The following is a 57,671-nucleotide window of genomic DNA, read 5'->3' as shown; positions in this document are numbered from 1 at the left end:
CGGCCAGTCGCTTTGTTGGTACGGCCAGTATTTCCGCCTACGCATTACAAGAACAAGCCATCTCCGTCATTCGCCAAGTACAAATCAACCGCATGCAATCCAACATTGACGGTGAGGATGATAACTTTATCCTCCAAGTATCCAGTTCGTGTATAGGCTCTAAGACCGCATGTGAATTGAGTAGCAGCCAACGTGAATCACGCAGTGATTATGTGGCAGACCCTAAAGCGGTGTTTAGTTTGAGTGGGGCGTTCTCTCCAATTAAATTTGACTTGTTAGGTAATCCTCAAGACGTCAGTGCTGGAGTTTCTATTCTGATAGAAGATAAAAATGGCGGTAGCCGCTGCCGCGTCGAAATAAACAGTCAAGGTTACGTGTCGGAAGGAGCCTGTTCATGAAGCGCCTAATTAGGAAGCGCTTAATCATCAGAAGGCTAAGCATGAAGAGCCAAGGCGGCATGACCTTGATTGAAATGGTGATCGCCATCGTGCTGATGGGCATCGCGATGATCGCTTACACCTCCTTCTTGGTACCGCAACTGCGCGATTCCGCGACACCACACTACCAGGCCCGCGCGGCGGCATTGGCACAAGGTGTTATGTCTCAGATCTTAGCGCGTGGCTTTGATAATCATAGCGATTTTGATGGTGGTTTAATTCGTTGTAGTGAAAACGGTGCGCCGAGCTGTACTGCGCCGGATGACTTAGGGCCGGATAGCGGGGAAACGCTGCCAAGCCACTTTAATGATGCGGATGACTATATCGGCTGTTGGAGCACGCCAATCACAGCCAGCCAATGTATTGGCGAGAGTCGCGGTAACATTAGCGATGTCTTAGGTGAAGACAGCAAAGACAGCTATCGTAATTTCCGTGTCGAAGTGGCGGTTGCTTACGATGACCTCACAGGCACTCCGCCTAATGGCGTAACGAACTACAAAAAAGTGACGGTGACGATATTCTCCAGTAACACGCAGCCGCTATCGCTGAGCGGGATTAGAGGAAACTACTGATGAACGCACGTGGTTTTACTTTAATTGAAATGATCGCCACGATTGTGATCGGCAGCTTTATTATGCTCGGCATTGCCGGCTATGTGCAGTTAGGCATGAAAGGCTATGCCGATTCAATAGATCGCCAACGTTTACAAACTCAAGCCCAATTTGTGTTGGAAAAGATGTCGCGTGAGATTCGTCATGCGGTGCCCAACAGTTTTTATGAACCTAACGGTACCACCAACTGTTTAGCGTTTGTCCCTATCGAGTATTCTGGTTTTTACACTCTGAATGGTCAGGACTTGGAATTCTTATTAGGTAATGATACGGCGCGAACGGTAATGCCTAAAGACAGTTGGTTGGTCATTAATCCAAGCCGTTATGACGATCTGTTGCCATCTTCACCGCAGAGCTATTCTGTAAGTCTACTTTCCAAAGACGATGGGGGGTTTAAGGTAAATGGCGCTGCTGACAGCATTGATAGCTCCTCTATCTCGAGCCGTCATTATGTTTATCAGGAGAACGCACAGATAACCTACTGCTTGGACAACAATCAGGTGACTCGCCAAGATGCGGCGTTTCCAGATCCGGTGATCGTCGCTGAAAATGTCGATACTGCGGCAAGTCGAATGTATTACAAAGAACCAACGCTCCAACGTGGTGGTTTAGTACACATCAATCTCGAGTTTGTCCAAGATGGCGAGCGCAGTGTTTACCAACAAGACGTGCAGGTGCTCAATGTTCCATAGCAGAAAACAACAAGGCAATGTCTTAATCGTTGTGTTGTTCGTCATTATTGTGATGGGCTTCTTGGCTTCGTCATTAATGCGTGTGAATTGGTCCAACCAAAGCACACTCACGCGAGAATTTTTAGGAACCAAAGCGTGGTTTATTGCCCAATCTGCCAATGAGTGGGCACTGACTCAGCTTTACCCATTAAATACCCCAAAGCCCGATGTTGCTAGGTTATGTTTAAGCCAAGTCAGTGGCGCAACGCCGAATGTGACACAGGGAACGGGGTGTCAGCTAAAAACGATGACATGTTCAACGATCGGTACCTTTAATCCAGGTACTTCTGAAGCAGAATCCCTCTTTAAGGTACAAGCGACAGCGATTTGTGGCTCCGGGGTGATACAGGTACAGCGCCAGCAAGAGATATGGGTTAGGGAGTAAAAATAATGAAAAAGTTGTTCAAAGTCGTCACGCTGATGTTGTTAGTTAGTGCATCTAGCTTAACGTATGGGCAGCCATCTCTAGGAATATGTGAAATTCAAACGAATAGTCAGTTTTCAGTTGGCTTTACTGTGACCGGAAGTGATGCGTTCCAAGCCGTGTACTTTGAGCACAGTGGGAACCATGCTGATGAGGTTGTTTGGTATACACAAAGCAAGAAAAGTGACACTGATAGTAAGATATACCACTTTAATGAACAGCACCTGACAAGTGGTCAAGTCTATGAAATAAAAATATTTCATGATGCGAAGAGCAATAACCTATCAAAGTACTATCGACGAATTCAGGGTCAATCTCGCTGGCAATTGATTGGTACGATGAATAAGGCGATGAAGCACGGTAAGTTAAGTGTTTATACAAATGGTACAGATATCTCTGGGGGACATTGTGACCCTAATGCCACCGAACCTCCTCTAACGGATCTGCCTGATTACGTCTGTGAAGTATTTCCAGAGCCAATCCAAGGATGGAGAGGTTCGACAAGCACTCTAAATATCTCCAACGATAGCGCTCGAGCCTTAGGGTGGTCTGAAGAATATAAGACTTACCCTGATAATATCTATCGTTATCAACAAAGTGGGTCTAGTAGCCGTGCTTGGGACAATATTCGAGTGGGTTTCGATATCGGTACTGAGCCTTGGCCGCTATACGAGAACCCTGCAGTGGAAATCTGTGATGGCTTAGGATGTTTTCCTAAAAATGGACGTTCAGCTTCTGACCAGACTGCTGGCGATGATGGGCTTACCGAAGCGAGAAAAGTGAAAGCGCCAGCAGAGTTTACCCCAAACTTTGGTCACTTTGACTTACACGTCAGCTCTGACCTTATAGGGAGCGGCGATCAAGCTCGACCTGAAATAGAGTCGATTTGTGATGATAATCCGGATATTTGTCGTTATGAGTACTATGGTGATAATCGGCTTAAAGTCAACGTTCTGAGCAGTTTAAGTCGTTTGGAGATCAATAATCCAGGTGATAATCCGTTATTTGACGAACTGACGATTGAGCTTGCTAATGGCATACAAATTGGGGAATTAGAAATATCAAATGGTCGTAATGTTGTATTTAAAACATTAGATAATTCAGCGATCACTCTAGGTACATGGAAAGAGAACACGGGAGATACCAAGTACTCATTTGGTCTGAACTCCATAATAAATATATCCTCATCATTTGTTATGAGCAATCCTATGGATCTTGCGAATAACAATAGTGTTTTGTTTTACGCGCCGACAGCAAGCGTTCGCTTTCAAACCAAAACTAATGAGTTCTATGGCTACATTTTGGCGAAGGAAGTGAAATTTGAGAACCCGATAACGATTTATGGTGCTGTTACGTCTCAAGATTTAACGATGAGAAACCGTGTCGTGATTCAAAAACCGAATTACTCCTGTCCTTTTACCCCAATTGAGGATGGAAATTTTTTTGTAGAGCCTCAATGGCAATATGGTTTGACCTGTGATCGAATTCCTATCGAATTTAAACTGCTAGATGAGCAAGGTGAATATATTGAATCCAATGCGAGTTTCTATCCTACCGTCAGTGGCGATCAAGGTACTTCATGGTGTGAGTCTGCGGTAGTCGCTGATTGTGGCGTGACGAGTGCAAACTTGAGCAGTGGACGCAAAACCTTGTATCTATCAACCACCGACATTGGCAAGTTGCAAATTGGAGCGACTTATGAGTCAAAGCCGTATTCTGGGGGGGAAGTGGAGTTTGTTCCCTATAAGCTTCATGCTCAACTGAGCCCTGTTGAAATGATTGCTGGGCGAGCTGTCAATGTTGAAGTGAAAGCCTTGGCTTGCCGTGGTGAACAGGCAACGGCAATAAAGGGTTATAACCAAAATATTGTACTGAGTGAGGATAGCTTCAACTTAAAGAGTCCTGCTAGCGGGAAGTTATACGACTTTGATTCTTCAGACTTGCTCTTTAAGAATGGTGTCGCATCGACCGTCGTGTCTTGGAGTGATGTAGGGCATGCGCGTGTCGCGTTTGAAGATAAGGCCTTCGACTGTCGTCAATACCAAGAGGCTGAAGATAGTGGTATTTATTGCCCTATTGATGGTGGCGTGTTGAAAGGTGAGTTCAGTATTAAGTCTCGCCCTTGGAAAATCGCGGCTTGTAATATCATGGCCACAAAAGATGGAAAACACAATCCTGCCAGTCAAGTAGGCGGTGAGGGCTTTATCCCATCATCAGAAAGCTTTAGTGTGACGTATAAGCCTGTTGTTCATAGTGACGGCAAAGGTAATGCAAACACTGTTTGTGATTATCCTGTCACACAAAACTATTTTTCGGATGCAGATGTCAGTGCGCCATTGAATACGGAGTTTTCAGTCGCGTATCCATCAACAGGAGATATCGCCAATTTAGCTGGTGGGCAGCACTTAGCTTTCAGTAAGGAAGAGGCAAAATCAGGAAAGGCGGTTGAATACGTTTGGAATGAAGTGGGGTCGTTGAACTTAAAAACAAAAACGACTTATCTTGAAATGTCGTTAGATGAAGATAATGCCACGATTGGGCGCTTTTACCCGAAATACTTCCAAGTGAAAGGCAGTGCTTGGATTTACCCTGACGGTCAAAACTTTGCTTATATGGGGCAGCCTTTTGATGGCGTTTCGTACTCTGTTGAGGCATTGAACGCTAATGAAGGTTCACTAAAAAACTATGCGCTCTTTGAGTCTGCGAATCAAGCGATGTTTAACATTGATGAGCTAAGTCCATTAAGTGAACGGTTCGATGCGCCGGACTCTACAGCACGCTGGGGGTTGGTAGATAAATCCCAAAGTATTGGTGATTTCACGATAAGTGGTAATTCGCTTTGCGGGGTGGATTCTGCAAATAGAAAGCAAGGTAGCGCATGTTGGATTAAAGACTTCTCTAAGATCCACGAGCCTAAAGGATATGCTGATGGGCCATACAACACGAATACTGGCGGAGACGCCTCCCACATTGGATTGGTGTACGGGAATAATGCCGATCCAGCTTCATATTTGAATGAGGGGGAGATCCGTGATTCGAGGTTAATTAAGCAACCCGATATCCGCTTTGGTCGAGTTAACTTATCTGATGCGGGCGAAAAACAAGGCACAGATACGGTGATTCACATTCCACTTCGAATCGAGTATTGGAATGGTAGTCGATTCACTCTCAATTTAGATGATAGCCAGACTCGTGTTCTCGGCGATAAAGCGAAACAAGTGCACATGTGGCCAACGGGAGACGATGTTAAGCAGGCTGATGTTGAATTAAGCGCGGGTGGTCAGGTTATTTCTGGGCGTTCGCGTTCTATCGAAGCGCAACAGGTGGAGTCAAACCGCCAACAGACTCGTGTGTGGCTTAATCTCGATCTAAGTGGTAACGACTTACCATGGCTCAAATACAACTGGGATAAAGAGCAAGCCGGAGAGGAGAACCCATCGTCAGTGGTTACCTTTGGTATTCACCGTGGCAATGACCGCGTGATTTATCGTGGTGAACCGGGTATAACCGGACAATGACCATCGTCGGTTTCTTGCGTTAAGTAAGGAAACTGCAAGAAATTGAGGCTTTCTGCTCATGTTTATGTACCAATGCCTTGCTGTGACAGCGAGGCATTGGTACATTTAGGGCAATTTTTGTCTTCTAAATTTTTGCAGGATGAGCGAAGCACATGTTTAAAAAACTTCGTGGCATGTTTTCTAACGACCTATCTATCGATTTAGGTACTGCCAACACTCTAATTTACGTAAAAGGACAGGGCATCGTTCTTGATGAACCTTCTGTCGTTGCTATTCGCCAAGATCGTGCAGGTTCTGCAAAAAGCGTTGCTGCAGTTGGTCATGCCGCAAAGCAGATGCTTGGTCGTACACCGGGCAATATCTCCGCTATCCGTCCAATGAAAGATGGCGTAATTGCTGACTTTTACGTGACTGAAAAAATGCTACAGCACTTCATTAAGCAAGTGCATGACAACAGCATTCTTAAACCAAGCCCACGTGTACTCGTTTGTGTTCCTTGTGGTTCGACTCAAGTTGAGCGTCGTGCCATCCGTGAATCGGCATTAGGTGCTGGTGCACGTGAAGTTTACCTTATCGATGAACCAATGGCGGCTGCAATCGGTGCGGGCTTGCGCGTTTCAGAACCAACTGGTTCAATGGTGGTCGATATCGGCGGTGGTACGACTGAAGTTGCGGTTATCTCACTAAACGGTGTGGTTTACTCATCTTCGGTACGTATCGGTGGTGACCGATTCGATGAATCGGTGATCAATTACGTTCGTCGTAACTACGGCAGCTTGATTGGTGAAGCAACCGCTGAAAAGATCAAACATGAGATCGGTTCTGCGTACCCAGGTGATGAAGTGCGTGAAATCGAAGTTCGCGGTCGTAACCTTGCTGAAGGTGTGCCTCGTAGCTTTAGCCTTAACTCAAACGAAATCCTAGAAGCGCTGCAAGAGCCGCTGTCTGGTATCGTTTCGGCGGTAATGGTTGCACTGGAACAGTGCCCGCCAGAGCTAGCGTCTGATATCTCAGAAAACGGTATGGTACTGACCGGTGGTGGTGCACTACTGAAAGACCTTGACCGTCTATTGATGGAAGAAACCGGCATTCCAGTGGTTATTGCTGAAGACCCACTAACGTGTGTGGCTCGTGGTGGCGGTAAAGCGCTAGAAATGATCGACATGCACGGTGGCGATCTATTCTCTGAAGAATAAAGTGTCCGGCGAAGCCTAATTTTGGCTTCGCCTTCATTTCCGCTCTCTGTAATTTCAATCTGCTCCATTCCTGGTTCGGGTTAAGCCGTATCACCAGGTTGCCAAGTAAGGCTCAATAATCATGGAAGCAATCAGGTCAAAAACAAGATGAAACCGATTTTTGGCAGAGGTCTGTCTCTGCAATTGCGTCTGTTTTTTGCTGTCATCGTGTCGGCAAGCTTAATGCTGGCGGATAGTCGTCTAGATACGTTTTCCAACGTCCGATACCTATTGAACAGTATGGTTGCGCCTATTCAGTACGCAGCAAACTTGCCTCGTAGCATGTTTGATGGTCTATTCGAGCGTCTTAATTCTCACCAAGCTTTGATTGAAGACAACCGTAACTTGAAGCGAGAAGTACTTCGCCTCAAAAGTGAGCTCGTCTTGCTTAGCCAATACAAAGAAGAAAACCAACGTCTGCGTAAATTACTTGGTTCTTCGTTTGTCCGCGATGAAAAGAAAGTCGTCACTGAGGTGATGGCGGTTGATACCTCGCCATATCGTCACCAAGTGGTGATTGATAAAGGTCGTATCGATGGCGTTTACGTTGGTCAGCCCGTGATTAACGAGAAAGGCATTGTTGGTCAGGTCACGTTTGTTGCCGCACATAACGCGCGGGTACTGTTGTTAACAGACGCGAAGAATGCGATCCCGGTACAGGTGATCCGCAATGATATCCGCGTTATCGCATCGGGTAACGGCGAAGTGGACGAGATCCAACTTGAGCATATTCCAACCAGTACCGATATCCAAGTCGGTGATTTGTTGGTGACCTCTGGTCTTGGGGGGATTTACCCAGAAGGGTATCCGGTCGCCAATGTCACATCTGTGGCTCATGATCCGCGCCAAGAATTTGCCTCGATCAAAGCTGAGCCGGTGGTGGAGTTTGATCGTTTGAGATATCTACTGTTGATCTGGCCGAATGAAGATCGCCAGCACAAAGTATTGCAGTCCAATGTGGAAGAAGGTTCAGAGCAAGAGGTAACCGATGGCCAATAGTGTATTTCGAAGCCGAATGGTCATCGGCGTCAGCTTCTTTGTTGCGTTAGTTCTACAGACGATTCCATGGCCGGGTGTATTAGACCTACTGCGCCCATCATGGTTATTCCTCGTCACCTGTTACTGGGTATTAGCATTGCCGCACCGCGTCAATGTTGGGACCGCCTTGGTGCTTGGTCTGCTATGGGATATTTTGATTGGCTCGACCTTGGGTATACGAGGGATGATGATGTCGATCGTTATCTACTTGGTTGCGCTCAACTTTTTGGTGATCCGTAACATGGCATTGTGGCAACAGTCGACACTGATTGCCTTTTTAACTGTGCTATTGGAACTTCTGATATTCTGTGGTGAATATTTGAATCAGGACGTAGTATTTAACCCATTATCTCTGTGGACGGCTGCAATAAACTGTATACTTTGGCCATGGATGTTTTTACTAATGCGACGCGTCCGTCGCGCATGGCACGTAAGGTAGCGTTGTGAAAAAGGGCTTTCCCCTCGTTCTCGCCTCGGGTTCTCCGAGAAGAAAAGAGCTGCTTGCTCAACTCGGTTACGAATTTGATATTGTGCTTCCTGATATAGAGGAAGCAAAACAAGACCACGAGCAAGCACAAGACTATGTGTTGCGTCTCTCTCTGGAAAAGGCTCAAACAGGCTTAGCAATGGCTAAGCCTGATTCTGTTGTATTGGGCTCAGATACCATTGTGGTATGCGATAATCAAGTATTAGAAAAACCCAAAAGTTTTGAAGATTCAAAGCGTATGCTCAACAACTTATCTGGTCGTCAGCATCAAGTGATGACCGCTGTGAGCATTGTTTCATCGGAACAACAACACTCAGTGGTCGTTATCACTGACGTGTGGTTCAAACCACTGTCTGAAGAAGAAATCGAACAATATTGGCACTCAGGTGAACCATGCGATAAAGCTGGAAGTTATGGTATTCAAGGGCTCGGAGGACGTTTTGTCACCCGAATAGAAGGCAGTTATCATGCCGTAGTAGGCTTACCTTTGTTCGAAACCGATCAGCTAATTCAAGAATTTTTATAATTGTTTTGAGGTGTGCACATGAGTGCAGAATTGCTGCTAAACGTGACCCCGAGTGAAACTCGCGTGGCCATGATTGAAGGTGGAGTACTACAAGAAGTTCATATTGAACGAGAAGCGCGTCGCGGCATCGTCGGTAATATTTATAAAGGTAAAGTGAGCCGGGTATTGCCAGGCATGCAAGCGGCGTTTATTGATATCGGTCTGGATAAAGCGGCGTTTTTGCACGCGTCAGATATAGTGCCACATACTGAATGTGTGGCAGAAAACGAAAAACAGCAATTTCAGGTACGCGATATTTCTGAATTGGTTCGCCAGGGCCAAGATATTGTGGTGCAAGTGGTGAAAGATCCGCTAGGCACAAAAGGCGCTCGCCTAACAACCGACATCACTCTTCCATCACGTTATCTTGTTTTTATGCCTGGCTCGAGCCATGTGGGCGTATCTCAACGCATTGAAAGTGAGAGTGAACGTGAACGCCTAAAGAAAGTGGTAAACCACTATTGTGATGAGAATGGTGGCTTTATCATTCGTACCGCTGCAGAGGGTGCTGATGAGAAAGAACTCTCTCAAGACGCGGCATTTTTGAAGCGTTTGTGGCTGAAAGTCATGGAGCGTCGTTCCAAATACAAAACGCGTTCAACGCTGTACGGTGAACTGGGCTTGGCGCAGCGTATTCTGCGCGATTTTGTTGGCACTGAACTGGACAAAATCATGGTCGACTCTCGTCTCGAGTACGAAAACCTCAAAGAGTTTACCTCTGAATATGTTCCAGAGCTGACCGATAAGCTTGAGCTGTACGAGGGTGACAAGCCGATCTTTGACATGTACGACACCGAGAATGAAATCCAACGTTCTCTGGAGCGTAAGGTTGAGCTCAAATCGGGTGGTTACCTGATCATCGATCAGACCGAAGCGATGACCACGGTAGACATTAATACGGGCGCGTTTGTTGGTCGCCGTAACCTTGAAGAGACCATCTTCAACACCAACGTTGAAGCGACTCTGGCGATCGCACGTCAACTGCGTTTGCGTAATCTTGGCGGTATCATCATTATCGACTTTATCGATATGGCATCAGAAGAACATCGTAAGCGTGTACTTACTTCTCTAGAAGGCGCACTGTCAAAAGACCGAGTGAAAACCAACATCAATGGTTTTACTCAGCTAGGGTTAGTCGAGATGACTCGCAAGCGCACACGAGAAAGTATTGAACATATTCTATGTTCTGGCTGCCCTACTTGTGAAGGACGTGGCAGCGTGAAAACGGTCGAAACCGTGTGTTACGAGATCCTACGTGAAATCACCCGAGTGAACCGTGCGTACGATGCGGACAACTTTGTTGTGTATGCATCGCCATTTGTCGCGGAAGCGTTGCTAGGTGATGAATCCCACGCGCTAGCGGAACTCGAAGTATTTATTGGAAAGCAAGTTCGTATTCAAGCTGAACCCCTGTACATTCAGGAGCAGTTTGACGTCGTGATGATGTAATTGGAAAATTTGTGAATTCTGGTTTTAAGCGTTTCGGGCGTTTCTGCACGTGGAGTTTGATCACCATATTGGTTCTACTGGCCATACTGGTAACGACACTGCGCGTCGCATTGCCACAACTTAACCATTTCCAAGATGAGATCAAAACCTGGGTCAAACAAGGCACAGGTTTTGACTTTTCTATCGCCAGCGTTGCTGGTTCTTGGCGTAATAACCATCCTTCAATCTCGTTGCAAGGTTTAGAGGCTAATCTGCCGAATAATCAAGATGCACGGTTTGCTGTCGACGAGATCCATATTGAATTTGATTTAATTCAGTCACTGTTCAGCCTGAAACCTGTGGTGGCCGATCTAACTATTGATGATTTGGCATTGGATATCCGAACACTTGATATTCTTGCCAAACCAAACAAGAGTAACAAGTCTACCAACGTAAATAAAAGCGAAACTAAGCTGATTGATCAACTTGACTCGTTACTCTTACGTCAGTTTGAAGACTTTACCATCACCGACTCACGCATTTGGTATCAGTCTGTTTCTGGTGAAACTCGCCGTTTAGATATCGAGCAACTACGCTGGAGTAATCGAGGTAAGCAGCACTTAGCGGAAGGTACGGTCAGCATCGCTGATGTCAGCCTCAACTCTTTGTTAGTGAGTGCAAACTTTAAAGATTACGGATCGTTGCTTGACGTGTCGGGTGAGTTTTATGTTAGCGCTCAAGACTTGTCTGTGACGCCGTGGTTAACCACCTATATGAAGGACGCTTCTGGCATAGAGTCCGGTCGCGTGAGTTTAAATACCTGGCTGACGTTAAAGCACAGTCAACCAAATTACGCATACGTTGAGCTGCGTCCTTCAGAGTTAGTCTGGAATGAAAATGGCCGTCACGAACTACTGTTAGAGTCTGGTATTTTTATACTTTCTCCGGACAAGCAAGGTTGGAAAGTTAATGGTCACTCACTGCAAATTCGTACGGATGACCGTCCTTGGCCTGAACTGGATGTGGCGTTTGATTGGCAACCTGACGGATGGTTGCTAAACCTCTCTCTGCTTGACATTGAAGCACTGACTCCATTAATCAAGTTAGCGCCACAGTCGGAATCCACTAGCGAACTACTCAATAAATTAGCACCAAAAGGGCGAGTGGAAGATATTCGTTTGTCGATGAACGGCAGTGTAGATACATTGCGCTATTCGGTCGAGCTTGACCAGCTAGGCATGGCTCAGTGGGAGCTGCTGCCGGGCTTTCATCATGTGCAGGGGACACTGTTTGGTGACTTAAAGCAGGCCAAGGCCCACATCACAGTGATTGATGATGTCTTCCCGTATGGCGATGTATTCCAAGCGCCATTGAATATCAAACAAGGTGAAGTGGACATCATTTGGCAGCAAGATGAAAACGGTTGGCGTCTATGGTCAGACAAAGTGACCGCCGCAACGCCTGATTTGCAGGTGCTTGGTGCGTTTCGTTTGGATTTTCCGCAAGATCAAAGTCCATTTCTATCGTTTTATGCCGAAGCGGATCTCTACAATGCGGGTGGAACGTGGCGGTATTTACCGACTCCAGCGCTGGGACAAGATCTGACAGACTACCTTTCAACGGCGATTCAAGGTGGCAAAGTTAATACTGCGAAGCTACTTTGGTATGGTGAATTGGGTGACTTTCCGTACAAAGAACATAATGGCATGTTCCAAGCTTGGGTGGGACTGAAAAACGCCAAATTCAGCTTTGATACCGCGTGGCCGACCATTACTGATCTGCAGCTGGACTTGCTGTTCGAAAACGATGCGATGTATTTGGACTCGAAATCTGCAACCCTAAATGGCGTAAAAGCGAAACGCATTACAGGTCGTATTCCTGATCTTGCAGAAGGTGGTCATATTGAAATCGAAGCCAAAGCAAGCGCGCTAGGTAATGAAGTTCGCGATTACATGATGGCGACGCCATTGGTTGACTCTGTTGGTGCTGCGTTGACTGCGCTGAAAGTGAGTGGGCCTGTGTACTCCGAATTCCAGCTTAATATCCCTTTTGATTCAGACAAAGACGCAAGAGTGTGGGGCTATGCGGATTTAAACAACAACCAAGTCTATATCGATGCCCCGCCGATGACGTTAGAAAACGCGACTGGACGAGTCACCTTCGATAACGATATCGTGATGGCCTCAGGCCTTTCTGCTGAGCTCCTGAAGCAGCCGATCTCGCTAGACTTTCGTGGTGAAAATGCCGAGCAAGGCTATGACGTGGCGATCAATACCCTTGGAGACTGGGAGGTTGGACCGCTTAAACCTTATTTAGGTGACCGTTGGTTGAGTTTAGTCTCTGGTCATGCACCGTGGCAGATGGATATTGACTTACAGCTTAACGACGTAGGCTTCACTTACCAAGTGGATGTGTTAGCACAGTTGAGCCAACTGATGAGTGATTACCCCTATCCGTTAGGCAGAAAACGTGGTGAGGAAGGCCAAGCCAAGTTACAGGCGTTAGGCAATCAACAAGGCATTTCTGCGCGGCTGCAAATTCCCAATGCGAAGTACCAGACTGAAATCGATATTTCTGGTGATGTGCCAGTATTGACGGCGACAAATCTTGTGATTGGCAATGGTGGATTCAAAGTCAATCCGGTCGTTGGGCATGATGCTTCAATTCGTTTGAATGAGCTCAGCCTTGAACAATGGATTGATCTGATGAATGTGCCGACGAGTAACACAGAATCTGTCCTATCGAGCATGAAGACGCCGACGATTCCGTTGCCAACCCGCGTTGAGATGGATGTAAAAAACCTTCAATTCGGTGGTATTGAGTTTCACGATGTGAATCTGAATGCCCGTAAGAAAAACTTGAGCTGGCAGTTTGACGTCGATAGTCAGGAGATTAAAGGTAAAGCGAACTATCTTAAGCCTTACGACTTGTCGGTTTCTCTTGAGCGGCTGCACTTGTACATCCCTGGCTTTGATCAGATTACCGAAGAGAGGAATTCTCTGTTTGCCAGTGAAGATCAAGCTGCGCCATTGATTTCAGATTTTGACCGCCAGCTCCATAGTGAGATGCCAAATGTCGTCTTGAATATTGATGATTTCTGGTTGCAAGGCTACAAGGTTGGTCAGGTGAATGTGGACTTACAGCGTCGAAATAATCGTTTGGAGTGGAAAAACGTCACTTTCAGTAGCGGTCAAAGCCGCGTTGATATGAATGGCTGGTGGGAGTTAACCAAAGCGCGCAGTCACTCAAATCTAACCATCAAACTGCAAGGTGAAAACAACAGCGATTTGATGGAGCGTTTCGGCATTACCTCTGGCATTCAGCGAGCGCCATTTGATATCAATGCGAACTTGGAATGGGATGGTGCACCATGGTCGATGAAAACACAAAGTTTGCAAGGAAACGTATCGACTGAATTTGGCAAAGGGGTGATCAGCGAAGTGAGCGGTGCTGCGCGACTGCTTGGTTTGTTCAGTCTGGACTCCATCATTCGCAAAATGCAGCTCGATTTCACCGATGTGTTCGATAAAGGCATGGCATTTAACTCCATCACTGGTAGTGGCAAGATCCAAGATGGCGTGTTTGTCACCAATGACATTGTCATGGATGCACTGGCTGGAGAGATGCAAATCCGAGGTATGGCCGATATTAATGCTCGTTTGGTGGATGCAGAAGTGAATTTTACGCCAGATATTACCTCTGGTTTACCAATGTTGACGGCATTTGCGGTTGCACCTCAAACCGCGCTGTATGTGTTGGCGATCTCGACCGTGATCTCTCCGGTCGTGGAAGTTTTCACCCAAGTTAACTACGAAGTAAAAGGCCGGCTTGATTCGCCAACGGTAAAAGAGATATCACGTAGTAAAGGTGAATACACATTGCCAGAAAAATTGCGTGATGAAGCGAAATAATCACGCAGTTAGTTTTCTTAGCGTATAAGGAATAGAGAACATGGAACGTGTAGGCATCATACAAATGACGTCAGGTCCAGATCGAGAGGAGAATCTGGACTTCATTGCCAAGCAGTGCGCATTGGCAGCGGCGCAAGGTGTGAAGTTGGTACTCACACCAGAAAACGCAACGCTGTTTGCTAATCGCGAAGCGTATCACCATAACGCAGAAGTGTTGTGTGATGGTCCGATTCAACAGCGTTTATCTGATATAGCAAAACAAAATCAATTGACTTTGGTTTTAGGCAGTATGCCGATTTGTACTGAGCAAGGCGTCACGACCACCACGTTGGTTTTTTCTCCAGTGGGAGAGTGCATTGCTCATTACGACAAGCTACATATGTTCGATGTCGAAGTAGCGGATGGTCATGGTCGCTATCGTGAATCCGATACCTTTCGGGCTGGTGCTCAAATTGTCACAGCAGAAACCAATATTGGCACACTTGGATTGAGTATTTGTTACGATGTGCGCTTTCCTGAGTTGTATAAAGCATTACGTTTAGCGGGAGCTGACATTATTGTCGTACCAGCGGCGTTTACTGCGGTTACGGGGAAAGCACACTGGGAAATACTGCTGAGAGCGCGTGCAATAGAAACCCAATGCTGGATTTTAGCAAGTGGGCAAACTGGCACTCACCCATGTGGACGCCAAACATGGGGACACTCGATGGTTATTGACCCCTGGGGACAGATACATGCGCAACTTCACGAGCAAGTAGGATTGCTGGTGACAGAGATAGATTTGTCACAAAGCCAGCAAGTAAGGCAGAATATGCCGCTGACTCAACACAGTCGCTTTCAAAATGAATTGAAACGGAAACTAAAGAGCTAACTATGAGCATAAATCAAATAGAACAGGCACTCCTTGCCCCAAACGGTCTGACAGAGCAAGACATCGCTGATACGCTCGCGAGAATTGCCACACGCCAGATCGATTATGCGGACATTTACTTTCAGTCCAGCTGGCATGAGTCTCTGGTTCTAGAAGACAGCATCATCAAAGATGGCTCTTTTAACATTGATTGTGGTGTTGGTGTGCGCGCTGTAACGGGTGAAAAAACCGGTTTCGCTTACTCAGACCAAATTAATCTAGAAGGTTTAAAGCAAAGTGCCATTGCCGCACGTGGTATCGCTCAGCAAGGCCAAAATGGCAACGTTCAAGCGTTCAAGCGTTCAGCTAACCAAGCGTATTATGATGCGGTAAACCCGCTAGCAAGCTGGGAAAAGCAGCAAAAAACCGAACTGTTGATGTCGCTTGATGCGTACATTCGTACCAAAGAGCCGCTGATCAAAGAAGTCTCGATCAGTATCAGTGGTGTCCATGAGCAAATGCTTGTGGCAGCAACCGATGGTACTTACGCGGGGGATATCCGTCCTCTTGTTCGTCTGTCGATCAGCGTGCTCGCTGAAAAAGGCGATCGTCGTGAGCGCGGCAGCGCAGGTGGCGGTGGTCGTTTCGGTTATGATTTCTTCCTGTCTGAAACGGGCGGCGTGAAACAAGCCTTCCAATTTGCAGATGAAGCCATCCGCATGGCGCTAGTGAATTTAGAAGCGGAAGCTGCGCCTGCGGGTATGATGCCTGTCGTATTAGGCTCTGGCTGGCCAGGTGTTCTTTTGCATGAAGCGGTTGGTCACGGCTTGGAAGGTGACTTCAACCGTAAAGAGTCTTCAGTCTTCTCTGGCAAGCTAGGCCAACAAGTAACATCGCCATTATGCACCATCGTTGATGACGGTACGTTGAAAGACCTACGTGGTTCATTGAATGTGGACGATGAAGGGGTAAATGGTCAGTACAATACGCTCATCGAAAACGGTGTGCTAAAAGGCTACATGCAGGACAAGCTAAACGCGCGATTAATGGGTGAGAACCCAACGGGTAATGGTCGTCGTGAATCTTACGCGCACCTACCAATGCCGCGTATGACCAATACTTACATGCTACCGGGTGAGCACTCGCCGGAAGAGATCATCTCAACCGTGAAGAAAGGTTTGTACGCGCCCAACTTTGGTGGCGGTCAGGTCGATATCACATCAGGTAAGTTCGTATTCTCTACGTCAGAAGCGTACTTGATTGAGAATGGCAAGATCACTCGCCCAGTAAAAGGTGCAACATTGATCGGATCTGGTATCGAAGCGATGCAGCAGGTCTCAATGGTGGGCAATGACCTAAGTATTGACAGAGGTGTTGGTGTTTGTGGCAAAGCCGGGCAAAGTGTGCCGGTTGGTGTAGGCCAGCCTACGTTGAAGCTTGACTCCATCACGGTTGGTGGTACAGAGTAAGTGACTCGATAAGTGGATGAAATAGAGCGCTCATAGAGCGCTCTTTTGTTATGGGAATACGGAGCGCTACAGGTTTTCTTCGGCAAACTCTGCCAAGCGACTACGTACTACGCCATTGAGGTGAATATTGGCGCTGCCTTCAAAGTTCTTGAAGCGTTCAACCATATAAGTCAATCCAGACGTGACTGGTGTGAGGTAATGGGAGTCAATCTGTGCCAAGTTACCCGAACACACAATCTTCGTCCCCTCACCACAGCGGGTGATGATGGTTTTGATTTGTGAAGCGGTTAAGTTCTGACACTCATCGAGCAGGACAAATGCATTCTGGATAGAGCGACCACGCATAAAGTTAATCGACTTAAACTGAATGTTGGCTTTATCGCAGATGTACTTCATCGAGCCTTCAGTACAATGGTCGTGCTTGTGCAGCGCTTCCAGTGTATCTGTTACGGCTGCCAACCACGGCATCATTTTCTCTTCTTCTGATCCGGGTAAGAAACCGATGGATTCGCCAATATCTGGCGTATTACGTGTCACAATGATCTTATCGAACATCCCTTTTTCAATGGTTTGCTCCAGTGCTGCAGCCATCGCCAACAAGGTTTTACCACTACCAGCGGCACCGGTCAGAATCACCAAGTCAATCTCTGGATCGAGTAGGGCATCCATCGCCATGCCTTGATAGATATTTTTGGGTGTGATGTCCCAAGCGCGACGGTGCATCATGCGCTCACGGCTGAGGTCAAGCAGTGTGATCTTCTCTTCATCGATGCTTTCTACGCGACCGACAAAGTCACTATTTTCATCCATCATGTATTGGTTAATGAAAGTCGGCTCAAATGGTTCGCGATTGAGTTTGTGGAACGTTTTTCCGCCCAGAGCATAGCTTTCTACTTCATCAACGCCACTCCAGAAATCTCCTTCACGCTGTTGGAAGCCTTTGGTCAGGTATTGAATATCATCAATCAGTTGATCGGTGCGATAGTCTTCAACAAAGCGAACGCCAGCGCCTTTGGCGCGTAAGCGCATATTGATGTCTTTGGTGACGAGCACGACTTCACGTGGTGCGCGTTTGTTTTGTAGATAAAGCACCGCATTGAGGATGCGATTGTCACCGGCTTTGTCGGCGAAGGCTTTGACGGTTTCCTGCAATTCGAAGTCCGCCAAAATAGAAATGGTTCCTTGAGTTGGTTTTTCTTTGGAGACCGGAATACCCTCTGATATTTCGTCTGGTGTCGTGTCTCTGAATAAGTTTTCTAAAGCACGAATCGCAACGCGCGCATCTCGTGCTACATCGCGTTTGCTGTCTTTAATGCGGTCGAGTTCTTCCAATACCGTCATAGGGATGACGACATCGTGCTCTTGGAAAGAATAGATGGCGAAGGGTTCATGAAGAAGGATATTGGTGTCGAGTACAAACAGTTTCCGATCGGTATCGCCCATAGCGTCTCCTTGCCGCAAGCGCGGCTATGCTGCAGAAAGTTAAGTAGGTAAAAATCTTAACTCTGATTGCTTGCAATAGAGGTCGTCGAGCTATGTCGGTTAGTGCGCAACTGAGTAGCAAGACAACTTATTGCAAACCCGTGTTGATCCTAATCGTGTAGTTGTACACTCAAATTATACGCAATGCTTTTGAGTGCTCCTCACAACAAGTATACGTAATATTTACTTGTTACAACTCAATAATTGCCATGAGTTTTTTACAATTTGATTGCATTCTGAGTTCAGAAAAAAAAGTTTGTGCTTCGGGGCGTTTCAGCGTGACCTATATCACAGCATCAAGTAAGATTACCGACCTTTTTCTGCACATGGGCTAAGTCCAAATTATCATGTTGAGCTGAATTGAATATCTTCAGTTAAAAGTGGCATGGCAAGCATAATTGGTATAGCAGAAGCCAGAATCAGTTCTAAACTATTACCCATGCCACCGGGCATGAGTAGACAAACAAGAATCAACAACGAGGTAGTCAATACATGACATTTGCTTTGGGGCAGCGCTGGATTAGCGATACGGAAAGTGATTTAGGTTTAGGTACCGTAGTAGCAATGGATGCTCGTACTGTGACATTGATGTTTGCCGCATCAGAGGAAAACCGAGTTTACGCACGTAACGAGGCGCCAGTTACCCGAGTAACGTTTAACGTCGGTGATGTCATCGATTGCCAAGAAGGTTGGTCACTGAAAGTTGAAGAAGTACTGGAAGATGAAGGTTTATATACTTATTTTGGTACTCGTGAAGATACACAAGAAACCGCGGTTATTTTACGTGAGATTTTTCTAAGCAATCATATCCGTTTTAACAAGCCTCAAGATAAGTTGTACGCAGGTCAGATTGACCGTATGGACAACTTTGTTTTGCGTTACCGTGCATTGAAAAACCAGTTCGAGCAGCATAAGAGTCCAATGCGTGGCTTGTGTGGCATGCGAGCGGGTTTGATTCCTCATCAGCTTTACATTGCTCACGAAGTCGGTCGCCGTTATGCACCACGTGTACTACTTGCGGATGAAGTAGGTCTTGGTAAAACCATTGAAGCAGGCATGATCATCCACCAGCAAGTGCTGTCTGGCCGTGCCGAGCGCATTCTGATTGTCGTACCTGAGACACTTCAGCACCAATGGCTAGTAGAGATGATGCGTCGTTTCAACCTGCACTTCTCAATCTTTGATGAAGAGCGTTGTATTGAAGCGTTCGCAGAAGCAGAGAACCCATTTGATACGCAGCAATATGTACTGTGTTCTTTAGACTTCCTACGTAAAAGCCGCAAGCGCTTTGAACAAGCACGAGAAGGCGAGTGGGACCTATTGGTGGTCGATGAAGCCCACCACCTTGAGTGGAGCCAAGACAAGCCAAGCCGTGAGTATCAAGTGGTTGAAGGTTTAGCAGAGCGCACAGCAGGCGTGTTACTACTAACAGCAACACCGGAGCAATTAGGTCGTGAGAGCCACTTTGCGCGTCTGCGTCTACTGGATCCAGACCGTTTCTACGATTACGACACCTTTGTCGAAGAAGAAGAGCAATACGCGCCAGTCGCCGACGCAATTACGTCGCTATTCTCTGGTGAGAAACTGCCTGACGAAGCGAAGAACCAAATTACGGAGCTGCTTTCTGAGCAAGATGTTGAGCCGCTATTCCGCATTATCGAAAGCGACAGTGATGAAGACTTAAAAGCCTCAGCACGCCAAGAGCTTATCGACAATCTAATGGATCGTCACGGTACAGGTCGCGTGCTATTCCGTAACACGCGCGCGGCAATTAAAGGCTTCCCGACCCGTAATGTGCATTTAATGCCAATGGACATCCCATCACAGTACACAACGTCAATGCGAGTGTCTGGCATGATTGGTGGCAAGATGTCACCAGAAGCGCGGGCGATGAAAAACCTGTATCCAGAAGAGATCTTCCAAGAGTTTGAAGGTGATGACTCAAGCTGGTGGCAATTTGACTCACGCGTGAACTGGTTGCTTGAGAAAGTAAAAGAAAAACGCAGCGAAAAAGTACTCGTGATTGCGTCTCGTGCAAGTACGGCTTTGCAACTTGAGCAAGCCCTGCGTGAGCGTGAAGGTATCCGCGCCACCGTATTCCACGAAGGCATGTCTATCCTAGAGCGTGATAAAGCGGCCGCTTACTTCGCACAAGAAGAGGGCGGCGCACAGGTTCTGATCTGTAGTGAAATCGGCTCAGAAGGTCGTAACTTCCAATTTGCTAACCAGCTAGTGATGTTCGATTTGCCGTTTAACCCAGACTTGCTTGAGCAGCGTATTGGCCGTCTTGACCGTATTGGTCAAAAGCGTGATATCGATATTCATGTACCGTACCTAAAAGGTACGTCACAAGCAATCCTGGCGCGTTGGTTTGATGAAGGTTTGAATGCGTTCTCTGAAACTTGCCCAACTGGTCGCGCAGTTTACGACAAGTACTCAGATGCATTGATTGAGATGCTAGCGTCTGGTGATACGTCAAATCTTGATGAAGTGATTGAAGAGTCAGCGAAGCTGAACAAAGAGTTGAAATCACAGCTTGAGCAAGGCCGTGACCGTTTGCTAGAGATGCATTCAAACGGTGGCGAGAAAGCACTGCAAATCGTTGAGAAAATATCATCCACAGATGGCGATACGAACCTAGTGACATTCGCACTGTCTCTGTTCGACACTATTGGCCTGAATCAAGACGATAAAGGCGAAAATGCGCTAGTGGTCACCCCATCTGAGCACATGATGGTCCCAAGTTACCCAGGCCTTCCGTACGAAGGGGCGACGATTACCTTTGATCGTGACACGGCACTCTCTCGTGAAGATATGCACTTTATCAGTTGGGAACACCCAATGATCCAAGGCGGTATCGATCTTCTGATGAGTGAAGGGGTGGGTACGTCGGCGGTTTCACTACTGAAGAATAAAGCGCTGCCAGTCGGAACAATTTTACTTGAGCTAATTTATGCAGTGGATGCGCAAGCACCGAAGCGTAGTGGTATTGCTCGTTTCTTACCAAAGACGCCAATTCGTCTGATGATGGATGCTCGTGGTAATGATCTCTCTTCTCAAGTGGAGTTTGAAGGCTTCAACCGTCAACTGAGCCCTGTAAATCGTCACCTAGGTAGCAAGCTAGTGACATCAGTACAGAAAGATATTCACAACCTAATCGAAGCGGGTGATGCGCAGGTTGAAAAGCAAGTGGAAGAAGTGCGTCAGCAAGCGCATCAAGAGATGCAGCACAGCTTGAATGCAGAGCTAGAACGTCTGCAAGCGCTGAAAGCCGTGAACCCGAATATCCGTGATGAAGAAATTGAAGCAATCGAAGCGCAAATTAAAGAGCTTACCGGTTACATTAACCAAGCTCAAGTGCAGCTCGATTCATTGCGTTTAATCGTGGTAAGCCACAACTGATTGGTTTTTATCTAAAAACTTGATAATAAAAAACGGCTCCTTTACGGGAGTCGTTTTCGTATTAAAATAGCCTTCTTTTCTATATTTTGAGAGCACACTGATGGCAATGCTTGAATACAATCCACCGACTGATCCTTGGACCGATATCGTGTTTGAGGACGATCATATCTTAGCTGTGAATAAGCCATCAGGTTTGCTATCTGTGCCGGGACGTCTTGCTGAACACCACGACAGCATGTGGAGTCGTCTTCAGGAGCAGTATCCAGAGATCCAGGTGGTGCATCGCTTGGATATGTCGACTTCTGGCTTGATGGTTCTTGCGAAAAACAAACGTGCTGAGAGCGCATTGAAAAAGCAGTTCCAATTTCGTCTAACCCACAAAATTTATTATGCGCGCGTTTGGGGACACATTGATCAGCAAGAAGGCGAGATCGATCTGCCGCTGATTTGTGATTGGCCGAACCGCCCATTACAAAAGGTGTGCTTTGACGACGGTAAGCCATCGAAAACCCTATTTCAGGTGGCGAAGTTAGAAGAACATGAAGACGGTTCGAAAACGACCATTGTGCGATTATTGCCAATCACGGGCCGTTCACACCAGCTGCGTGTCCATATGCAGGCGCTAGGGCATCCGATTGTCGGTGATGAGTTCTATGCAACGGAAGAGGCGAAAGCGTTCTCAGAGCGTCTTGAATTACACGCCTCAGAACTGAGTTTCTACCACCCAAAGAGCGATTGGCTGCGTAGCATTTTTGTTCCTTGTGATTTTTATCCTGAAGCGGAAGAGATGATCTTTGACTATTTCGACCCAGCGCGTAAATTACCTGATTATAAAACACTGCCTCGCTCATAAATTAATCCTCAGGCAGTGAACAAGGAGCTGTTATGTCACTGCCTAAAGTGGTCTTTCTTGACCGTGCGACCATCCCTGCTCATATTCAGATACCACGCCCTAGCTTTGCTCACCAATGGGTAGAATATGAGTACACCTCACCACAGCAAGTCACTGAACGCCTTGCGGATGCACACATCGTTATTAGCAACAAGGTGGTGCTCGATCAAACCATTCTTACCCAATTGCCGAATATCAAAATGATCGCCGTAGCCGCGACAGGATTTAATAACGTCGATGTGCACTATTGTGCGGAGCGTGATATCGCGGTGGCTAACGTACGTGGTTATGCGACTCGATCTGTACCAGAGCATGTTATCGCCATGTTGTTTGCGTTGCGCCGTAATTTATTTGGTTACCACCAAGATATTGCCGCAGGAGAGTGGCAACGCAATAAGCAGTTTTGTTTTTTTACTCATCCTATTGGTGATATCGCAGGCAGCACACTCGGTGTGATTGGCGGTGGTGCATTAGGTCAAGCAACCGCTCAGTTGGCACAGGCAGTCGGTATGAAGGTATTGTTTGCCGAGCACAAAGGCGTGAGTGAGTGTCGAGAGGGGTACACCGAGTTTGATGAGGTACTCAAGCAGTCCGATGCGATTACGCTGCATTGCCCATTGAATGACGATACTTATCACCTAATCAGCACGGTTGAATTGCAGAAAATGAAGTCGACGGCGATTTTGATCAATACGGGGCGCGGTGGTCTGGTGGATGAGTTAGCGTTGGTGGATGCGCTGAAAGAAGAGGAGATTGCCGCCGCAGGTGTGGACGTATTTACTCAGGAGCCCGCCGATGAAACGAATCCACTGCTCGCCAATATGCACTTGCCGAATTTGTTGCTCACACCACATGTTGCATGGGGGAGCGATTCTTCTCTCCAGCGTTTGGCTGAAATCTTAATCGAGAATATTAATGCGTTTGAGCGGGGCGAAAGGTTCAATCGCTTAACCTGATGTGTGTATCGCTTGGAAGTAATAAAAAGCAGACCTCAAGTGAGGTCTGCTTTTTTTGCTGTTAAACGGAGTAGAATTAAACTTCTTCTTCGTTCAGCGCTTTTAGAATTTGGAAGATTTCACGGTAAGACTTTGCTGGCTTGCCGGCTTTCTTCTCTTTCGCTGCTTGACGCGCAAGTTGACGAAGGCGTTGACGGTCTGCAGTTGGGTACAGATCTACCACATCATCAATTGCCTTATCACCTTCTTCTACTACACGATCTCGTAGCACTTCTAGCTTGTGCAGTACGGCTGTTGCTTGCGAGTGCTTGTTGCGAACTTTGTCCAGAGCCGCTTGGATTGGCTCTGGATCTTCATAGCGCATCAATTTACCGATACGTTGCAATTGACGACGGCGAGCTTCGTTTTTAAAGCGTTGTGCATCCGCAATTGCTTCTCGCAGATCTTCGCTCATTGGGAACTTTTCTAATGTCGATGGCTTAAGACCGACTAGCTCTTCACCAAGCTTTTGCAGCTCTTCCATGTCGCGCTTCATCTCGGATTTACTTACCCAGATGATCTCTTCTTCTGGTTCCCATGGCGCTTTTTGATTCTTACGTGCCATTTCAGTTGCCTGTGTTCTGATTAATATTATGACTATTTTAACAAGAATCGTGGGGAGAAAGCGAAATTCTTGTTATTCTATTGTACATCGAATACATGATGTGAAAGACAATGGATATTAAACAGCAGGTTGCCGAGCAACGAACCGAGCTAGAACAAGCCGTCGCAAGGGCGTTGGAGATCGCTGCAGCGAAGTCTGATGCCGCTGAAGTCGCAATTACAAAAAGCACAGGCTTGAGTGTTTCCACTCGCATGGGCGATGTAGAAAATGTTGAGTTCAACAGCGATGGTGCACTTGGCATCACCGTCTACCGTGGCCAACGCAAAGGCAGTGCTTCCACATCAGACTTGAGCGAAGCCGCAATTAAGCAAACCGTGTTAGCGGCATTAGACATTGCTCAATACACATCAGAAGACCCATTTGCAGGCCCTGCGGCAAAAGAGTTCATGGTCAAAGACATTCCGGACCTAGACCTGTTCCATCCAGACGCTCCCAATCCAGATTATGCAGCAGAAGTAGCGATTGCGGCTGAAAAAGAAGCACTGAACTACAGTGAAGCGATTAAGCAAAGTGATGGTGCCAGTTACGACAGCCACTACGGCGTAAAAGTCTATGGTAACAGCCATGGCTTGCTAGCAAGTTACGCGTCAAGTCGTCACAGCACTAGTTGCTGTGTGATTGGCGTGGGTAAAAATGGCGAGATGGAACGTGATTACAGCTACACCGTAGCACGTCACCGTGATGATCTTTGGACACCAGAGACGGTTGGCCGTAAAGCGGCGGAAAAAACCATCAGCCGCCTCGATGCGCAAAAGCTAAAAACGGGTAAGTACCCTGTGATGTTTGCCGCTGATGTAGCGACGGGCTTGATTGGTCATCTAGTGATGGCGATTAGCGGTGGTAACTTGTACCGTAAATCCTCTTTCCTGCTTGATCACCTTGGCAAGCAAGTGCTGCCGGAGTGGTTCAATATCTCAGAGCGTCCGCACGTGCTGCGCGGCTTGGCTTCAAGCCCATTTGACAGTGAAGGCGTATACACACAAGACAGTGAAATCATCACTGATGGTGTTTTGGCGACTTACTTACTAACTAGCTACGCTGCTCGCAAGATGAAGATGGACCCAACGGGTCACGCTGGTGGTATTCATAACTGGAATGTGAAGTCTACGGGTCAAAACTTCGAGCAAATGCTGAAAGAGCTGGGCACTGGTCTACTGGTAACAGAAACCATGGGTCAAGGCGTGAACGTGGTGACCGGTGATTATTCACGTGGTGCTGCGGGTTTTTGGGTAGAGAATGGTGTCATCCAATATCCAGTATCCGAGATCACGATTGCTGGCAACCTGAAAGAGATGTTCAACAAGATTGTTGCAGTGGGTAGTGATGTGGAGACCCGCTCACAAATCCAGACGGGGTCTATCTTGCTTGATACCATGAAGGTGGCGGGGGAGTAAGCTTTTCTAGCCAATAGATGTGAAAAAGCCTGATGTGTTCATCAGGCTTTTTTTTGTTTTTAAGCGTCCTAGCCCTGAGTCAGATCGCTAGGGTTGCCAGGCCAAGGAAGACGGACAAACCGATCACATCGGTGACCGTGGTTAATGCCATCCCTCCCGCTAGTGCTGGATCGATGTTCATCTTCTTAAGCAAAATAGGAATACTTACCCCAGCAATACCTGCGACCAGCAAGTTGGTTAACATGGCGGCTGAGATAATACCACCGAGCATCCAGTTACCTTTCCACACGATAACGATACCACCGATGATCAGTGCCCACATGATGCCATTGAGTAAGCCGATGGCGGCTTCTTTCATCAATAGTTCGCGTTTGTTGGCGTCACCGATATGGCCAAGTGCAAGGCCACGAATGACCAGTGCAACCGTTTGGTTCCCCGCAACACCGCCCATCGATGGCACAATGGTCATTAAGACAGCGATTGCGGCCATTTGATCGAGCGTGGCTTCGAACATGTTCGACACGGATGCCGCTGCCAGTGCGGCAAGCACGTTGGCGCCTAACCAGACACTACGTTTACGTGCCGATTTAAACACTGGGGCGAAGGTATCTTCGTCGTCATCCATACCCGCCATACTCATCATTGAGTGTTCTGCGTCTTCTCGAATAACGTCGACCACGTCATCGATGGTGATACGGCCAACGAGGTGCTGATTTTCATCCACGACTGGCGCTGAAACCCAGTTACGACGTTCAAATAGGCTTGCCACATCAGAGTCACTGGTGTCTACCGTGATGGCGTCGTCTACATCTTCCATCACATCTCTGACTTTTACATCAGGTTGAGTGGTGATCAGTGTGGTGATTGGCAGTTCACCGATCAGCTTGTTCTCATCGTCAATGACGTAAAGCGCGTCGGTTGCTTCAGGCAGTTCGCCTTTCATGCGCAAGTAACGCAGGACGACGTCGACGTCGACGTCACCACGAATGGTGATGACATCGGTATTCATCAATCCGCCAGCGGAATCCTCAGGGTAGGATAGGGCGGTCTCGACGCGTAGGCGGTCGTCAGAGTCCATTTGTGATAGGACTTCACGCGATAGCGTATCTGGCAAGCTCCGTAGTACGTAAGCCACGTCATCGGTGTCCATGCCTTCTGTCGCTTCTGCCAGCGCTTCAGGGGCCATTTTTGACACCAGACTGTCTTTTACGTCTTCGTTCAGTTCATCGAGGATCTCACCGTAGTCTTCCGGATCGGTCAGCTGCCATAGTACTTCACGACTTTTACGCGGAGATGCTTCTAAAAGGTGCGCGATATCCTCAGGTTCCATGTCCTGTAGTTGACGACGAACATGGACGAAGCGGCCATTCTCTAGTGCTTCTGTGACTTCTTGGAGGGCTTGGTGAGCTTGGTCGAATTCTATTTGCTCTGCCATTCATTCCTCCCAATTCCTGATATTTACAATGCGTTGAATAGTATCTTAATTCTAGGCACCTTTTAATAACAACTTATGAAAGTAGACAAAATTATTTGTTGATGGGAGGCTAGGGATGAGAAGGGATGTGTGCAGATGTGAGCAAAGCGAGTGAATCACTCGCTTTCTTCAAATTTGTCTTCGATCAGGTGACAAACTGCATTGAGGGCTTGCTCTGACTGTTCGCCAGTGGCGTGGATAGTAACATATTGTCCTTGAGCGGATTCGAGCATTAGCAGGCCCATCACGCTGTCTGCGGTCGCCGTTGTATCCTCTTCGTTGTTGATAGTAACGACGGCATCAAAACTTTGTGCCAGTTCAACTAACTTAATGGCTGCGCGAGCATGTAAGCCTAAGCGATTTTGGATCAATACTTTACGACTTAATTCCACCGTTATTCCTTAACGTTTTTTTCCAATGAAGTGTGGCGAATTTGCACTTGATGCCCTTTTTCTGCGAAGTATTCACCAATTTTTTGTGTTAGATATACCGAGCGATGTTTACCCCCTGTACAGCCAATCGCAACCGTTAGGTAGCTGCGGTTGTTTTTCTCTAACATCGGTAACCATGTCTCAATAAAACTTTCAATTTGCTTTTTGAGCTCAAGAACCGGTTGATGTTGTTCTAAAAAGGCAGCAATAGGGGCATCTAATCCTGTAAATGGACGCAGTGCAGGTTCCCAGTGCGGGTTTGGTAAAAAGCGAACGTCAAATACGTAATCCGCATCTGATGGTAGACCAAATTTGAAGCCAAATGACTCAAACACCATGACGAGGTCTTTGCGTTCACGCCCTTCAACACGCATACGCACGGTCTCGCTCAAGTCATGCAGCGATTGACCGCTGCTATTGAGCACGAGATCGGCATGGGCTTTTAGTGGCATCAAAATGTTCTGCTCAAGCTCGATCGCCTGATCCAAAGAGAGGGATTGACCGTCAAGTGAAAGTGGGTGAATCCGGCGTGTTTCGCTGTAGCGTTTGAGTAACGTTTCTTTGTTTGCATCTAAGAACAGCACCGTCACGTCGAGTTCCGCTTTGAGCTTTTCTAACGTTGCGTTTAGTTCTTTGAGTTTCTTAGGGATATTACGGATATCAATACTTACAGCGACGTTTTGTTTACTGCCGGCAGTGGACTGAACAAATGCATCAAGCAAATTAACCGGTAGATTGTCTACGCAGTAATAACCCATATCCTCAAGTACACGCAGGGCAACACTTTTACCAGCACCAGAGTGCCCACTGACTACGATTAATCGCATGATGATCGCCTTGATTACTGATGAATCATAATGTCGTAGAGTTCTTCATCACTCTGAGCATTGCGCAGCATTTTTAACACTTGCTTGTTGCTCAGACGCTCTGCCATGGAGGATAAAGTCTTGAGGTGCTCTTTGCATTGCTCTTCTGGTACGAGAAGAGCGAAAAGAAGATCGACGGGACGGTTGTCGATAGCATCAAATTCAATCGCTTCGTCACATTGTAGTAGCACGGCGATGGCTTTGTCGCTGGATGGCATTCTGGCATGAGGAATAGCGATACCGTTACCGATACCTGTACTGCCCATTTTTTCTCTGTTTAGCATACACTCAAACAGCTCTGTTGAATCTTGACCCGTACTTTCAGCCACGATTTGGCTGATCATTTCCAGGGCACGTTTTTTACTCGTACAATGGACTGCACTTTTCGTGCAGTCCAATGACAGTATCTCGCTAAGTTGCATGATTAATGACTGTTTAATTTTTCTTTGTGCTTGTTAAGTTGGCGAACTAACTTATCCACCAGCGAGTCAATCGCTGCATACATATTTTCGTCATCGGCTGACGCATGGATTTCGCCCTGATTTACGTGGAGCGTAGCTTCCGCGATTTGCTGAAGTTTTTCAACTTTTAGTACAACGTGAACTTGATTGATATGGTCGAAGAACCTTTCGAGCTTCTGAAACTTTGTTTGAACATAGTCTTGCATTGAATCGGTAAGATCAACGTGATGGCCTTGAATATTGATTAGCATAGACTTTCCTTTTCAGTTGGTGCCTTAAAGTAGGCGTTTACGCTGACTTGAAGGGGCAATACCCAAGGATTCGCGATATTTCGCTATGGTTCGTCTTGCGACTTGAATCCCTTGATCAGCCAGAAGAGTAGCAATCTTGCTGTCACTAAGTGGTTTGGCAGTATTCTCCGCTGCGACCAGTTTCTTGATGAGAGCACGAATTGCTGTGGACGAACATTCTCCCCCATTGTCAGTACTGACATGACTGGAGAAGAAGTACTTCAATTCAAATATGCCACGTGGTGTGTGCATGAACTTCTGTGTGGTAACACGAGAAATTGTGGATTCATGCATTTCTACCGCCAAAGCAACATCGTTTAATACCATTGGCTTCATGGCTTCTTCACCATACTCGAAGAAATCTTGCTGATGTTCAACAATACATCGTGCAACTTTGAGAAGTGTCTCGTTTCTGCTTTCTAGACTCTTTATTAACCACTTTGCCTCTTGCAAATTGCTGCGAATATACTGGCTATCTGCGCTACTGCCTTTGCTTAGCTGTGCATATTGTTGATTTACCTTCAATTTTGGCATGCTGTCAGGGTTAATCGAAACTGTCCATTTGCCATGCTCTTTAAAGACAGAGACATCAGGAATGACGTACTCGGTCTCATCAGAGGTAATGCGACTGCCAGGGCGAGGATCAAGTTGCTGAATTAACTTCAACACTTCACGTAACTCGGTTTCTTTCAGCTTACTTTCTTTGATAACGAGTTTGTAATCACGATTGCCTAGCTGGTCGATGTGATCGGCAAGTACCATCTTCGCTTCGGCTAACCATGGGGTATCTTCAGGAAAAGTGGCCAATTGCAGCAATAAGCACTCTTGTAGGTTGCTTGATGCAACACCAAGAGGATCAAATTGTTGAATTCGCTTGCGAACGGCTTCGATTTCATCGAGCTCAATTTCTTCGTTATCAAAGCTCTCGTGAATTTCTTCCGGAGAAAGCGTAAGGTAGCCGTAATCGTCAATAGCATCGATAATGGTAAGAGCAATCGTTCGGTCAGTTTCACTAAAGGGGGTAAGATCCAGTTGCCACATTAAGTAATCGTGTAGAGACTCAGTGGTTTCACCTTGGTAAATCGGCATGTCGTCATCAAGAGCTAGGCCAGTACTGCCAGTGTTCGCACTGTAGACATCATCCCAAGTCGTATCGATTTCCAGCTCTGAGCTGATTTCTGACTTTTCGATGATGTCAGAGCTGTCTGGAAGATCTGTTTCAGAGGTATCGCTCGCACTGTCGTCAGACGTATTCAGTCCGGATTTGTCTTCACCATTGGCTAGAGGTTCTTCTTGACCTTCTTCAACTTCCAGCAGAGGGTTGGAATCCAGTGCATCTTGAATTTCTTGTTGAAGATCGAGTGTAGACAGTTGCAACAAACGAATGGCTTGTTGCAGCTGTGGCGTCATGGCTAACTGTTGACCTAGCTTGAGTTGTAATGAAGGTTTCATTCAGTGTTACTTACCTTGTAATGCTCAGAATCTTACCGTTCCTAATGTAATCATAGACGGAATTGTTCGCCGAGATAAACTTGTTTCACTTGCTCATTATTGAGAACTTCATCCGGAGTTCCTGAAGCAATGAGGTGTCCTTGACTGACAATGTAAGCTTTTTCACAGACGTCTAGGGTTTCACGAACATTGTGGTCGGTGATTAGCACACCAAGGCCACGATCACGCAGGTGTTCGATGATCTTTTTGATATCGTTTACAGAAATCGGGTCTACACCCGCAAACGGTTCATCCAACAGAATGAATTGTGGATTTGCGGCTAGAGCGCGCGCGATTTCGACACGTCGACGCTCACCACCAGATAGTGCCATACCCGCACTGGTTCGTATGTGCTGTATGTGGAACTCTTCCAATAAATCTTCTAGCTTATCTTGGCGTTCTTCATGTGTGAGTTCTTGGCGCGTCTCTAGTACAGCCATGATGTTGTCTTCTACTGAGAGTTTACGGAAGATAGACGCCTCTTGTGGCAGATAGCCGATACCCATACGAGAACGACTGTGCATTGGCAAAATACTAATATCTTGATCATCAATAGTAATAGTGCCTTCGTCACGGGGTACAAGACCTACGATCATATAGAAGGATGTGGTTTTACCTGCCCCGTTAGGGCCTAAAAGTCCTACGATCTGACCGGACTCAACCTCTAAGCTTACATCAGTAACCACTTTGCGCTTTTTGTAGCTTTTTGCCAAGTTTTTTGCGCTTAGTACCGCCATATTACTTCTCGATCTGATTAGGTTGCAAAATGGTGGTCACGCGCTCGTTTTTTGAGCTATCAGCAACCAATTTCTGTTTGCCAATTTGGTAACGGATTGAGGCGCCATTGATGGTGTTACCATCTTGAGCGAGTTGCGCTTGGCCCTTCATTGTCAGTTCGTCAGTAGAGATGCGGTAATCTAACTCTTCGGCTTGACCGCTTAAAGTTTTGCCATCATCCATTAGCTGAGAGAAGGTGGCTGGTTTGCCAAAAGCCTGAATCTGTTTAATTGACTGCGTTTTTGCATCGCGAGTTACGACGATTTTATTCGCATCAATATTAATACTACCTTGCTTAAGAGAGACATTGCCTTCAAAAGTCACCTGATTACTCTTCATGTCCACCAGTTGGGTGTTAGAGTTAATGTAAACCGGTTGTTGAGTGTCCGATTTTAATGCTAACGCTTGCGGCGCAGCTAAAATCAGCGCCAATAGGCTAAGGTGTAACGGTTTCATATCGACCTTGAACTTCATCTGTTAGAGTCGCGATATGCTTTTTCAAGTTACCTTGCATTGCGCCTCCAGTAGTTTCAAATTGAGGTCCAACCAACATCACTTGTTGATCGGCTTTAAAATCACGATTGGTTAGATTGATGACCAGTTTGTCCGTTACCATGGTATCAAAACTGGCACCTGGTAATAGATTTTTCATTAAGACCTCGTCATATAGCGTCAAGATCTGGTCTTCATCTAGTACTGCTTTTGTCGCAGTCACCTTCCACTCGATGACATTCCCTTCTCGGTAAACCAACAAGGTTGGTTGGTTGAAAATCGTGTCACCACTTTTGGCATAGTGATCCAAATTCGTGGAGCGAATGATGTAACTGCGGACACCATCTTCACCATAAGTAATATTTTCCAGTCCAGTACCACTGAACATGGGCAGTTCTAAATCGGGTGCTACTTGCATACCTTCATGGCCTTTTGGAGTGAGCAAATAATAGCCACACCAAGCGACAACGAAGAGCAAGAGCAAGTATATAAGGCGAGTAAAACTCATAAAATAAAGGCCTTTATCTTAGCTCAGTACTTCCCTGACCATTGCCTTAATCTGATAAATAGATCATTTAAGTTTGCTGTATGACGGATATTACATCACGCCAGCTTTCAATAAGTCATGCATATTTAAAGCACCAACAATCTTGTTGTTGTCACACAAAAGCAGTGCGTTGATGTTTTTATCTTGCATTAAATTTAATCCCTCAACGGCCAGCATATCTGGGTGTGCGACGGTTGGGTTTTGTGTCATCACCTCTCCGATCGCCGTTGTGTGGATATCAATTCGTTTGTCCAATGTTCGGCGTAAATCACCATCGGTGAATATACCAAGCATAGCATCGTGTTCATCGACGATTGCGGTCATGCCCAATCCTTTCTCTGAAATCTCAAGAAGCGCATCGCGAATCAGCGCATCGGGAGCCACTTTGGGCAGTTTGTTGCCAAAGTGCATAATATCAGACAGCTTAAGCAGCAGTTTTCTCCCTAAAGTGCCGCCAGGGTGTGACAGTGCGAAGTCTTCAGCTGAGAAACCACGAGCTTGAAGTAGAGCTACAGCTAGCGCATCCCCCATCACTAAGGTAGCGGTGGTACTTGTCGTTGGTGCGAGTCCAAGTGGGCAAGCTTCCTTTGGCACCGTGATTTGCAGGTGCAGATCAGACAGTTTAGCCATGTTGGAATCAGGCTTACCAGTCATGCTAATGATTTTGATATTGAGGCGTTTTAATACGGGAAATAGAGACAAAATCTCATGTGACTCACCAGAATTAGATATCGCGATAACAATATCACCAGCGCTGATCATTCCAAGGTCACCATGAGCGGCTTCGCCTGGATGAACGAAAAACGCCGATGTACCAGTGCTTGCGAGCGTTGCAGCAATTTTGTTGCCAACATGGCCTGACTTGCCCATCCCCATCACAACAACTTTACCGCTGTTGGATAGAATCAATTCGCAGGCTTGTTCAAATTGCGCATTAAAGTACTGGCTCAGCTGTTGTAAACCAGCTATTTCGATATCAAGAACTTGTTTTGCAGCAGCGCGAAAATCAAATTGATTAGACATCTCAGGGCTCCAATTGGTCTTTAATTATTATGTTATTAAGCGGCCATGTTCATTAGTAGATAGCCTTGGTAACCCAAGAAACATACGACTAAAATGCTGCCTTCAATTCGGTTAATGCTACGAGATTTACCCAAGCACATCGCAACCAAAAGCAGAGAAACACCCAACATAACCCAGAAGTCGCGCCCCATAGCGTACTCACTTAGCACCGATGGGTTGATAATGCCTGGAAGTCCCATTACGGCCAAGATATTAAATACGTTTGAGCCGATGATATTGCCGACAGCCATGTCATCTTCGCCTTTTAAAACGCCAGCCAATGACGCTGCAAGTTCAGGTAAGCTCGTACCCACCGCGATGATCGTAAGACCAATCACAAGGTCACTCATGCCGAAAAATTTCGCGATGATAACGGCATTATCAACCAACATGCTGGCAGCGATAGGCAGCAGAATCAGGCCGATAACCACCCACATAATCGCTTTTGGATTGCTCACGCCTTCTGGAATTTCGGCTTCTTGCTCTTCAATTAATACGTCACCCGCTTTTTGTTCTTTACGGCTGATCTGCAACATGGCGTAAAGGAATCCACCAAATAGAACAAACAGCAGCACACCCTCGTAGAAACCTAAGTGGTTATCCCAAAGCAAAATGCCAGCTAAAACGGTAACCGCTATCATGAGAGGAAGCTCACGGCGAATCACTGCCGAGCTGATTGATAGTGGTTTAATTAGTGCGGTGATACCTAGGATTAATGCGATGTTAGCAATGTTCGAGCCTAGTACATTACCGACAGCCGTGTCAGTTTTTCCTTCCCATGCGGCCGTGGCGGACACCATCATTTCAGGTGCAGACGAGCCCATGGCAAGAATAGTCATACCGATGACCAAAGGCGATATACCAACGTTACGAGCAAGAGCAGCAGAGCCAAAAACAAGTTTATCGGCACTCCAAACAAGTAATACAAGACCGACGATGAGCAACGCTACGGTTTCGAGCATGATGATTCCTAAGTAGTGAATAATTGAAATGAGTAACCGCTAATTTTGACCTTTTGCAGGCAAAAATGGAAGATAAACAACAAATAAATTAAAGGTTGGTAACGAAATTGCATTTAGCCTGTATGTTGTTTATTACTGCAATGAGGTCGTTGCCGAAATTTAGTCGCCTATCGTTGCTTCACTTTGTTTATAAGGGAATAGTGAAGTCTAGCCGATGTGATTTAATTGAACAGTGCTTTTAATTCAAGTTCAATGTGCTTATGATTGCAGCTAAATATACCCAAGTGACGTCAATATACTGTATTCATCGTCTGTCACGGTTTTCAATTCATTCTAAATAACGATGAGCGTGGTGAGCCCCTCAGAGTTATTTAGCTAAGTACTGGGAATCCACAACGGGCTACTGACTGAAAGACGAATTTACCTGGCGATTTTGTAAGTGATTACTTACAAATAGTAGAAGAAGATGATATGTCGCACAACGATTTAGTTACCTTAAATAATCTCACTTTCTCACGTGGAGATCGCACGATCTTTGACGGCATTGATTTGCGCGTACCAGAGGGGAAAGTGACGGCCATTATGGGGCCATCGGGAATCGGTAAAACGACGCTGCTACGCCTGATTGGTGGTCAGTTGTATCCAGAGCAAGGAGAGATCTGGTTTGATGGTGACAATATTCCTGCTCTTTCACGGAAGAAGTTGTACCAAGCTCGTAAGAAGATGAGCATGCTATTTCAATCCGGAGCACTATTCACGGATCTCAACGTATTTGATAACGTTGCCTTCCCTTTACGTGAACATACTGAACTGCCAGAAGAGTTGATTCGAACCATGGTGCTACTCAAGCTTGAAGCCGTAGGACTTCGTGGTGCGGCAGAGTTGATGCCGAGCGAATTGTCTGGGGGGATGGCGCGGCGTGCGGCATTGGCACGAGCCATTGCGCTTGACCCGGACTTGATCATGTACGATGAACCGTTTGTTGGTCAGGACCCAATTACTATGGGCGTCTTGGTTGAACTGATCAGTAATTTGAACCGAGCTCTGGGGCTTACGTCAATCGTGGTATCACACGATGTACCAGAGGTGATGAGCATTGCTGATTGGGTCTACTTGCTTGCAGATGGAAAAATCGTGGCATGCGGTACACCACAAGAGCTCAATGACAATCCAGACCCACGTGTACAGCAATTTTTACAAGGCGAAGCTGATGGCCCTGTACCATTCCGCTACCCAGCTCAAAGTATCGAAAAGGATTTATTTGATGGTCGATAGCTTTATTCAATTTGTCGCTTCGCTAGGCAGACGCACATTGGCCATTTGTGAAGCGTTCGGTCGCGCAACGTTGATGCTCGTTGGTGCGTTAGTGGCTCGACCACAGCCAATCAAAAACCTTCCTTTAGTGATCAAGCAACTTTACTCGGTAGGGGTACAGTCATTGGCGATCATTGTCGTTTCTGGTCTGTTTATCGGTATGGTGTTGAGCCTGCAAGGGTACGTTGTTCTTGTGGATTATGGTGCAGAGGGCAGTTTGGGGCAAATGGTTGCGCTGTCGTTGCTTCGCGAGCTTGGTCCAGTGGTTACTGCTCTTCTGTTTGCGGGGCGCGCCGGCTCTGCTCTGACTGCTGAAATTGGCCTAATGAAGGCAACTGAGCAGTTATCAAGCTTAGAAATGATGGCCGTGGATCCGCTTAAGCGAGTGATTGCGCCACGTTTCTGGGCTGGTGTTATCTCAATGCCACTGCTTGCTATGATTTTTATGGCGATAGGTATTTGGGGCGCAGAATTAGTTGGGGTTGATTGGAAAGGCGTTGATCACGGCAGCTTTTGGGCAGCGATGCAATCGTCGGTGGAGCTTGGTAAAGATATCGGCAACAGTATGATTAAATGTGTTGTATTTGCCCTTACTGTTACTTGGATTGCTCTTTTTAACGGCTATGACGCGATTCCAACTTCGGAAGGCATCAGTCGAGCTACTACGCGCACAGTTGTGCATTCTTCTTTAGCAGTACTAGGACTAGACTTTGTACTGACTGCATTGATGTTTGGGAATTAGTCATGCAACAAACACGTAAAACTGAATTATGGGTTGGCAGCTTTGTATTAGCAGGAATTTGCGCGATTCTTGTGATGATTTTTCAAGTTGCTGACGTAAAAAGCATGGGCTCTGGCAATACTTATACCCTGAAAGCCGAGTTCGATAATATTGGTAGCTTAAAAGTGCGCTCGCCAGTGAAAGTCGGTGGCGTGGTTATTGGTCGAGTAAGCAGTATTACGCTCAACCCAGATAACCTGCTGCCAGTAGTAAGTTTGTCGATCAACAGCAAATACAATCAGTTCCCAGAAACGTCCAGTGTGCAAATTCTGACTTCTGGCTTGATTGGCGAGCAATACATTGGATTAGTGCCAGGCTTTGTCTTTGATGATGAGGAAATGCTCGTAGATGGCGATACAATTGAAGACACCAAATCAGCATTGGTGCTAGAAGATTTAATTGGCCAGGTGCTATACAGCATTGGCGATTCAGGCGATTCAAATAAGGAATAACCCATGCTATCGAGATTATTGCTTTCTTTCGCAGCGGCTTTCACGGCATTTGGTGCAGCAGCCCAAGAAGTGGATAAAACGCAGCCATACCAGATGATGAAACAAGTCGCGGAAGTGACGTTTGAGCGATTGAAGAATGAGCAACCAAAGATTCAGCAAAACCCTAATTTGTTAAAGGATATTGTTGATCAAGAGCTGATGCCTTATGTAAATGAACGTTATGCTGCGTTGAAACTGCTCGGCCCGAATCTTAAAGGAGCCAAGCGTGAAGATGTTGGGGTGTTCATTAAAGCTTTTCGTGGTTACTTGGTGACATCATATGCACAAGTGCTGACGCAATATACGGATCAACAAGTCGCGTTTGGTCCAGAACCAAAGCTGGACCCGTCGAAACGTATCACTAGTATTAAAGTTGATATTATTGATGCGCCTCGCCCAAACATTACGCTTGAATTCAAACTGCGCAAAGATAACAAAACAGGAGAATGGCTGGCATTCGACATGGTTGCTGAAGGCATCAGTTTACTGTCGAGCAAGCAGTCGGAATGGAGCGGAAAAATTCGTCAAGATGGCATTTTAGCGGTAGCGAAAGATCTTGAGAGTTTGGCAGCGCAACCCATTCGTTTTGAGGCAAAAAACTAATGTCAGCATCTCATTCTCAGTGGCACTTACAGCAAGGCTCACTTAAGCTCAGTGGGGCGTTGGATAGAGATACTGTGCCATCACTATGGACGGTAGCGAAACAATGGCAGCCCTCACAAGTCGCTGTCGAGTGCTCGTTGGAAGAGATCGAGCGTATCGACTCAGCTGGAATGGTGATGTTAATTCACTTAATAGAGCATGCAAAAAAACAAAACTGTCATATAATGCTCAGTTTCGTGCCTGCGCAATTGCGCACTTTGTTTCAGCTGAGTAATGTTGAATCTTTAGTGGCCAAACATATACAGAATTATCAGGGGTAAATTGTGGATAGCGCAAAAGTACAACAGTTACTAGAAGAAGCACTAAACCTTCAAGAAGTGCATGTAAAAGGTGAAGGTAGCCACTATGAAGTGGTTGCTGTTGATGCTTGTTTCGATGGAATGAGCCGCGTTAAGAAGCAGCAGTTAATTTACGGTCCTCTGATGGATTACATTCAGCGTAACGACATTCACGCGCTATCGATTAAAGCGTTCACTCCCGAAGAGTGGGCACGTGATAAAAAGTTAATGTCGCTTTAAGGTTTATTGATGGAAAAGTTTCGAGTAATTGGGTCAGACAAACCACTAGTTGGTGAAGTGACTATTTCTGGTGCAAAAAACGCAGCACTGCCGATTTTATTTGCGTCTATTTTGGCTGAAGAGCCGGTAGAAGTGGCAAATGTGCCACACCTTCGTGATATCGACACGACCATGGAATTGCTAAAGCGTCTAGGCGCAACAGTAAGTCGTAATGGTTCTGTTCATGTCGATCCAAGCAGCATCAATGAATACTGCGCGCCTTACGATTTAGTAAAAACCATGCGTGCCTCAATTTGGGCGCTTGGTCCACTTGTTGCGCGTTTTGGTCAAGGCCAAGTATCACTGCCTGGCGGCTGTGCGATTGGCGCACGTCCAGTTGACCTACACATCACTGGCCTAGAACAGCTTGGTGCAACCATCACACTAGAAGATGGTTACGTAAAAGCAGAGGTTGATGGTCGTCTGAAAGGCGCACACATTGTGATGGACAAAGTCAGCGTTGGTGCAACCATTACTATTATGTGTGCTGCCGCATTAGCGGAAGGCACAACAACACTAGATAACGCAGCTCGTGAGCCTGAAATCATTGATACCGCCGATTTTCTAAACACCTTGGGGGCGAAAATTTCAGGTGCAGGTACAGATACCATCACGATTGAAGGTGTTGAGCGCCTGGGCGGTGGTAAGCACAGCGTCGTCGCAGACCGTATCGAAACCGGTACTTTCCTAGTTGCAGCAGCGGTGTCTGGTGGTAAAGTGGTTTGTCGCAACACCAATGCACACCTATTGGAGTCTGTGCTGGCGAAGTTGGAAGAGGCTGGAGCTCTAGTAGAGACAGGCGAGGATTGGATTTCTGTTGATATGACGGATCGCGAGCTAAAAGCTGTGAGCATCCGCACCGCTCCGCATCCAGGTTTCCCAACCGATATGCAGGCGCAGTTCACGCTATTGAATATGATGGCGAAAGGTGGTGGCGTGATCACGGAAACGATCTTTGAAAACCGTTTTATGCACGTACCAGAACTGATGCGAATGGGCGCGAAAGCGGAGATTGAAGGCAACACTGTGATCTGTGGTGACGTAGAATCATTAAGTGGCGCGCAAGTTATGGCAACGGATCTACGAGCATCGGCAAGTTTGGTGATTGCTGGTTGTATCGCAAGTGGTGAAACGATCGTTGATCGTATTTACCACATTGATCGCGGTTACGACAAAATTGAAAATAAACTGGCGGCACTTGGCGCAAATATTGAGCGAGTGAGCGAGGCAAGTTAAACTGCTTGGCTAGTGACGTGGACATCAAGAGAGCCGAAACTCAGGTTTCGGCTTTTTTATATGTTTTCATTACCATCATGTGATGGAAAGAGAACAAAGACGAGTTGTACTTGGCGTAAAGCCGGTTCCTGGAGAACAATGATGATTGCACTATTACGTGTATTTGCTGTCGCAATTTTCGCAATTGTGATGTTTATTGGCGGTTGTGGTTACTGCCTGCTGAGCCCTAGAAACCCTAAGCATGTTTATACCTTTGGCCGACTGTTCGGCAAGATGTCTCGGGTATTTGGCATTAAATTAGAGCTACGCATTCCCGAAGATGCTTATTCTCGTGGTCAGCATATGTATATTGCTAACCATCAAAATAATTGGGATCTGTTTACGGTTTCTTCAGCAGTGACACCAAAGGTGGTCACCGTTGGTAAAAAGAGCCTAGTATGGATGCCACTATTTGGTCAACTTTACTGGCTTACCGGCAATATTTTGATTGACCGTGCGAACCGATCGAAAGCGAAAGGTACTATCGATCAGGTGGTCGATAATATTAAAAAGAGTGATGTGTCGGTATGGATGTTCCCAGAAGGCACACGTTCACGTGGTCGAGGCTTACTGCCATTCAAAACCGGTGCGTTCCATGCTGCAATTGCTGCAGCAGTGCCAATCATTCCAATCGTATGTAGTTCAACGGATCGAATTAAATTCAACCGTTGGAACAACGGCCATGTTATTGTTGAGATGCTTCCACCTATTAGTACAGACGGTTATGGTAAAGAAAGTGTACGTGACCTGGCGAACCTTTGTCGTGAACAGATGAAAGAGAAGTTAGAAGCTCTGGATGAAGAAGTAAAACAGCGCAATGCGGCATGAGTTTGACGGACGATAAATAAAAAAATGGGTAGCTAGGCTACCCATTTTTTTATTTATCCTGAACGCAGGTCACTTAGTAAGTGCGAGCAATTATTTACGAACAGCGATTGCTTCAATCTCGATACCTACATCTTTAGGTAGACGAGCCACTTCCACGCAAGAACGTGCCGGGTAGTTTGCCACTTCGTGTTCGTCAAAGAACTTACCGTACACTTCGTTTACTGTGCCGAAGTCGTTTAGGTCTTTAACGAAAACGGTCATTTTAACGATGTCTGTTACTTTAAGGCCTGATGCTTCCACTACAGCCTTCACATTTTCTAGAGACTGACGTGCTTGCTCTGCGATGTCAGCTGACACTTCACCTGTCGCTGGGTTTACTGGAATTTGGCCAGAAGTTAGAACCATGTTACCTAGATCTACGCCTTGAACGTAAGGACCGATTGCTGCTGGTGCAGATTCAGTGTGAAGTACTTTCGTCATGTGAATTGTTCCATCTGTTTTATAGGGGAATAAAGAATATACCCAAGTATCTTGACGTTACTTGGGTATATTGAGTGTGCCTCTAAACATGAAGCACGTAAAGATCAAAATACCCCGCTAGGGCGGGGCATTAGTCAACTTTCTGTTAGTAATAAAGCGATAGGCGATTAACGCTCTGTCACGATCTCACGTGCAAATACTTTCTCACAGTATTTACATTTCAGACGGATATCGCCTTTCTTTTCGACGACATTGAAGCTACTTGCGACAGGTTCGTTGTGAGTAATACAGTTACTGTTTGGGCACTCGAAGACATTGTTGATTCGCTCTGGAAGCTCTAGTGCCAGTTTCTTCACTACTTCGTAGTTTTCGATTTGGTTGACGGTCGCGTGTGGTGCATAAAGTGCTAGCTTGCTCGCTTGCTCTTCATTGATGAAGATATTTTCAATCTTTAATAGATCTTTGTGGCCCAGTGCCGATGATGGCAAGTTAAGGCCAATGGTTACACGCTGAGACGAATTATGCATGTCGAACAGCTTCAGAACCTTGATACCAATTTGTGCCGGAATGTGGTCGATTACCGTTCCGTTTTTGATTGCTTCTACCTGCAATTGAGTTTCTTTAGTCATGTCTTTTCTCCCTCGATTACAGTGTTTCGTTAAGAACCAATGCCAACAACGCTTGGCGCGCGTACACGCCGTTCTCTGCTTGTTGGAAGTAGTATGCGTGTGGTGTTCTGTCTACGTCAGTCGTGATTTCATCTACGCGTGGCAGTGGGTGTAGTACTTTTAGGTTCTCACGTGCACTTTTAAGCAGTGATGCCGTTAGGATGTAAGCTGACTTGATATGGGCGTATTCTGATTCGTCAAAACGTTCTTTCTGTACGCGAGTCATGTACAGAATATCGAGCTCAGGAATTACGCTCTCCATATCAGTATGCAGGCTGTATTGGATCCCAGCTTCGTCGAGCTCTTCACATAGGTAATCAGGCATTGCTAGCGCTTCTGGCGCGACAAAGAAGAAGCGAATGTTATTGAACTTCGCAAGGGCTTGCGTCAATGAGTGCACGGTACGACCGTATTTCAGGTCACCAACAAATGCGACGTTAAGGTTATCCAGACGACCTTGGGTTTCTGCGATGGTGTACAGGTCGAGCAGCGTTTGTGTTGGGTGCTGGTTTGCACCGTCACCGGCGTTGATGACAGGTACGCCGTTTGAGAACTCAGACGCTAGACGAGCAGCGCCCTCTTGTGGATGGCGCATCACGAATGCATCCACGTAAGAAGAGATAACCTGCACAGAGTCAGACAGAGTTTCGCCTTTTTTTGCCAGAGAGGTGTTGCCACCATTATCAAAGCCAATAACATCGCCGCCGATACGCTGAATGGCCGTCTCGAAAGAGAGACGAGTGCGTGTGGATGGCTCAAAGAAACAGCTTGCGACAACCTTGTTGTTAATCAGTTCTGGACGAGGTTCTTTTTTTAACTGACCTGCAGTTTCGACAATCAGTTCCAGCTCTTCACGTGAAAGCTCTGGAATAGAGATGATGTGCTTCTGGTAAAGCGAGTTCGCCATGATCTTCTTCCCTATAACAGTGGTGACTATCCCCAAAATTAACCGTGACGGAATTTTGGACATAAAAAAACCTCCCCAAATGGGGAGGTTTTAAAAATCAATAGAATTAACGAAAATAACAGCACGTAAGCGTAGTCGCTTAGCTAGAGCAAATCGCATTTTTACGTCAGCAATCAGCGTGGTCATTTCGTAATCCTCAGACAAATTGCCGAGCATTATACGCTTAACTTCCTTGAGCGCAAGCGATTACGCTATGCTTTTGGTGACTAAAAGTCGCTAACTTCCGAGTGTCGCCACCATTACCGCTTTGATGGTATGAATGCGGTTCTCGGCTTCGTCAAACACGATAGAGTATTCTGACTCAAATACCTCTTCCGTTACCTCAAGGCCTTTCATACCGTATTTTTCTGCCACTTCTTTACCCAAGGTGGTTTCGTCATTGTGGAAAGCAGGTAGACAGTGCATGAACTTCACGTGCGGATTACCCGTTTTTTTAATCACATTCATGTTGACTTGGTAAGGTGTCATCAGTGCAACACGCTCATCCCAAGCTTGTGCTGATTCGCCCATGGAAACCCACACATCGGTGTAAAGGAAATCACAACCTTTTACGCCCTCTTCGACGTTTTCAGTCAAGGTGATTTTCGCGCCTGTTTGCTGTGCAATCTCTTGGCAACTCGCCACTAACTCTTCTTCTGGCCAGAAAGATTGTGGTGCGACAAGACGAATGTCCATGCCCATTTTCGCCGCGCCAACCATGAGAGAGTTGCCCATGTTGTTGCGTGCATCACCAAGGTAGGCGAACGTAATCTCATGCAGCTGTTTACCGCGTCCATGCTCTTGCATGGTAAGGAAGTCGGCAAGGATTTGTGTTGGGTGGAATTCGTCGGTCAAGCCATTCCATACTGGCACGCCAGCGTAAGTCCCCAGTTCTTCCACGATGGATTGACCAAAGCCGCGATATTCGATGCCGTCATACATTCGACCAAGTACGCGAGCAGTGTCTTTGATTGACTCTTTATGGCCGATTTGTGAGCCAGAAGGACCGATGTAAGAAACTTGTGCGCCTTGGTCAAAGGCCGCGACTTCAAACGCACATCGGGTACGAGTAGAAGATTTCTCAAAGATTAACGCGATGTTTTTGCCTTGAAGTTTCTTCTGCTCTGTTCCTGCATATTTCGCTTTTTTCAGCTCAGCAGACAGTTCGAGCAAAAACTGGATTTCTTTTGTAGAGAAGTCCAATAGCTTCAAAAAGTTGCGATTACGTAGATTGAAAGCCATAGCTCGTCCTTTAGGTCGTTTGGTTGATGAAGGATAAAAGCATTAAAACATATAAATGCTTTTATTGTGAATAATTATTTTTCGCGTGAGTAAAAAAAGGTTGATGTATTCACATCAACCTTAGTCATTATTTATCTCGTTTGCTGAGAGAGGTTTCTCAAATATCGTCGCGTTCTATTGGGCAGCTCATACAACGTGCGCCACCACGACCTCGACCAAGCTCATTACCTGGAATCGTTAGGACTTCGATTCCTGCTTTGTCATATTTCTCATTGGTATAGACGTTACGCTCGTAACCAATCACCACCCCCGGTTTCACCGTGAGGACGTTATTGGCATCATTCCACTGTTCACGCTCGGCTTCGTAGCTGTCGCCACCGGTCGTGATGATTTTTAGTTGGCCCAAACCAAGTGCAGATTCAATCGCATGTAGGTAGTTGTGCGATGCTTCCACATGCATTTCACCATTGCTCTTTGGCGTTAAGCGCCAAGTGTCGAGCTCTTTACGCATGATCTCAGGGTAAACCGAGAAGGTATCAACGTCCATATGCGTCATGACGGTATCTAGGTGCATGCATGAGCGGTGTTTTGGTAAGTCGATAGCAATGACTTCTTTCGCCTGACCGGATTTAAACAGGCTTGCTGCTAGGTTTTCTACCCCCTGTGGCGTGGTGCGCTCAGATATACCAATGAGTACCGCTCCTTTACCTATCACCAGAACATCACCACCTTCGATGTTTGCATTGTCGTAGTGAAGGTCTTCGTTACCAAAGTACTTAATGAAATCTTGCCCTGCAAACGCCGGATGCCAGTGGTAGATGGCTCGCAGATGATTCGTTTCACGTTGACGTGCAGGCATCATCATTGGGTTAAGGGAGACACCGCCATAAACCCAGCAGGAGGTATCTCGAGTAAACAGATGGTTTGGCAGGGGCTCAATAACGAAGTCGAGTGGCTGTTGCATTTTTGGTAGCATCGATGATGACTGAATTGGCAACTCTGAGTAGGCCAAACCGCCAAGTAGGATAGTGGCAAGATGCTCGTTGTCCATCTCGATAAAGTATTGACGCAAATCTCGAGCGAAAGTTGGACCATAGCGGAAGTCCGAAATCTGAGTATTTAATAGCCACTGTTTTGCCTCCGGAACGGCAAGAGTTTCGACCAGCAAATCGTGCAGCAGTAACACTTCGACACCTTGATCTCGAAGCGTGCGAGCAAAGGCGTCGTGTTCTTCTCCTGCCGCTTCCACTGCTAATACATCATCAAACAGTAGATCGTGACAGTTTGATGGTGTGAGGTGGGTTAGGGCACGCTCTGGGCGATGTAGTAGTACTCGTCTAAGTTGACCAACTTCTGATCCAACGTACAGCTTACTCATTTTGCATCCTTACAAATTTTCCAGCCGTTAGTTATGACAAGCTTGCTGCAAAGATGCAAGCTTACACTAATGGTCTATATATCGAATTTTATTGATTTTAAGATTTATATTTTTCTCAGGAGGTCGGTTGTTCTTTTTTTCTATATATAATTCTTTTTTCCAATAAGCTTGAGGAGTGCGTTTTTATTCTCTTCGCTTTTAGAGGAAGTGAATACATCGTTAGAGCATAAAGCGCGCATAATAATTCTAAAATATGCAGGTTAGACGCTGTCTTTATTCGTTCGGTGACAATCAGTGTGTCGTTACTGTATTCACTCCAAGGTCATAAACACGCAATGCTCTTGGAAACCAGCCGTAAACAACCGGAATAGGATCTTCTGAATATTACAGATTGTCTATTTTTGTTGATTTTATGTTTCTGCCTGCAGAGTTTCGATTTTCACGTAGTAATAATCACTAAGAATCGAGGCTGTTTGGTGTTTGTTTGTGGCTTTTCATCGCAATCCGTGCCATATTTCACCGCATCAACATACTCAGTTTTGAGTAAAGTGTTTCCATCAAGTAACTAATCTGGAGCCAAAACATGTCTCACGAAGATGAATATCTATCAGTAGAAGAATTAATTGAGATTCAAAAGGAAGAGACTCGCGATATCATTGCAGCATTGCTAGAAGATGGCAGCGATCCAGATTCATTATACGAAATCGAGCACCACCTATTTGCCGAAGACTTTGACACGCTAGAGAAAGCCGTAGTTGAAGCGTTCAAGATGGGCTTTGAAGTACTTGAAGCTGAAGAAACAGAAGATGAAGATGGCAACAAACTGCTTTGCTGTGATGCAACAATGGAATCTGCGCTGAACGCAGAAGCGATTGATGCACAGGTTGAGAAACTGGTTCATCTTGCAGAGAAATACGACATCATTTACGACGGTTGGGGTACTTACTATGAAGGCGAAGATGCGCTTTACCCTGACGAAGATGATGAAGACGAAGAGTAATTAACTCATTCATACTAGGAAGCCAGCATTTATCGCTGGCTTTTTTGTGCCTTGAAAATGAACCACGCCGATGATGATAAATAACTCTCATTGAGTTAGCTAATAGTCTATAACCCTGTGTCACTTGAGTATATAATGAGTGAAAATTGATCTAGCTCAAGGTGACTATGCAACTCTCACTCGCCGGTTTATGGCAAGTCTCTCCACTGACGGACCTTTCTATCCCACAGGATGACATCACTTTTCCTGCACCTTTGAGTCGGGTATTACCCGCTGAACTGACAGAAGAAGCGATTCGTCAGCAAGAGTGGCATCTGATGCATGACATTGAAGTGGATGAATCCATGATGGCATTCCCAGCGGTAGAAATGGTGTTGGGTGGTGTGGATTACCATGCTGAAGTGCGTTTGAACGGAGTTGCATTATTTGATTGTGACGGCTCACAAAGCTTGTACAAAAAAGACATTCGTCCGTTCATGCAGATGGGACGTAACCGCTTTGAGATCCTGTTCCTTGAGGAAGATGACGATCTTCTACTGGGTGAGGATAAGCCAGAGTTGTGTTCACTTGCGGATCACGAATACAAAAAGAGTGATGAGCGCTTGGGGGTATGGCAAGAACCGTATCTGCAGTTTATTCGTAATGTGCGTTTAGATCGCGTGGCAACAGAGCAGATTTGGCACTATGGTGGGGGCTGTGAGTTCAAAGTCGATTTGTACTATCAGACGTTTGCGCCAGGACTGGTATCTGCGTCGGTGAAGTTTAATGGCATGACTTACTGCATTCCAATTGATGTTCGCGCCGATCACACCACTGCACTTTTCCAGATCGACGCGCCAAAATATGCCGATCTTAACGCTCCCGATCCAAATGATCTCTACCAATTGTCGGTGGAGCTAGATGGGCAGCGCCAAGCCTTTTCGGTTGCACTCAGCCAAGAGCTCTGCGTTACTCACCTTGTTTTGTAACGGTTTAGCTCTGTAGGTGTCTGAATTTGTAAATGCTTGATGCGTAAGTTACAGCGACTTAAGCATCACCACTTCACATGCATCATGCCCTGTTTGTCCAAGCGGGGCATCTAAATGTTCAAAGCCAAGCTTTTCATACAAGCCCACTGCCTCTCTTAGACATTCTGTTGTTTCTAAATAGCACTGTTGATAACCGAGTTGTTTCGCAAGTTGTAAGCTCAATGCGACGATGCGTTTGGCTAAACCGTGCCCTCGCGTTTGAGGTAAGAAGTACATCTTTTGCAGCTCACACACATTTGGTTCACCAGCTAAAGGTGCAAAGCCACCACCACCCACAATCTCGCCTTGGTGCTCTACCAACCAGTAAGCAGCGCCTTGTTGGCTGTAAACCGAGTACATGTCATCAAGGGTCGGATCTGCTACGCCATAACCTTTGTCTGTGGTTAAGCCATATTCTGCCGAGACTTTGCGAATGACTTGAGCAATGCCGGGATTATCTTGCGCTGTGATTGGGCGAAGGACGAAGTCAGCAATTTGTTCCATGTTTTGCCTATAAAAAGGGTCTCGAGTTAGTGACCCAATATATTTCGATTAAGCATGTTGGTGCAAGCAAAACTGCGGAGCTTTGGCGTGGCTTTCCGATTTACGTATCCATACTTTCTCGTGGAAGTAGTAGGCGACGGTGTTCAAACTAGGTTCTAGCATTGCCATTACACCACCGACAAACGCGTCACCTGTTAGTAAGTAAACCACTGTAAAGGCAACGCTAAAGTGGATAGTGGCAAAGCTTGCGGTTTTTAATTTGGTCATCCATTGACGAGCTTTAAGCGCAGGGACTTTTGCCCATGCCTTTTCATGAAAGTAGAAAGCGACGGTGTTCACGGACGGCTCAATCATGGCAATTAAACTACCAATCAGAATGTCGCCAGTAAGCACGTAAGCGACACTAAACGCGATAGTAAAATGGAGTGCGGCAAAGGTTAGTGTCTTTTTCATGATAATTACTCAATCGTTGTGTTGTTTCGATAGATCTATTATTGAGAATCATTATCACTAAAGCCAGTGGGCAGTTAAGATTATTTTGATAGGTAAAAGCTATTAAATGTGTGGAGAAGTAGAAGAGAAGAGCGGATATTTCTGAAAACTGTCCAAGTCATAAAATGGCAAAAAGGGTTGATGTTTTCACACCAACCCTTTGATTCTTTTATTCTAACTTTTAGCGATTAAAGTGCAGCGATCGTTGTCTTCTGTTCTTCTAACTTAGCTAAAGTCTCTTTGTAGCCTTCAAGCTTCTCACGCTCTTTAGCAACAACTGCCTCAGGTGCTTTCGCTACGAAGCCTTCGTTACCTAGTTTGCCTTCGATACGCTTGATTTCACCGTGAGTCTTTTTGATTTCGCCATCTAGGCGAGCAAGTTCTGCGTCTTTGTCGATCAGACCCGCCATTGGGATCATCAGCTCAGACTTAGCAACCAATGCTGTTGCGCACGCAGGCGTTTCTTCGTCAGCAGCAAGCACGCGTACAGATTCTAGTTTCGCAAGAGACATCAGTACTTGTTTGTTTGCTTCTAGGCGTGCTGCATCTTCCGCATTTGCAGCTTTCAACATAACCTCAAGCGGCTTACCTGGGTTGATGTCGTATTCAGCACGTAGGTTACGGATGCTAGTGATGAACGCTTTCACCCATTCGATATCGTCTAGTGCTTCTTGGTTGAAGTTTGCTTCGTCGAATTGAGGCAGTGCTTGAAGCATGATTGTCTCGCCTTCTACACCTTCAACTAGTGGCTTGATGCTTTGCCAGATAGTTTCAGTGATGTAAGGAATCACTGGGTGAGCTAGACGTAGAGTCTTCTCAAGAACTGTGATTAGTGTACGGCGAGTACCACGCTGTTGCGCTTCAGTACCTTTCCATAGAACGGGTTTGGTTAGCTCTAGGTACCAGTCACAGAATTGGTTCCAGATGAATTCGTAAAGCGTGTTCGACGCCATATCTAGACGGAAGTTGTCGATATGGTTGTTGAACGCTTTCGCTGCGAGTTCAAACTGAGACTCGATCCACTTGTCTGCTAGTGAGTATTCGATCTCACCACCGTTGAAGCCACAATCTTGCTCTTCTGTGTTCATCATTACGTAACGGCTCGCGTTCCATAGTTTGTTACAGAAGTTACGGTAACCTTCTAGACGCTTCATATCCCAGTTGATATCGCGACCGGTTGATGCCATTGCTGCAAGCGTGAAACGTAGCGCGTCAGTACCGTATGCTTCGATACCGTTTTCAAACGTCTTACGTGTGTTCTTCTCGATCTTCGCGGCAAGTTGAGGCTGCATCATGTTGCCACAACGCTTCTCTACTAGAGACTCTAGGTCGATACCATCGATCATGTCGATTGGGTCAAGTACGTTACCTTTCGACTTAGACATCTTGTCGCCGTTTTCGTCACGGATTAGACCAGTAACGTAAACCGTCTTAAATGGTACTTGTGGTTTGCCGTTTTCGTCTTTCACGAAGTGCATGGTCATCATGATCATGCGAGCAACCCAGAAGAAGATGATGTCGAAACCCGTAACGAGTACGTCTGAAGGGTGGAATACTTTCAGATCGTCCGTTTGCTCTGGCCAACCTTGAGTGCCGAACGTCCATAGTGCAGAAGAGAACCATGTATCCAAAACGTCTTCGTCTTGGTGCAGTTCTATTACTGACTCTAGGTTGTTGTTCTTGCGAACTTCTTCTTCGTCACGACCTACGTAAACATTACCTTGGTTGTCGTACCAAGCTGGGATGCGGTGACCCCACCATAGCTGACGAGAGATACACCAGTCTTGAACGTCACGCATCCAAGAGAAGTACATGTTTTCGTATTGCTTAGGCACAAATTGGATGTCGCCATTTTCTACTGCTTCAACCGCTGTTTTCGCTAGAGGCGCAGTACGTACGTACCATTGGTCAGTTAGCATTGGTTCGATAACCACGCCACCACGGTCGCCGTAAGGAACTTGTAGATCGTGATCTTTCACTTCTTCAAGTAGACCTAGCTCGTCGAATTCAGCAACGATAGCTTTACGAGCGGCAAAGCGCTCCATACCGTGGTACTTAGCAGGTAGTTCTGTGCTGTATGCGTCGCTTGCTTCGCCGTTAGTGTTGAATACTTCAGATGCAGCACGGATGTTCGCGTCGAAAGTCAGAATGTTGATCATTGGTAGCTGGTGGCGCTTACCAACTTCATAGTCATTGAAGTCGTGCGCAGGTGTGATTTTCACACAGCCAGTACCTTTTTCCATATCTGCGTGCTCATCGCCCACGATTGGGATGCGACGACCAACGATAGGAAGAATGATGTCTTTACCGATAAGATCTTTGTAGCGTGGATCTTCTGGGTTAACTGCAACACCAGTATCGCCTAGCATGGTTTCTGGACGAGTAGTCGCAACAACGATGTAGTCTTTGCCATCTGCTGTTTTAATGCCGTCTGCTAGCGGGTAGCGGAAGTGCCACATGTGGCCTTTCGTGTCTTTGTTCTCTACTTCTAGATCCGAGATAGCTGTGTGTAGCTTTGGATCCCAGTTAACTAGGCGCTTACCGCGGTAGATTAGGTCGTCTTCGTATAGGCGTACGAACACTTCTTGAACCGCGTTAGACAGACCATCGTCCATCGTGAAACGCTCACGATCCCAGTCTACAGATGCGCCAAGACGACGAAGCTGCTTAGTGATAGTGCCGCCAGATTCGCCTTTCCATTCCCAGATTTTGTCGATGAAAGCTTCACGACCGTAATCGTGTTTTGTTTTGCCTTCTTCAGCTGCGATCTTACGCTCAACAACCATCTGAGTTGCGATACCTGCGTGGTCAGTACCTACTTGCCAAAGGGTATTTTTGCCCTTCATACGTTCACAACGGATAAGTGTATCCATGATCGTATCTTGGAACGCGTGGCCCATGTGTAGGCTACCAGTGACGTTCGGTGGCGGGATCATGATGCTGTAAGCTTCTTTAGTCGTGTCACCGTGTGGCTTGAAGTAGCCTTTCTCTTCCCAAGTCTGATACAGAGCTTGTTCGATTGAAGTTGGGTTGTATGTCTTTTCCATAGCGCTCTTTTAATGGATACGTTGATGGTTGAATCTAAGTCAATCTTTATAAGTGAGGGATCTTAGTAAGATCACCTTAACTATAAGGATTGACCGTTAAGGATAATCAATTTCGATTGTTTGCAGTTGGTATCCTGCTTGACGGTAAATTTTATACCTTCCTCTTGCGAGCTGTTTAGCTTTTTCTTCGCAAGGGACGAAGTCTACCACCTCTGCAAACTTGTTCGCAAAGGTTGTCTCATTTTCCGCCAAATTAATTACCAACTGACGATTCCAAGACGGCTTAACGCCCTCGTAGCCGATTTCAATATTCGTCGTGTATTTAGGCCCTTCACCTACGAGATTATGTGCCATGTACTTATCAGCATCAACTTGCCAGAAAGCTTCAGCAAGCTGCTCCGCTTGCAGTTTATCTTGGCAGTTCAAATATACTTTAGCGCCTTGACGAGCAAAGTGCTGAGTCAAAAACACGATGTATTGTTCAAACCCCGTAACGGTTGCTTGTGGGCTCTCTTCTTTAATGATGTAGAAAGTGGCGTTGTGCATCATTCTCTCGTTTGCTTAAAGTCTCATCCTAAGACCATCTTAACCCTCATTCTTTCTCAAGAATATTGGGATAATAAAAAAGGGCCTTTCGGCCCTTTTAGATTGTGTTCAGAAATTACTCTTCTGTCTCTTGGCCGCTGCGGTTCAAAAGGAATTGGACAAGCATTGAGACAGGACGGCCTGTTGAGCCTTTCGCTGCGCCTGATTTCCAAGCCGTACCTGCGATATCGATGTGTGCCCAGTTGTATTTCTTGGTGAATTTAGACAAGAAACAGCCCGCAGTAATTGTGCCAGCAGGACGGCCACCGATGTTTGCCATATCAGCAAATGGACTCTTCAACTGCTCGTGGTACTCGTCAGCCATTGGTAGACGCCATGCACGGTCACTCGCTTGCTCAGAAGCGTTGATCAGCTCATGAGACAGTGGGTTGTGATTGGAAATAACGCCGCTGATGTGGTGACCTAGTGCAATAACACAAGCCCCCGTTAGCGTTGCCACGTCAACGACGCAATCCGGTTCAAAACGCTCTACGTACGTCAGCGCATCACACAGAACTAAACGGCCTTCCGCGTCGGTATTGAGTACTTCTACCGTTTGGCCTGACATGGTTGTTAGGATGTCACCGGGACGGTATGCGTTGCTGCCAGGCATGTTTTCACAGCCTGCAAGTACACCAACCACGTTGATTGGTAGATTCAGTTTCGCTAGTGCTTTCATAGTGCCGAATACCGATGCAGCACCACACATGTCGTACTTCATCTCATCCATGCCTTCGCCAGGTTTTAGCGAGATACCACCTGAATCGAACGTCAGGCCTTTACCAATCAGTACGATCGGTTTTGCATCTGAATCTGGGTTGCCTTTGTATTCGATGATAGACATCATCGATTCGTTTTTCGAGCCACGACCTACCGCAAGGTAAGAGGTCATGCCTAGTTTTTCCATCTCTTGCTCACCAATGATCTTGGTGGTGACGGTTTCGTAATCGTCAGCTAGGCGACGAGCTTGAGAGGCTAGGTAGGCTGGGTTAGCCACATTTGGCGGCATGTTGCCAAGATCTTTAGACGCTTTTACACCAGACGCAATCGCTAGGCCATGAGTGATCGCTTTTTCACCTAGGTTTAATTCACGACGCGTTGGTACGTTAAATACAAGCTTACGCAGTGGGCGTCGAGTTTCTGGCTTAACGCTCTTGAATTGGTTAAATGTGTAAAGGCCATCTTTTGTTGCTTCAACAGCTTGGCGAACTTTCCAGTAAGTATCGCGGCCTTTAACGTGCAGCTCTGTTAGGAAACATACGGCTTCCATTGAGCCAGTTTCGTTAAGTGTGCTGATCGTCTTTTGAATGATTTCCTTGTACTGGCGCTCGCCTAGTTCACGTTCTTTACCACAACCTACAAGTAGAACGCGCTCTGACAACACTCCCGGTACTTGATGCAGTAGCAGCATCTGACCAGGTTTTCCCTCTAGATCACCACGGCGAAGTAGTGAACTGATGTAGCCATCACTGATTTTATCAAGTTGCTCGGCTACTGGAGAAAGGCGACGTGGTTCAAACACACCAACAACGATACATGCGCTACGTTGTTTCTCTGGACTGCCACTTTTTACACTGAACTCCATGCGTACTCCTACATCCTGAAGACAAATTGCTATAAATGTTAGATAATGATCGCTTACTTGTTGAATTTAAGCTCGGGTCTTACCCTCAGAGCTGATTTAAGCGCTAACATCTAGTTTATAATTTTTAAAAAATAAATGGTTCAACGGGAAACTATAGTGATTCGACCAAAAAAACAAGTTTTGTATAGGTAATTTCAGCGTGATTATTGTTAGATATTTGATCCGCGAAACACTCAAGAGCCAATTTGCGATTTTCTTTGTGCTTTTTTTGGTGTTTGTGAGCCAGAAGTTTATCAGTGTCCTCGCAGATGCTTCTGACGGAGATATCCCTGCTGGATTGATTTTCTCTATTGTTGGCTTGAATATGCCTGCAATGGGGCTATTGATGCTGCCATTGAGTTTGTATATCGGCATATTGATCACGTTTGGGCGTTTGTATGCCGAAAGTGAGATCGTGGTGATGAATGCCACTGGTATCGGGAATAAGTTCTTGGTTCAGGCGGCGTTGTACTTGGCGCTCATCACTTCTGGCGTGGCGGCATTCAACGCACTGTGGTTATCGCCTTGGTCTCAGGACCGAGTGGAGCAGCTTTATGAGCAAGTCGCCGCAGAAAACAGCGTTGACTTGCTTAAAAAAGGCCAATTCCAAGGTACGCCAGATGGCTCTTCCGTGGTGTTCATTGATGACATCAAAGACAACACTTTGCGTCATGTGTTTGTCGCACAGATGCGTCCGCGAGATTCTATTTTACCAAGCGTGATGTTCTCTTCTTCTGGTGAAGTAAAAGAGCTTTCTGACGGCCGCCAAATCATCACCATGCAAGAAGGTACGCGATATGAAGGTGTACCAACGCGTGTGGAATATATGGTCACTAAGTTTGAACAGTATGAAGGTTTGATTGGTCAGCGTGAAGTGAAGCCAAAAGGTCGTGATTGGGAAGCGTACCCTACGGCTGAGCTGATTGGCCATCCTGCCCCTGAAGCACAAGCGGAGTTACAATGGCGAGTCTCGTTATTTGTGTGTATTCCGTTGTTGACCATGCTGGTTATTCCACTTTCTGCGGTTAACCCGCGTCAGGGAAGATTTGCCAAGATGGGGCCTGCCATTTTGATTTACTTGGCGTATTTCCTGGCAATCAGTGCGACTAAGTCAGCACTTGAAGATGGTGCAATCCCTGCAGCCGTTGGTATGTGGCCGATTAACGTCACGTTGTTGCTGGTCGCCATAATGGCAAATATGATGGACAGTGTCCCTGTCCGACGTATGAAAGAAAAACTCCGCAAGAAGAGGCGTGCGTAAGCAGTGTTTAAAATATTAGACCTTTACATTGGTAGAACCATCATCTCGACCACGGCCTTGGTGCTGGCAACTTTTGTCGGTTTGTCTGGCATCATTAAATACGTAGAACAGTTACGTAAAGTGGGGCGAGGTGCTTACGATTTGATGCATGCGCTTTACTTTGTGTTGCTGAGTATTCCTCGTGATGTGGAAATGTTTTTCCCAATGGCGGCACTGCTGGGTGCCTTGATCGGCTTGGGCATGTTGGCATCCAGTTCAGAACTCGTTGTGATGCAAGCCGCGGGTTTCTCTAAGCTGGACATAGGCCTTTCGGTATTGAAAACTGCGGTTCCTCTCATGTTAATCGTGATGGCGTTAGGCCAGTGGGGCGCACCAGAAGCTCAAAAAATGGCGCGAGACTTACGGGCATTTGCGTTATCTGGTGGTAGCATCGCTTCAGTCAGAGCCGGGGTGTGGGCGCGTGATGCTAATGACTTCATCTTCATTGGAAAAGTGGAAGATGACAAACTCTACGGTTTGAACATGTGGCGCTTCGATGAAGATAAGAACCTAGATAAGGTGATCTTCGCAGAAGAAGTGGACTACCAACAAGACAACAACTGGTTGATGCGTTATGTGCAAGTTACCGATATGGAAAATGAGAGCATCATTACCAAACAAGACCTAGAGCAGATGGAATGGCATACATCGCTGGCTCCAGATAAGCTGGCCGTCGTGACAGTGAAGCCAGAAGAGCTTTCTTTAAGTGGTTTGTATGATTACGTGACCTATTTAAAAGCGTCAGAACAAGATGCTTCTCGCTACGAATTGGCGTTTTGGCGTAAGTTAACTCAGCCACTGTCCATTGCCGTCATGATGCTGATGGCGCTGTCGTTCGTGTTTGGCCCACTGCGGAGTGTGACCATGGGAGCAAGAGTATTATCGGGCGTAGTTGCTGGTTTTACCTTCTATATCTCCAGTGAGTTCTTCGGCCCTCTCACCTTAGTATATGGAATACCGCCAGTTTTCGGTGCGTTGGCTCCGAGTTTAGTATTCTTAGCCATTGCGGTATCACTGCTAAGAAGAAAACTATAGGTTTTCAAAACACGATAAACATAAAAAAGGAAGGCACTGAGCCTTCCTTTTTTTATTCTGTTTTACTGCGTCGCTATTTTGCCTTTGGCAATACCACCACTTCAGTTTTTGCCCAAATATCGTGGAAACCCCGTTTTTGAGGATCAATTGGTACTGTTAAGTTAGCCAAACCGAAGCCTGATGTTGCTAGGCGAATCAACGCTTGAGTCACGGTAATTGGTACGCCATCTTTGCTGTTACGGATTTGCATTTTCCAAGCACGCATGCCTAGTGTTTGACCTGCACGCGTCCAGAAGAAAACAAAGAAGTAAATCCATACCGCCGCCAAGTAGAGCGTAAATAGAGGGCTTAATATTGGATGTTTGCCTAGCATATCTGCAGCATCGACATATTCCCCATAGTTGAGTAGCCCGGCCGCATTGAGGGCAAAAACAATCGCCATTACAACACCAGCCGCCATCATTTCAATCGCTAAGATAATCAGCGTGTCGTAAACCAAAGCGCCGCAACGACGAAAAAATCCCGCAGGTGGAAGAGTTGTAGAAGTAGTCATAGTTCCATCACTTACCTTGAAAATTGTGCGTCAGAATATAGATTCCATTAGCATGTGAAAAGAGAGCTGACGCACAGAGTTTCTCATTTTGGTTAAATCATCCATTCATCTTCTGACTTCTATTCACCGAAGAGGGGGAGGGAAATCATCAGTTTATAAGCGTATTTTTTAATTTGGTGAAACTTAAGCCTCTGCTACCCGTTGACCCAAAGGGAAAATTTTACTGATGAGCGCTGCTTGGTCACACTTTGTGGCGAAATTATCAGCAAACGATAGTTATTTCAGATTTTTCTACTTGCGTGGGTCAAAAGCTTCCGTATAATGCCAACCATCAAAGGGCAATAGCCTCAAGATGCCGGTATGGTGAAATTGGTATACACGACGGATTCAAAATCCGTTGCCTTCGGGCGTGGCGGTTCAAGTCCGCCTACCGGTACCATATTTAAACAACAAAGCCTCGACGAAAGTCGGGGCTTTGTTGTTTCTAGCATAATCAATAGCTTTCCTCAGTTTTCCTTGCCTGTTATCAACGAAAATCTCTCCCGATAGACTCCCTTTATCAACCCTGAAATTTTGCCCATGGTGCATCTATGGTTCATCGCATGTCGATTCTGTGCGCAAGGGAATTCCCGTAAATCCAACAAACTCAGGTTACTACAAACTCGCAAGCCAGTATTGCCAAGAGCGCTGAGCTACCAGAACCATGGTCCTACCATGGTGAATTTACGGTGGTATGGGTTTTCTTATGTGTTAGCTTGGAGGGTAACTTGAAGAGTACCATAACATTCCAAGTTCACTGGTTGGTGAAAGAGTCGGCAAAAAACAATTTATCAATGGTCTTATGACAGCCTCGCGTTTTTTTGGCGTTGAATATGAGGAGCTAGAGTCGGTGATTCCAAAGTCATTGGCTGACGATGAAGAATTGCTCGATATGCCTAAGTTTATCCGTGATGGAAAATTGTTGAGTAAGCTAGGTACTGTTTAGATTTGCTGAGATGGGCGAATATCGTTTTTATTGATTGCCTGTAGAGCCTATCTTAATGCGGCTTGTTGGTTAGTGTGTATCAAGGGTGTAGGAGATATACATTAGCAGTCAATCTCACAATTTAGCCACCTGCATTGACTAATAAGTTTGGTAGACTCGAGATCGCGAATTTATTATTTCTTCGATAGCAACGAGTAGTTGTCCACAGGCTTTTGTGGGTAATCTGTTTAAATCCTGAGTGTTATTTTGGGGGAATCTTCAGTGTGTTCACAAAATGTTCGTTTGACGTGGTTTTTTAGAAAAAATGCATTTTTAGTATTGCCAAAGAAATACATCTCTCTATAATGCGCATCCATCGACACGGCAGGCTCAATAAGGCTTCAGCAGTGTCGAAGAGGTGAAGAAACTTCGGTAAAAATAGTTGAAAAAAGTGTTTGACACTTTCAGTTATATAGATAGAATTCACCTCCGCTTTGAGAGGAAATTATCGCAAAGCAAGCTCTTTAACAATATAGACCTATCAATCTGTGTGGGCACTCGTTGATGATAATCCAATTAGATACCTTGGT

The 57,671-nt window shown here is 46.2% G+C and carries 53 protein-coding genes, 1 tRNA gene and 1 pseudogene (1 of these 55 running past the window's edge); 30 read left to right on the top strand and 25 right to left on the bottom strand.

Annotated elements, in window-relative coordinates:
* The 13 genes from ACVA54_RS14770 to tldD form a co-directional block, all read left to right on the top strand.
* Nucleotides 1-398 carry the 3' portion of a type II secretion system protein gene (locus tag ACVA54_RS14770; protein ID WP_119464566.1) on the top strand. It extends 85 nt beyond the left edge of the window, so only the last 398 of its 483 coding nucleotides appear in the window; its start codon lies off the left edge, out of view; its stop codon occupies nucleotides 396-398.
* Nucleotides 399-439: 41 nt separating this feature from the next.
* Entirely contained in the window at nucleotides 440-1,009 is a 570-nt protein-coding gene (locus tag ACVA54_RS14765) for a type II secretion system protein (protein WP_119464577.1), read from the top strand.
* Complete coding sequence (locus ACVA54_RS14760) at nucleotides 1,009-1,740, top strand: PilW family protein (protein WP_446617630.1); 732 nt, start codon at nucleotides 1,009-1,011, stop codon at nucleotides 1,738-1,740. The genes ACVA54_RS14765 and ACVA54_RS14760 overlap by 1 nt, the downstream gene beginning before the upstream one ends.
* Nucleotides 1,730-2,164 (top strand): MSHA biogenesis protein MshP, encoded by a 435-nt coding sequence (locus ACVA54_RS14755; RefSeq protein WP_446596785.1) that lies wholly within the window; start codon nucleotides 1,730-1,732, stop codon nucleotides 2,162-2,164. Before ACVA54_RS14760 ends, ACVA54_RS14755 begins: the two co-directional genes overlap by 11 nt.
* 5 nt (nucleotides 2,165-2,169) lie before the next feature.
* Nucleotides 2,170-5,721 (top strand): DUF6701 domain-containing protein, encoded by a 3,552-nt coding sequence (locus ACVA54_RS14750; RefSeq protein WP_446649712.1) that lies wholly within the window; start codon nucleotides 2,170-2,172, stop codon nucleotides 5,719-5,721.
* Nucleotides 5,722-5,873: 152 nt separating this feature from the next.
* Entirely contained in the window at nucleotides 5,874-6,917 is a 1,044-nt protein-coding gene (locus ACVA54_RS14745; protein WP_099080126.1) for a rod shape-determining protein, read from the top strand.
* A 147-nt stretch (nucleotides 6,918-7,064) separates the two neighbouring features.
* A complete protein-coding gene (mreC, locus tag ACVA54_RS14740) occupies nucleotides 7,065-7,955 on the top strand; it encodes a rod shape-determining protein MreC (RefSeq protein WP_099080127.1) in 891 nt (296 codons plus the stop codon).
* Nucleotides 7,945-8,433: a rod shape-determining protein MreD gene (gene mreD, locus ACVA54_RS14735; RefSeq protein WP_099080128.1), complete on the top strand. Its 489-nt coding sequence runs from the start codon at nucleotides 7,945-7,947 to the stop codon at nucleotides 8,431-8,433. The genes mreC and mreD overlap by 11 nt, the downstream gene beginning before the upstream one ends.
* Nucleotides 8,434-8,437: 4 nt before the next feature.
* Complete coding sequence (locus ACVA54_RS14730) at nucleotides 8,438-9,007, top strand: Maf family protein (protein WP_099080129.1); 570 nt, start codon at nucleotides 8,438-8,440, stop codon at nucleotides 9,005-9,007.
* An 18-nt stretch (nucleotides 9,008-9,025) separates the two neighbouring features.
* Nucleotides 9,026-10,495 carry a ribonuclease G gene (gene rng / locus ACVA54_RS14725; protein WP_099080130.1) on the top strand — a complete coding sequence of 490 codons (1,470 nt, stop codon included), beginning with the start codon at nucleotides 9,026-9,028 and terminating at the stop codon, nucleotides 10,493-10,495.
* Nucleotides 10,496-10,506: 11 nt separating this feature from the next.
* Nucleotides 10,507-14,385: a YhdP family protein gene (locus ACVA54_RS14720; RefSeq protein WP_446649711.1), complete on the top strand. Its 3,879-nt coding sequence runs from the start codon at nucleotides 10,507-10,509 to the stop codon at nucleotides 14,383-14,385.
* Nucleotides 14,386-14,425: 40 nt separating this feature from the next.
* On the top strand, nucleotides 14,426-15,256 hold the full coding sequence (locus tag ACVA54_RS14715) for a carbon-nitrogen hydrolase family protein (protein ID WP_446609122.1): 831 nt from the start codon (nucleotides 14,426-14,428) through the stop codon (nucleotides 15,254-15,256).
* A 2-nt stretch (nucleotides 15,257-15,258) separates the two neighbouring features.
* Complete coding sequence (gene tldD, locus ACVA54_RS14710; RefSeq protein ID WP_446642516.1) at nucleotides 15,259-16,704, top strand: metalloprotease TldD; 1,446 nt, start codon at nucleotides 15,259-15,261, stop codon at nucleotides 16,702-16,704.
* 66 nt (nucleotides 16,705-16,770) lie between these two features.
* On the opposite strand, the gene ACVA54_RS14705 is transcribed toward tldD, so the two are convergent.
* Entirely contained in the window at nucleotides 16,771-18,147 is a 1,377-nt protein-coding gene (locus ACVA54_RS14705; RefSeq protein WP_099080134.1) for a PhoH family protein, read from the bottom strand.
* Between the two features lie 531 nt (nucleotides 18,148-18,678).
* Here ACVA54_RS14705 and rapA point away from each other — a divergent pair.
* The 3 genes from rapA (at nucleotide 18,679) to ACVA54_RS14690 (ending at nucleotide 23,436) form a co-directional block, all read left to right on the top strand.
* The gene (gene rapA / locus ACVA54_RS14700) at nucleotides 18,679-21,588 is read left to right on the top strand and encodes an RNA polymerase-associated protein RapA (protein ID WP_099080135.1); all 2,910 of its coding nucleotides are present in this window, start codon (nucleotides 18,679-18,681) and stop codon (nucleotides 21,586-21,588) included.
* Between the two features lie 100 nt (nucleotides 21,589-21,688).
* Nucleotides 21,689-22,441, top strand: coding sequence for a bifunctional tRNA pseudouridine(32) synthase/23S rRNA pseudouridine(746) synthase RluA (gene rluA / locus ACVA54_RS14695; RefSeq protein ID WP_099080136.1), 753 nt, complete (start codon nucleotides 21,689-21,691; stop codon nucleotides 22,439-22,441).
* 32 nt (nucleotides 22,442-22,473) lie between these two features.
* Nucleotides 22,474-23,436 carry a D-2-hydroxyacid dehydrogenase gene (locus ACVA54_RS14690; RefSeq protein ID WP_446596787.1) on the top strand — a complete coding sequence of 321 codons (963 nt, stop codon included), beginning with the start codon at nucleotides 22,474-22,476 and terminating at the stop codon, nucleotides 23,434-23,436.
* 76 nt (nucleotides 23,437-23,512) lie between these two features.
* Here the strand turns inward: ACVA54_RS14690 and yjgA are convergent, their stop codons facing one another.
* Nucleotides 23,513-24,040, bottom strand: a complete 528-nt coding sequence (yjgA, locus tag ACVA54_RS14685) for a ribosome biogenesis factor YjgA (RefSeq protein WP_099080138.1) — start codon at nucleotides 24,038-24,040, stop codon at nucleotides 23,513-23,515.
* Between the two features lie 110 nt (nucleotides 24,041-24,150).
* Between yjgA and pmbA the strand changes: the two genes are divergently transcribed.
* The gene (gene pmbA / locus ACVA54_RS14680) at nucleotides 24,151-25,494 is read left to right on the top strand and encodes a metalloprotease PmbA (protein ID WP_446649710.1); all 1,344 of its coding nucleotides are present in this window, start codon (nucleotides 24,151-24,153) and stop codon (nucleotides 25,492-25,494) included.
* Between the two features lie 79 nt (nucleotides 25,495-25,573).
* Here pmbA and mgtE read toward each other — a convergent pair whose 3' ends face one another.
* The 11 genes from mgtE to ACVA54_RS14625 form a co-directional block, all read right to left on the bottom strand.
* Nucleotides 25,574-26,929, bottom strand: a complete 1,356-nt coding sequence (mgtE, locus tag ACVA54_RS14675; RefSeq protein WP_446620056.1) for a magnesium transporter — start codon at nucleotides 26,927-26,929, stop codon at nucleotides 25,574-25,576.
* Between the two features lie 155 nt (nucleotides 26,930-27,084).
* Nucleotides 27,085-27,360 (bottom strand): HPr family phosphocarrier protein, encoded by a 276-nt coding sequence (locus tag ACVA54_RS14670; protein ID WP_099080141.1) that lies wholly within the window; start codon nucleotides 27,358-27,360, stop codon nucleotides 27,085-27,087.
* Between the two features lie 2 nt (nucleotides 27,361-27,362).
* On the bottom strand, nucleotides 27,363-28,226 hold the full coding sequence (gene rapZ, locus ACVA54_RS14665) for an RNase adapter RapZ (RefSeq protein WP_099080142.1): 864 nt from the start codon (nucleotides 28,224-28,226) through the stop codon (nucleotides 27,363-27,365).
* A gap of 14 nt (nucleotides 28,227-28,240) precedes the next feature.
* A complete protein-coding gene (ptsN, locus tag ACVA54_RS14660) occupies nucleotides 28,241-28,687 on the bottom strand; it encodes a PTS IIA-like nitrogen regulatory protein PtsN (RefSeq protein ID WP_099080143.1) in 447 nt (148 codons plus the stop codon).
* A 2-nt stretch (nucleotides 28,688-28,689) separates the two neighbouring features.
* The gene (gene hpf / locus ACVA54_RS14655; RefSeq protein WP_099080144.1) at nucleotides 28,690-28,977 is read right to left on the bottom strand and encodes a ribosome hibernation promoting factor; all 288 of its coding nucleotides are present in this window, start codon (nucleotides 28,975-28,977) and stop codon (nucleotides 28,690-28,692) included.
* Nucleotides 28,978-29,001: 24 nt separating this feature from the next.
* A complete protein-coding gene (locus tag ACVA54_RS14650; RefSeq protein WP_099080145.1) occupies nucleotides 29,002-30,468 on the bottom strand; it encodes an RNA polymerase factor sigma-54 in 1,467 nt (488 codons plus the stop codon).
* Nucleotides 30,469-30,518: 50 nt separating this feature from the next.
* Nucleotides 30,519-31,244 carry an LPS export ABC transporter ATP-binding protein gene (lptB, locus tag ACVA54_RS14645; protein ID WP_099080146.1) on the bottom strand — a complete coding sequence of 242 codons (726 nt, stop codon included), beginning with the start codon at nucleotides 31,242-31,244 and terminating at the stop codon, nucleotides 30,519-30,521.
* Nucleotide 31,245: 1 nt separating this feature from the next.
* Entirely contained in the window at nucleotides 31,246-31,740 is a 495-nt protein-coding gene (gene lptA / locus ACVA54_RS14640) for a lipopolysaccharide transport periplasmic protein LptA (RefSeq protein WP_099080189.1), read from the bottom strand.
* Nucleotides 31,721-32,284, bottom strand: coding sequence for an LPS export ABC transporter periplasmic protein LptC (gene lptC / locus ACVA54_RS14635; protein WP_099080147.1), 564 nt, complete (start codon nucleotides 32,282-32,284; stop codon nucleotides 31,721-31,723). The genes lptA and lptC overlap by 20 nt, the downstream gene beginning before the upstream one ends.
* A 90-nt stretch (nucleotides 32,285-32,374) precedes the next feature.
* Nucleotides 32,375-33,346, bottom strand: a complete 972-nt coding sequence (kdsD, locus tag ACVA54_RS14630) for an arabinose-5-phosphate isomerase KdsD (RefSeq protein WP_119464556.1) — start codon at nucleotides 33,344-33,346, stop codon at nucleotides 32,375-32,377.
* Nucleotides 33,347-33,381: 35 nt separating this feature from the next.
* Entirely contained in the window at nucleotides 33,382-34,347 is a 966-nt protein-coding gene (locus ACVA54_RS14625) for a calcium/sodium antiporter (protein ID WP_099080149.1), read from the bottom strand.
* A 471-nt stretch (nucleotides 34,348-34,818) separates the two neighbouring features.
* Between ACVA54_RS14625 and mlaF the strand changes: the two genes are divergently transcribed.
* The 8 genes from mlaF to ACVA54_RS14585 all read left to right on the top strand — a co-directional run bounded on the left by mlaF (nucleotide 34,819) and on the right by ACVA54_RS14585 (nucleotide 40,256).
* Nucleotides 34,819-35,622, top strand: coding sequence for a phospholipid ABC transporter ATP-binding protein MlaF (gene mlaF, locus ACVA54_RS14620; RefSeq protein WP_099080150.1), 804 nt, complete (start codon nucleotides 34,819-34,821; stop codon nucleotides 35,620-35,622).
* Nucleotides 35,612-36,403 carry a lipid asymmetry maintenance ABC transporter permease subunit MlaE gene (gene mlaE / locus ACVA54_RS14615; protein WP_099080151.1) on the top strand — a complete coding sequence of 264 codons (792 nt, stop codon included), beginning with the start codon at nucleotides 35,612-35,614 and terminating at the stop codon, nucleotides 36,401-36,403. Before mlaF ends, mlaE begins: the two co-directional genes overlap by 11 nt.
* A 2-nt stretch (nucleotides 36,404-36,405) precedes the next feature.
* Nucleotides 36,406-36,894: an outer membrane lipid asymmetry maintenance protein MlaD gene (gene mlaD, locus ACVA54_RS14610; RefSeq protein WP_099080152.1), complete on the top strand. Its 489-nt coding sequence runs from the start codon at nucleotides 36,406-36,408 to the stop codon at nucleotides 36,892-36,894.
* Between the two features lie 3 nt (nucleotides 36,895-36,897).
* Nucleotides 36,898-37,536: a phospholipid-binding protein MlaC gene (gene mlaC / locus ACVA54_RS14605; RefSeq protein ID WP_099080153.1), complete on the top strand. Its 639-nt coding sequence runs from the start codon at nucleotides 36,898-36,900 to the stop codon at nucleotides 37,534-37,536.
* Entirely contained in the window at nucleotides 37,536-37,856 is a 321-nt protein-coding gene (locus tag ACVA54_RS14600) for an STAS domain-containing protein (RefSeq protein WP_099080154.1), read from the top strand. Before mlaC ends, ACVA54_RS14600 begins: the two co-directional genes overlap by 1 nt.
* 3 nt (nucleotides 37,857-37,859) lie before the next feature.
* The gene (gene ibaG, locus ACVA54_RS14595) at nucleotides 37,860-38,114 is read left to right on the top strand and encodes a BolA family iron metabolism protein IbaG (RefSeq protein WP_005432865.1); all 255 of its coding nucleotides are present in this window, start codon (nucleotides 37,860-37,862) and stop codon (nucleotides 38,112-38,114) included.
* A 9-nt stretch (nucleotides 38,115-38,123) separates the two neighbouring features.
* On the top strand, nucleotides 38,124-39,389 hold the full coding sequence (murA, locus tag ACVA54_RS14590; RefSeq protein WP_099080155.1) for a UDP-N-acetylglucosamine 1-carboxyvinyltransferase: 1,266 nt from the start codon (nucleotides 38,124-38,126) through the stop codon (nucleotides 39,387-39,389).
* Nucleotides 39,390-39,530: 141 nt separating this feature from the next.
* Nucleotides 39,531-40,256, top strand: a complete 726-nt coding sequence (locus ACVA54_RS14585) for a 1-acylglycerol-3-phosphate O-acyltransferase (RefSeq protein ID WP_099080156.1) — start codon at nucleotides 39,531-39,533, stop codon at nucleotides 40,254-40,256.
* Nucleotides 40,257-40,346: 90 nt separating this feature from the next.
* Here the strand turns inward: ACVA54_RS14585 and ACVA54_RS14580 are convergent, their stop codons facing one another.
* The 6 genes from ACVA54_RS14580 to arcA all read right to left on the bottom strand — a co-directional run bounded on the left by ACVA54_RS14580 (nucleotide 40,347) and on the right by arcA (nucleotide 44,970).
* Complete coding sequence (locus tag ACVA54_RS14580; protein ID WP_005432832.1) at nucleotides 40,347-40,736, bottom strand: RidA family protein; 390 nt, start codon at nucleotides 40,734-40,736, stop codon at nucleotides 40,347-40,349.
* Nucleotides 40,737-40,903: 167 nt separating this feature from the next.
* Nucleotides 40,904-41,365 carry an aspartate carbamoyltransferase regulatory subunit gene (gene pyrI / locus ACVA54_RS14575; RefSeq protein WP_099080157.1) on the bottom strand — a complete coding sequence of 154 codons (462 nt, stop codon included), beginning with the start codon at nucleotides 41,363-41,365 and terminating at the stop codon, nucleotides 40,904-40,906.
* 16 nt (nucleotides 41,366-41,381) lie between these two features.
* Nucleotides 41,382-42,311, bottom strand: a complete 930-nt coding sequence (gene pyrB / locus ACVA54_RS14570; protein ID WP_099080158.1) for an aspartate carbamoyltransferase — start codon at nucleotides 42,309-42,311, stop codon at nucleotides 41,382-41,384.
* A gap of 90 nt (nucleotides 42,312-42,401) precedes the next feature.
* The gene (locus ACVA54_RS14565; RefSeq protein WP_253252696.1) at nucleotides 42,402-42,497 is read right to left on the bottom strand and encodes an aspartate carbamoyltransferase; all 96 of its coding nucleotides are present in this window, start codon (nucleotides 42,495-42,497) and stop codon (nucleotides 42,402-42,404) included.
* Nucleotides 42,498-42,587: 90 nt separating this feature from the next.
* Entirely contained in the window at nucleotides 42,588-43,592 is a 1,005-nt protein-coding gene (gene argF, locus ACVA54_RS14560; protein WP_099080160.1) for an ornithine carbamoyltransferase, read from the bottom strand.
* A gap of 157 nt (nucleotides 43,593-43,749) precedes the next feature.
* Entirely contained in the window at nucleotides 43,750-44,970 is a 1,221-nt protein-coding gene (gene arcA / locus ACVA54_RS14555) for an arginine deiminase (RefSeq protein ID WP_446649709.1), read from the bottom strand.
* A gap of 583 nt (nucleotides 44,971-45,553) precedes the next feature.
* On the opposite strand from arcA, the gene rraB reads away from it, so the two are divergent.
* Both rraB and ACVA54_RS14545 read left to right on the top strand, forming a co-directional pair.
* The gene (rraB, locus tag ACVA54_RS14550; RefSeq protein ID WP_099080162.1) at nucleotides 45,554-45,970 is read left to right on the top strand and encodes a ribonuclease E inhibitor RraB; all 417 of its coding nucleotides are present in this window, start codon (nucleotides 45,554-45,556) and stop codon (nucleotides 45,968-45,970) included.
* Nucleotides 45,971-46,137: 167 nt separating this feature from the next.
* Nucleotides 46,138-46,938 (top strand): glycosyl hydrolase 2 galactose-binding domain-containing protein, encoded by an 801-nt coding sequence (locus ACVA54_RS14545; RefSeq protein ID WP_446619430.1) that lies wholly within the window; start codon nucleotides 46,138-46,140, stop codon nucleotides 46,936-46,938.
* 48 nt (nucleotides 46,939-46,986) lie between these two features.
* On the opposite strand, the pseudogene ACVA54_RS14540 reads toward ACVA54_RS14545, so the two are convergent.
* The 5 genes and pseudogenes from ACVA54_RS14540 to pepA form a co-directional block, all read right to left on the bottom strand.
* Nucleotides 46,987-47,475: pseudogene (locus ACVA54_RS14540) on the bottom strand (GNAT family N-acetyltransferase); the annotation flags it as partial.
* Nucleotides 47,476-47,529: 54 nt separating this feature from the next.
* Nucleotides 47,530-47,934, bottom strand: coding sequence for a DUF2061 domain-containing protein (locus tag ACVA54_RS14535; protein WP_099080165.1), 405 nt, complete (start codon nucleotides 47,932-47,934; stop codon nucleotides 47,530-47,532).
* Nucleotides 47,935-48,161: 227 nt separating this feature from the next.
* Nucleotides 48,162-51,020 carry a valine--tRNA ligase gene (locus ACVA54_RS14530; protein ID WP_099080166.1) on the bottom strand — a complete coding sequence of 953 codons (2,859 nt, stop codon included), beginning with the start codon at nucleotides 51,018-51,020 and terminating at the stop codon, nucleotides 48,162-48,164.
* Between the two features lie 96 nt (nucleotides 51,021-51,116).
* Entirely contained in the window at nucleotides 51,117-51,566 is a 450-nt protein-coding gene (locus tag ACVA54_RS14525) for a DNA polymerase III subunit chi (protein ID WP_099080167.1), read from the bottom strand.
* Nucleotides 51,567-51,681: 115 nt separating this feature from the next.
* Nucleotides 51,682-53,190, bottom strand: coding sequence for a leucyl aminopeptidase (pepA, locus tag ACVA54_RS14520; protein ID WP_099080168.1), 1,509 nt, complete (start codon nucleotides 53,188-53,190; stop codon nucleotides 51,682-51,684).
* 199 nt (nucleotides 53,191-53,389) lie between these two features.
* On the opposite strand from pepA, the gene lptF reads away from it, so the two are divergent.
* Nucleotides 53,390-54,490 carry an LPS export ABC transporter permease LptF gene (lptF, locus tag ACVA54_RS14515; protein ID WP_119464554.1) on the top strand — a complete coding sequence of 367 codons (1,101 nt, stop codon included), beginning with the start codon at nucleotides 53,390-53,392 and terminating at the stop codon, nucleotides 54,488-54,490.
* Between the two features lie 3 nt (nucleotides 54,491-54,493).
* On the top strand, nucleotides 54,494-55,564 hold the full coding sequence (gene lptG / locus ACVA54_RS14510; RefSeq protein ID WP_099080170.1) for an LPS export ABC transporter permease LptG: 1,071 nt from the start codon (nucleotides 54,494-54,496) through the stop codon (nucleotides 55,562-55,564).
* A gap of 73 nt (nucleotides 55,565-55,637) precedes the next feature.
* Here lptG and ACVA54_RS14505 read toward each other — a convergent pair whose 3' ends face one another.
* Complete coding sequence (locus ACVA54_RS14505; RefSeq protein ID WP_099080171.1) at nucleotides 55,638-56,117, bottom strand: RDD family protein; 480 nt, start codon at nucleotides 56,115-56,117, stop codon at nucleotides 55,638-55,640.
* A gap of 354 nt (nucleotides 56,118-56,471) precedes the next feature.
* On the opposite strand from ACVA54_RS14505, the gene ACVA54_RS14500 reads away from it, so the two are divergent.
* Nucleotides 56,472-56,556, top strand: a tRNA-Leu gene (locus ACVA54_RS14500).
* Nucleotides 56,557-57,671 lie beyond the last annotated feature (1,115 nt).

The sequence above is a fragment of the Vibrio sp. PNB23_22_6 genome (assembly GCF_052877535.1).
Note: the sequence above shows the minus strand (reverse complement) of the source record. Positions and strands in the feature narration are given on the sequence as shown.

Bases quoted from the DNA above. Each gene is read 5' to 3' on its own strand.
- lptC (WP_099080147.1), bottom strand. From the start codon at position 32,284: ATGAGTTTTACTCGCCTTATATACTTGCTCTTGCTCTTCGTTGTCGCT.
- ACVA54_RS14565 (WP_253252696.1), bottom strand. From the start codon at position 42,497: ATGACCACGCTGATTGCTGACGTAAAAATGCGATTTGCTCTAGCTAAG.
- murA (WP_099080155.1), top strand. From the start codon at position 38,124: ATGGAAAAGTTTCGAGTAATTGGGTCAGACAAACCACTAGTTGGTGAA.
- mlaF (WP_099080150.1), top strand. From the start codon at position 34,819: ATGTCGCACAACGATTTAGTTACCTTAAATAATCTCACTTTCTCACGT.
- ACVA54_RS14625 (WP_099080149.1), bottom strand. From the start codon at position 34,347: ATGCTCGAAACCGTAGCGTTGCTCATCGTCGGTCTTGTATTACTTGTT.
- mlaE (WP_099080151.1), top strand. From the start codon at position 35,612: ATGGTCGATAGCTTTATTCAATTTGTCGCTTCGCTAGGCAGACGCACA.
- ACVA54_RS14755 (WP_446596785.1), top strand. From the start codon at position 1,730: ATGTTCCATAGCAGAAAACAACAAGGCAATGTCTTAATCGTTGTGTTG.
- ACVA54_RS14750 (WP_446649712.1), top strand. From the start codon at position 2,170: ATGAAAAAGTTGTTCAAAGTCGTCACGCTGATGTTGTTAGTTAGTGCA.
- ACVA54_RS14705 (WP_099080134.1), bottom strand. From the start codon at position 18,147: ATGGGCGATACCGATCGGAAACTGTTTGTACTCGACACCAATATCCTT.
- mlaD (WP_099080152.1), top strand. From the start codon at position 36,406: ATGCAACAAACACGTAAAACTGAATTATGGGTTGGCAGCTTTGTATTA.
- hpf (WP_099080144.1), bottom strand. From the start codon at position 28,977: ATGCTAATCAATATTCAAGGCCATCACGTTGATCTTACCGATTCAATG.
- pmbA (WP_446649710.1), top strand. From the start codon at position 24,151: ATGGATATTAAACAGCAGGTTGCCGAGCAACGAACCGAGCTAGAACAA.
- pyrB (WP_099080158.1), bottom strand. From the start codon at position 42,311: ATGGCGAACTCGCTTTACCAGAAGCACATCATCTCTATTCCAGAGCTT.
- ACVA54_RS14745 (WP_099080126.1), top strand. From the start codon at position 5,874: ATGTTTAAAAAACTTCGTGGCATGTTTTCTAACGACCTATCTATCGAT.
- tldD (WP_446642516.1), top strand. From the start codon at position 15,259: ATGAGCATAAATCAAATAGAACAGGCACTCCTTGCCCCAAACGGTCTG.
- ACVA54_RS14535 (WP_099080165.1), bottom strand. From the start codon at position 47,934: ATGAAAAAGACACTAACCTTTGCCGCACTCCATTTTACTATCGCGTTT.
- mlaC (WP_099080153.1), top strand. From the start codon at position 36,898: ATGCTATCGAGATTATTGCTTTCTTTCGCAGCGGCTTTCACGGCATTT.
- rng (WP_099080130.1), top strand. From the start codon at position 9,026: ATGAGTGCAGAATTGCTGCTAAACGTGACCCCGAGTGAAACTCGCGTG.
- lptB (WP_099080146.1), bottom strand. From the start codon at position 31,244: ATGGCGGTACTAAGCGCAAAAAACTTGGCAAAAAGCTACAAAAAGCGC.
- rraB (WP_099080162.1), top strand. From the start codon at position 45,554: ATGTCTCACGAAGATGAATATCTATCAGTAGAAGAATTAATTGAGATT.
- yjgA (WP_099080138.1), bottom strand. From the start codon at position 24,040: ATGGCACGTAAGAATCAAAAAGCGCCATGGGAACCAGAAGAAGAGATC.
- ACVA54_RS14715 (WP_446609122.1), top strand. From the start codon at position 14,426: ATGGAACGTGTAGGCATCATACAAATGACGTCAGGTCCAGATCGAGAG.
- ACVA54_RS14650 (WP_099080145.1), bottom strand. From the start codon at position 30,468: ATGAAACCTTCATTACAACTCAAGCTAGGTCAACAGTTAGCCATGACG.
- ACVA54_RS14525 (WP_099080167.1), bottom strand. From the start codon at position 51,566: ATGCACAACGCCACTTTCTACATCATTAAAGAAGAGAGCCCACAAGCA.
- mreD (WP_099080128.1), top strand. From the start codon at position 7,945: ATGGCCAATAGTGTATTTCGAAGCCGAATGGTCATCGGCGTCAGCTTC.
- mgtE (WP_446620056.1), bottom strand. From the start codon at position 26,929: ATGGCAGAGCAAATAGAATTCGACCAAGCTCACCAAGCCCTCCAAGAA.
- ACVA54_RS14765 (WP_119464577.1), top strand. From the start codon at position 440: ATGAAGAGCCAAGGCGGCATGACCTTGATTGAAATGGTGATCGCCATC.
- ACVA54_RS14760 (WP_446617630.1), top strand. From the start codon at position 1,009: ATGAACGCACGTGGTTTTACTTTAATTGAAATGATCGCCACGATTGTG.
- mreC (WP_099080127.1), top strand. From the start codon at position 7,065: ATGAAACCGATTTTTGGCAGAGGTCTGTCTCTGCAATTGCGTCTGTTT.
- rluA (WP_099080136.1), top strand. From the start codon at position 21,689: ATGGCAATGCTTGAATACAATCCACCGACTGATCCTTGGACCGATATC.
- arcA (WP_446649709.1), bottom strand. From the start codon at position 44,970: ATGAGTAAGCTGTACGTTGGATCAGAAGTTGGTCAACTTAGACGAGTA.
- ACVA54_RS14580 (WP_005432832.1), bottom strand. From the start codon at position 40,736: ATGACGAAAGTACTTCACACTGAATCTGCACCAGCAGCAATCGGTCCT.
- pyrI (WP_099080157.1), bottom strand. From the start codon at position 41,365: ATGACTAAAGAAACTCAATTGCAGGTAGAAGCAATCAAAAACGGAACG.
- ACVA54_RS14505 (WP_099080171.1), bottom strand. From the start codon at position 56,117: ATGACTACTTCTACAACTCTTCCACCTGCGGGATTTTTTCGTCGTTGC.
- ACVA54_RS14690 (WP_446596787.1), top strand. From the start codon at position 22,474: ATGTCACTGCCTAAAGTGGTCTTTCTTGACCGTGCGACCATCCCTGCT.
- ACVA54_RS14585 (WP_099080156.1), top strand. From the start codon at position 39,531: ATGATTGCACTATTACGTGTATTTGCTGTCGCAATTTTCGCAATTGTG.
- ACVA54_RS14600 (WP_099080154.1), top strand. From the start codon at position 37,536: ATGTCAGCATCTCATTCTCAGTGGCACTTACAGCAAGGCTCACTTAAG.
- argF (WP_099080160.1), bottom strand. From the start codon at position 43,592: ATGGCTTTCAATCTACGTAATCGCAACTTTTTGAAGCTATTGGACTTC.
- ptsN (WP_099080143.1), bottom strand. From the start codon at position 28,687: ATGCAACTTAGCGAGATACTGTCATTGGACTGCACGAAAAGTGCAGTC.
- rapZ (WP_099080142.1), bottom strand. From the start codon at position 28,226: ATGCGATTAATCGTAGTCAGTGGGCACTCTGGTGCTGGTAAAAGTGTT.
- kdsD (WP_119464556.1), bottom strand. From the start codon at position 33,346: ATGTCTAATCAATTTGATTTTCGCGCTGCTGCAAAACAAGTTCTTGAT.
- rapA (WP_099080135.1), top strand. From the start codon at position 18,679: ATGACATTTGCTTTGGGGCAGCGCTGGATTAGCGATACGGAAAGTGAT.
- lptA (WP_099080189.1), bottom strand. From the start codon at position 31,740: ATGAAACCGTTACACCTTAGCCTATTGGCGCTGATTTTAGCTGCGCCG.
- pepA (WP_099080168.1), bottom strand. From the start codon at position 53,190: ATGGAGTTCAGTGTAAAAAGTGGCAGTCCAGAGAAACAACGTAGCGCA.
- ACVA54_RS14545 (WP_446619430.1), top strand. From the start codon at position 46,138: ATGCAACTCTCACTCGCCGGTTTATGGCAAGTCTCTCCACTGACGGAC.
- ACVA54_RS14530 (WP_099080166.1), bottom strand. From the start codon at position 51,020: ATGGAAAAGACATACAACCCAACTTCAATCGAACAAGCTCTGTATCAG.